The organism is Xanthomarina sp. GH4-25, from assembly GCF_045363175.1.
GTDB lineage: Bacteria > Bacteroidota > Bacteroidia > Flavobacteriales > Flavobacteriaceae > Xanthomarina.
Window position 1 is genome coordinate 1 of the sequence record NZ_JBJFLO010000008.1, and the last position, 57671, is coordinate 57671.

Genomic DNA, 57671 nt, shown 5'->3' on the forward strand with positions numbered 1-57671 from the left:
CTGCTGCTTCGGCTGCTAATCTAGCTTGTTCGTCTGCTTGTGCTTGAGCTGCTGCTTCGGCTGCTAATCTAGCTTGTTCGTCTGCTTGTGCCTGAGCTGCTGCTTCGGCTGCTAATCTAGCTTGTTCGTCTGCTTGTGCTTGAGCTGCTGCTTCGGCTGCTAATCTAGCTTGTTCGTCTGCTTGCGCCTGAGCATCTGTATCTTGAGTTTGTGCTGCTGCTGCTTGAGCTTCAGCTAATGCTTGTGCTTTTGCTTCACCTTCTAATTTAGCACGTTCTTGAGCTTCAGCCCTTTCTAATGCTCTTGCTTCTGCCGCCAATCTAGCTTCTTCTTGAGCTGTTGCTCTTTCTGCAGCTTTTTGCTCAGCTAATTGAGTTCTTTCTTCTGAAGACAATGTTGGCTTATTGGAAACGGCAGGTTTGTGCTTTTGATCTTTTATTAGTAATGCTTCTTCCCTATCATCACCACTATATTGGTACCTGTTTCTTGTATTAAATTTATAAGCTAATGTAAATTCATGTGAAGAGCCGAAAGTTGATAAATCTCCCATCGCTTTTTCATAATTATACTCTACAGAAATTTGTTTGTTAACATTAACACCAACACCACCTGTTAATCCATAAACTGTGTTATAACCTAATTGTGCCCAAATACCTTTTGGAACAGCAAGCATAGCAATACCTGAAAAAATTGTTTGATCTTTTTTGAATTCAGATTTCACCAAAGCTGAGAATTTGCTCTGATCAAAAAAACCACGACTGTACATATATCCTGTATACATAAGGTGTGCTTGAATACTTTGCTGAGGATCTTCTTTAATTAACTCGGAAGTCTTAATATTATACTGTACTAAATTGTTTACAGATAATCCGAAATCGAAAAACACCAATCCATAATTAATACCTGGACTTACACTTAAAACCGTGTTTTTAGGAATGTTATCTAAAGATGGGTCGTCTTGATTAACAACCACTTTACCATCATTCAGACTACTTTTATAAAAGCCAAGGTTTAATCCAAAGGTTAAATTACTATCTGTTTGAAGTCTGGCATTATATGCGAAGTTTAATACACCTCCAAAAGTTGTTAATACACCATGGTTTTGTTGAAACAAGCCAACTCCTACTCCAATGTTTTCACTGTATCTACCTGTATAATTTATTAAATATGTTTGTGGTGCATTCTCAAACTGAACCCATTCTCTTTTATTAGTAATGTTGATATACGTGTTTTGTTCTCTAACAAAACTAAATGTAGGATTGGTTAAATATCTATTAAATTTTAAAGAGCTTCTTACTGGAATAGCTAAAGACACCACACCATCTTCCTGAGAGAAAGTAAGTTGTGTTGTACACATGATTATAGCTATTATCAGTAAATATGCTTTCATTTTATTTTATTAAGGTTATAGAACCTTTTTTTGTTTTATTATCTGAAGTGGTAATCACGTAATAATAAACAGGATTCACACTTTTAAAATCAATCTCGTTTTCTGGCCAATTATTTTGGTAATCAGTTGTATTTAGAGACACTTTCCCATAAGCATCCATTATAATGACTTGCGTATTTGTTCCACTTACATATTCGTTTGGAATAATCCAAGTATCGTTAACTCCATCTCCATTAGGACTTATTAAATTTGGAATATCTGCCACATTTGGAAAAGGATCTATTGGTTCTTCAATAACAAACAAAAACTCTTTTGAAACCACACAACCAGTTGTCTGACTAATAATCACTTTATAATTTCCAAATTCGGTTGCATCGTATGTGTTTCCAGTTTCTCCTGGAATAATGGTTTCATTAAGATACCATTGAAATTCTGGGTTTGAAGCTGTAGTAGTCACTTCAACATATAACAAATCTCCTGGTTCCATAGTATTCACCTCGTCTACATTTATACTGCTTACAAACCCTTCGCTTACTAAATCGATTGAAGCTGATGTAGAGCATGAACCTAAATCGATACTTACTGAGTAAGTTCCTGATAAAACAGCATTAATACTTTGATTGGTTGCTCCAGAAATAGCTTGGCCATCTAAATACCATTGATAACTATTCCCTGTTGTGGTTGTTAATGTAGTTGGACCTCCGCTTGGACAAAATGGATTTCCAAGGCTTGATATAATTTCGCTTGTTGAGCTAGAACTAGATTCGGTAACTGTAACCCGATTTGAGAAAGAATCTGAAGTACAAGTCCCATAATCTGTTTCAACAAAATAAGTTCCTGGTGTATTAACAGTTAAACTTTCTCCATCTGCAACAAAAACAGAGGTAGTTGGACCTGTCTCTCTATACCATTTAAAAGTTAGATTTGGATAATTTAAAGGCGAATCGTTCATTCCTGTTCCAGGGTTATCAATTGTTAATACATAAGATCCACCTGCACAATAAGCTGCAGTAGATATTAAATTATTAATTGAAAACGGTGTGTCTTGAATTTTATAATAAGCTGCAAATGTTGGCGAACCAGAACTTGTAGCCACTGGAGTAGTACTCTTAATTCTAAGTCGGTATAATTCTCCTGAAGTTTCTGTTGGTAATGAAAAACTTAAAGTTGCTGGTGACGTTGTTACGCTTCCTGCTGCAGAAGTAAATACAACTGTAGGACTGGCAAAGCTACCATCTGCATCCGACAGTTCTATGTTAAATTGGTTTGTAGGACTTAATCCTGCTTCAGGTGAAAAGACAAACGTTACATTAAATGTATTAAATGATTCGTTTGCACAAGCTTGACTAAACCCAATATTTGGAGCACCAATTACTATCTGTGCTTTTAAGTTCTGGTTTAGAAATAGAACAAAAAAACACATTACAAAAAAAAGTTTTTTTACAATAGTAGTTTTATTCATACGCTTTATTTATTAGCTATCTGCAAAAGAAACATGGTTTTGAATTAAACGTCATTTCTTTTATAAACTAAAGGGAATTATAAGTTTTAGGATTAATTTAAAAGAATTCTCAAAAAAGTAACTTGAGAATTGTTGGCTCGATAAAATCTCTATATAAATTTATTAATCAGAGTTTGAAGCAATAATTTTATTAATACGCAATCTAAAGTCTGGTCTTTTTGAGTCTCTAATATCAATAAACGTTTCAGAATCTAGTCCTTTAGAATACACATTAAAAAAACTGCTGTTACCATACCAGTTCTCTAAATCTTCGTTATTATTATTGTATTCTGTAAATATATTTCCATTACAATTGTTGAAATACATTTCAGTAAATTTTACTCTATCTAGATTTTCGTTATTAATTTTAATTTTATTTTCTAGTAATACTGCAGGATTAAAACCTGAAATTACACTCTTACTCATATCAAGTGAAGCATATTCTGATATATAAATAGCCTCTCTTACCAATCCAAGTTTAATTTCAGATCGTAAATTATCACTTGCATTAATCAATGTTAAATTTGTAGCAATTACAGATGTCCCCTTTTTAGAAAAGTCTACTTCCTCTTTTTCATCACCATAAGAAGCAACATGCATTGTTCTAGAACCATCTGGACTAGACACATAAGAAGATCTTACAGCTAAAGAGTTGTATATATTGCATTGGGTTCCAAAATTAAAATTGTAATCAATCTTATTAGATTTATATGAAACTAGTCTACTTAAATTAACTTGACCACCAAAAACATCGAAGGAATTTCCTGAAGAAAAACTTACCATGATATTTTCTAAAATGGTTTGACTTCCAACACCTGCTAGTAATAAAGCGTTAAAGTTACTGCCATCTTTCATTTTCTTTCCAGCATATTCAATTCTTACATATCTTAATATTCCAGAATTACTTTCTATGTTTTCTCCACCGTAGCTTATGTTATCATATGACGCTGCTTTAAAGTTGTGATTTATCGAAGATCCGCTACCAAACTTATTAATGGGAGCATCTCCAAGAAGAATGATCCCTCCCCAGTCTCCTGCTTTTTTTACACTTCTATTTGAAGTAAAAATAATGGGATCGGTTACCAAACCATCTGCGATGATGGTGGCTCCTTTTGTAATTATTAAAGACCCTTTAGTTTTAAAGTCTCCAATAATAACAGTTCCAGGTTCTATAGTAAGCGTGGCATTGTTAGTAACAAAAACATCTCCTAACAACATGTAGGTGTTCTTCTTTAATAGCTTGGTGTCGGTAGAAATGTTACCTGTTAAGATTTCGGTAGCTTCGCCATATTCAATTTGACTAGGACTAAACTCGGTCCAAGAATTCAACCAGTTATTAGTTCCAATTATACCTTTCTCTTGTTGAGAATAGGCACTTGAAAAGACTAATAGAAAAATACTTAAGAGTTGGGGCAGATTTTTCATAATACAAATGTTATTTATTTATCATAAAGATTTTTTTCAATTTAGCTCAAACATATAAAAAATATTCCATTAAACACAATAAATAACGATGAAATGCACATATTATTTACTATTGAAAGTTTTTTCTTACTAAAATTATTTGTTTTTAAATAATAAACGTAGAATAAATTTATGATGGTTAAAAAAATATCAAGTAAAAACTTGATATTTTAAAATTAGAACTGAAAATAGGTTTTAATAATCTTATAATATTAAAATCTATTATTCTCGCTATATATATGTAGTGCTTTTAAAGTTTCTTCGTAAAATAAGATAGCAGCAATCAAGTTTGATCTATCTGAATAGGGAAGAATTTTATTTTGAAAATCCATGGTGCTCAAAAAGTAATTTCTTGTAGCATCTATTTGATTGTCTAAAGCACTTCTATTTTCTTTAGTATCAGGAATACCAAAGGTAGACATAGTCACACCTGGTTTAGTTGCAAAAGCAATATAAGGTAATATTTTAATGATAATTTCAATACGCTCATTGTACAAGCCTAATAAAACGCCTTTTTGCATTTGTTCCAGTTCTTTTCGATCGTGGTATTTAGAAATAGATACATCTTGACTGATAATACTTTTTGGTGCATCTTTATTTTGAGCAGTTCCAATACCTGTCATCAGTAAAAAAGTAAGACAAATTAAAGTAATTCTAGATTTCATATTAAAGATTTTGGGATTCTATATGACAAATTTATGCAATTAAACGAAAAAAACAAGCGTTTTGTCGATTATTTGATAAAAATCTATATAATATTTTAGAAAAAAATGAAATCGGTATATAACTCTCAGAAAATAATAAGGTTATAGTTCACATCATTTGATCTATTATTAAAGAACGTAATAATCAAGAAAACATCTTATAAATACTAATGATTGGTTTTATATTAGTTTAGAATAATTTAAACATAGATTATTTACTTCTCCTATTCAGAATTATTTTCCTTATTATTTATTACCTCTTCTAAGAATTATAAATACGAAAGCCTTAGCGTTTTTACTAACATTAACAAACTATGCGTAGTTTGAATTTCCATGCTTTTTCAACTTTTCTAATTCTTTAAAAAATTATAACTTTTTTAATATTGTTTTAAAATCCAAACCCAAGTCCAAAAGCAACACGCATGCCATCCACAGAATGAAAGGCTCCTAAATTGGCAGATATAACGTCTATGCCATTAATAAAGAAACCTCCTCCATAGGTGTTATGCCATTTTTTAGAACTATCATCTTCCATCCAAACTCGACCATAATCAAAACTTCCATATACACCCATTTTTATTGGAATAATGGGTGTTTTTATACGACTAAAGCTATAGCGTACATCGGTATTTTGATAAATAGAATTTTTAGCTGTGAAACGTTGATTTCTAAATCCACGAAGACCATCTTCACCACCAATAGAGGCAGCTTGATAAAATTCGAAACCATCACCAAAATTTATATGACTTTTCACTTTAGAAGCTAACACCAAACGTCCGGAAGGATTTAATTTTCTTGCAATTCCTAATTCTGAAATAAGATAGCCAAAACTACGTTTGCTTACATCTACATTATCCTTAAAACCAGCTTCAAGCGAAAAAATCAAACCATTGGTTGGATAGGCCTTATTATCGTAATTAGTATAATCATATTTAGCACTTACACCAATAAAATGTTCTTCATCGAATATGTTATCTGGGAGAATAATGTTATTAGACACATAGCGATTATCTGTATTATGAATTTCATTGATTTCATAACTCACTCCCATATGAATGATGCTTCCCCGTTTTGAATTCCAAATTAACTGTGGACTTATAGTAAACATTCTAGTTTTAACTCTATTATAATCCATACCAAGCGCATCGTCGAAATTCTTTGTTTCATTTCCATAACCAAAGAAGTTGATACTATAATTGGGACTTTGGAAATGAGACTCTAAACCAAAATTTAAATTTCCCACCACATTTGCAAATTCTCCATTGTAGTTTAATTCATAACCATTGGTTGCAAAAAAATAAGCTCCTTTTATTTTGTGTTGCGATGTGAAAGGATTTCTTTCAAAGCCATATACGGTATAGGTATTAGCAAAACCTAATTTTAATCCATCGTCTGGGTTGGCCCCTAAGAGAGGAAGAAATTGGTTGTGATTGTTCCTTACCTTTCTATAGTCGTACACATTGGTATTATAGTCGTCTGTTAATTTAATCTTTGTTTTATTTGCTTGGGTTACATTATTTTTCTTCGACTTATAATCGTAAATAACAATGTTTTTTCCATGTTCTACTTTATAATCGTCATTATTTTGTCCGCCAATTAAACGAATTTTAATTTTAGAAATTTTTCCTTGTACTTCAAAACTATCGGTATCATCTAAACCATATATCCAGATTTCTTTAGTGGATGTAGGTTCGTAGGTTTTATGATGAAAGCGATCTTTTATAGTATCATCTTTTTTACGAAATAAGGACACTTCAACAGCTCCTTTTTCTAAGGCCTTAACAAGAATATAGTCGTCTTTATTTGTAGCGGTTAAAACAGCTTTTTTACTAATTAACTTAAAATATCTATCAGAAATTTGCTGGAGATTCTTTCGTCGATCTTTTAAAATATTCTTAATTTCTACAAGCGTTTCAACATCTACTTCTTTCGGCATATACTCAAAAGCTTGATCTATAACCTCATCTGTTATTTGAGACTGAATCCATTGTACTTGTTCATCCCAAATAGTTTTACTAGAATCTGTAATAAAAGCAACATCTAAAGGGAATACAGAAACATTAAACCCTTTCACATCTTTCAAATCTGGTTCATATTTTCTAAATTTTCTAGCTGCAGGAATAAGCTTCACTCCTGCTCCAAATATAAATCCATCAGACATTCTAGAGAAGGCCAAATCCCTATCTCTTGGCAAAGGTTTATATACTGTTTTTTGATTTTCTTCAAACACCATCCAACGCCATTGGTCTTGATGTCTATCGGCATCTCCAATTAACATATCAAATAAACGCGCTTTAACAAATTCAATTTCATCAATCACTTTGGACTCATCACTTAACACTTCATCTAACATATCAACTGTGCTAACAATCTCTCCGGTGAAGTTTCCTGAAGCTAATGCTATATGTCCATCGGAAGCATGCTCTTCAAAAAGGTACAATTCATCTCCAAAATCTTCATTAAACAACCCTAGAGCATCTTGTTTAGGAATGTAATATAGTTTGGGGTTTAAATGCGATAAATTGATAGCGTCTGATAATGTAGCAAGTGTAAAAGGTGCGTAAGGATGTGCGCCTGTAAAAACATCTTCAATTAAATCTTCGGAAGCCGTATCTTTAAACTGCCCTTCTACATATTGGTCTTTAAAAATTGCTGCTTGTAAAAACTGGTCTGCTTGCTTTTTCATGGCACGCATGACATAGCGTTTTCCGTCTGAAGTTTTTAAATGTAGACTTTTCGACTGTGTTCCACCTCCTTTTCGAAAAGGAATTAACCCTCCCATTAACGTATCTAAATAAACAACTTGAGCAGAAATGGATGTGCTATAATCATCTCGATATCTTTTTCCCCAAAGAAACTTATGAAAACTTGATTTGTCGGTTTCCTCTTTTGTATAAATTGAAGCATTTATAAAAGTTGAGTCCATTTTAGCATATGTGAATTCAGACATGACTTCAGGCTTCTTTATTTGCTTAAAAAACTCTACTTGCTCTGTGTTTGAATTAACAAACTGAACATCTACAGCCTTATCTTTAGAGATGTTAAGCACTGCATAACCGGGAACTGAATGCCCGTAATTATTGGAATCACGCATTCTAATTGGTGTTGTTTTAGATCCAGCACCACTTATAATCTGTACAATATTATCAAACTCTAAATACTGTAAACTGTGCTCATGCCCTGAAAGAAAAATAACGTTTTCATTTTGCTGAGCAGCAGCTATTAAATTTTTCCTTAATTCATTATAAAATTGGTTTGAAAAATCGGCATTAACAATGCCACTTGTTGATCTAATAACATTTTTAATAGTACCAAGAACTGGCAACGGTCTCATGTGTTCTTTAACATCATATCGGCCATTATGTGGCCCTTGGCTATGCATGGGATGATGAATGGCTACTAAGGTTATTTTTCCTCTAGCTTTTTTTATTTCGCTTCTAAATTCGTCTAAAAAATCTGTTCTGGTTTTTAATTCGCAATCTTCATTGATGGTTGGATGATTGTTCCAATTAGTAATGTACCAATGAGAATCAACAATTAATAATACCGTATCATCATTCAAATTAACTCTCTTAATGGCACAGCCATTTTCTGGTTGAAACGTATTTTTACCTAAGGCAGTTTCTACCATTTTTTCTTGGAGTTTTAACCCTTTTAAACCACTATACCAATCGTGATTACCAGGTACAAAATATACCTGTCCAGGAAAGGTTTTAGCAACATCTAATTGTAAATTTAAAGCCGTTTCAGCATCTTTAATAGCTTTTTCTCCTTTTAACGGAATTCCTTTAGGATATATATTGTCTCCTAAAAATAAAAGCAAATCGTTTTTATCTGCTTTTTTAAATTGGTTTTGTAGTTTCCCTAATGTTTTAGGAGGCGTCCCATCTTCATTAGGCATACCTGCATCTCCAATTAAAAAAATATTAGTTGTTTCTTTATTTATTTGTTCTAGTTCTAGTTTATTTACATTAGAATTATGTGGCTTATAAGTAGCACAACCACATAAAATCAATATCATAGTAATAAAACCAACTAATATATTTCTTTTCATTTTATAACTCTATGTAATTAAACGGCCTGTATGTCCTCTAGTGTAAAAAGGTCAGATACTTTTTGAAGTTCTTTATTTAAATCTACGCGAATAGCTTTCAAACCACTTGCTCCTTGTAATTCTTCTACTTCAAGTAATTCTATGTTCTGCCCGATATAATTTTTTGCTTGTAGAAACTCAAAATAAGACAAATACTCTCGCTCGATAGCTTTACTAGAATAAACAACACTCAGCTTGTGGGCTTGTGTTAAACGTTCATTGGTGTTTTTGATATGTGCTTTATCTATTCGTTTTTTTATCATTTCGTATCGCACATTATAAGCTCCATCTACATCAAACTGTTTTTCATCTATTCGATATCGAATGGTAATAGGCTCATCGTACGCTAAGATTAAAGATGCAACTTCAAGTTGTAATGGAAACTCTTTTTGTTTTTCATAATACATGGCTTCCATTTCACAAGTTACTTGAAGTTGCCATAAACGCAGATTATATAACACGGTTGGATGAAAGTTAAATTGCTTTGTAATAGATTGTCCGATATATAAATTGTGCTCAACGCCATCTGTGTTAAACTTTTCGAAATAATGAGGGAAAATAGCCTGAGCTTTTATTTGTTGTTTTTCTAGAAATGTAGCCAATGCTTTATTTCCCATTTTAATGGTCTCATCATAAGCTTTTCTAGCATCATACAAGCTATTAGTGGTCTTGTCTATGGATTTTAGAAATTCTTCTAAATCATTTTTATTTTTGGAATTACTTTGAAAATGTTTAAATAAAGGAATGAGTTGTTTATCAAAAAATAAATTAATTTCTTGTTCTGAATTGGTGTTGAAATTTTCTTTCAAGTCGAATAAATAATTATCTATTTGAAAGATTAACTGCTCGTAGAATGGTAAGTTTATTTTCGTTCTATCTCTAAGTATTTGTTTGCTTATTTCTAACTGCTTTGTTAAATCTAATTGAATGGCTTCGTTTCTGGCATTCGAAGAACCAACCACATCAACTTGTCCAAAAAGTGGTACCACATCTTTAAAAACAATTTCATGAAAAACAGGGTTTTCTCCATAATTCCTTTCTTGAATATACAGTTCTGCTTCTTCTTGAAAACGCCATTGTACAGAAGGATGTATTGCTGTACATTCTTGCTGTATTACAGCGCTTATTTCATTTTGATATTCTGAAAATGTACGTCTAGAATAACTTAAAATAAACGGCATAATAGAGTCTAACTTAACCATATTAATAGCGTTTAGTTGATTTGGCTTAAAAGTTGCCAATTCTACTATAAAACCTAACTCGCCATTAATTGGAATAGGAATCAAAGCAACACTTTTTAAACCTCTTTTTAACAGGACTTTGCTTAACCGGTTGCCTTTGGTTTGTTTGTGGTAAGTTTCAACATTTGAAATAATTATTGGTTTACAGTCTTTAAATAATTCATTATTAATATGATTACAAGCATATTTACCAACTCCTACGTGTTCATCTGGTAAAATGGTTAACATATCAAAATTTCTATCAAATGGTGGTGTAATAACATTATCTGCCACACTATAACTACCAAGTTGTAAATCTGGAATATTAAATATACGCCTAATATCTTCAATTAAATATTGAAAACTTTCTGTGTTAGGTTCAATTAAATGGGTTTTAAAATCGTCGATACGCTCGTCTAAAGAGGTGTCAATTAAGCTTACTATTCCAAACCCTTCAATAGTCCAAGAATTTTTAGGAAAATACTTTTCCCAGATTTCAAAATTATCAGCTTGACTTAATAATTCATCTAAAATTTCATTGGTAATTTCTATGGCATTTTTGTTCGGATAAATATCAATAAAGTCTGCATTAAAAGCCACACGGTATCTTTTCCTTTCCCCATTCTTATCCGTAATCGATAAAGTTTTTGGTCTTTCGAAATCTACTTGATATTTATAATAAACATTTAATATAATAGCATATATAAATAAATCGAACGAGTCTTCATAATCTTTATAAAGGTCATAAAAAATATTTTCATCCGTATTTGCCCTATTTATAATGTTTTGCAATCTGGAGCTACAAAAAAATATCTCATTTGTATAAGGGGTTACGGCTGCTTTAATTTCGTTATCTGTTAAAGCTGTTGGAAATATAAAGGACATTACCCGATCTAAAGTAGCCTTTTTGCTAAAGAAGTCTTGTATTGAGTCTGTTCCTGTTGTCAAAGTGGGATGCTCTTTTAAAAGATCTAAAGCTTGCTTGGCCTGTGCTTGAACAGTTAAATTATTTGAATCCAATAATTTTTCAAGCTTTTCCTTTAACAAACGTAAAGACATAATTACTTTAAATGGTCCTTTATTTCTTATTTTCATTGGTTTGTTTTTCATTAATATTAGGCAGAAAAATATATATAATAACTATAAATAAATGCTGCTGCCGAAATAACTATCCCGAACATAAAAACGGTATAAGTAATACGTAATAATTTATATTTTCTATTAAGGACTAATCCTAAATAATATAAATCTTTAGTAAGGGAATTATATAAAGTTTCATCGTTATCCATTAAGTAGTCGATTCCCCATTCAAAATCTTTCAAACTCATTTTATGAAAGTTTCCAAAAAAGAGAATATTGGTTTTTTTCTCACTTATCATCTCTTTTGTAATGGCTACATTAGATATCTTTGGACGTGTAGATAAAACGGATAACACAACTGAAGCCACACTAAACAACATTAATATTAAGGTTGGATATACTAGAAATAAATTAGATGGACTATCTAGTTTTGGAATTAGGTTAGATAATGCAACCGAAATAATTATGGCATTGACAGAAAGTAAAATATTGGCTTTAGTATCTGCTATGGCACTTAATTCAATATGATTCTTTAATTGTACACGAAACATGGTTTCTACACCTCTACCAAATCTTGTGTTTTTTTCTTTTTTGTTCTCTTTAGCAGAAAGTTTGTCTATTTTCTTTTGAATTTCTAATTGGTTTATTTCCTTTTTAGGCTGCCAAAGCTGTTTGGCTGAGCTTGAATAAAACAAATGATTTTTAAGAAAATTAAGGTTTTGTTTCATCCATTCTATTTCGGACAGATGATTTTGATTTTTGGCATTCATTTCTTTGAGTAAATTCTCAGAAATATCTAAAAATTCCTCGGAAGCTACATGACCACAATCGGCATCCTTAATAATTCCCTCTAATTTGTCTTTTGGTATATACTCATTATTTGTAGCTAGAATTAATTGCTCAACCAGGTTTAGCATATCTTCAGACACATCTTGTTGCTTTAAAAAAGCATGAGCAATTTTTACACTTTCTTCTTCATGACCTTTATCTGTAAAGATATAACCTGTATCATGAAACCATGCTGCAACCAACAACGCAGAGGTTTCTTGCTCTGTACACGCTTCAAACTTTGCTAATTCTCTAGTGTTAGATACCACACGTCTTGTATGAATGGCGTTATGGTAATAGTTCGTAGATTCAAGCTGTTTGTTTAACAGTTCTGCTACATATATTTCTACCTGAAGTAAAAGCTCTTCTTTCATATTACAAATTTACATAGTTTAAGTGATGCATAAAACGAACCTCACCTTTAAATAACTTTAAAAGTGATAGCGTTCTCTAAAATACTATAAATAGGAATGAAATGAAATAGCATTCCAAAATTGTTTTTTACTCTTTACAAATTCATTAGACGAAATAGATTCTAAAAACTTATAAAATGAGTGAAAATAACAGATAAAAAAGAGCTCCACATGGAGCTCTTTTTATTAATATACAAATGATTTTAATTAATGAGCATCTGCTTTTACTTCTCCAGATTGGTTCATTTCCATATCGTGATCGTATTTACAACAGCCTGGTAAATTTTTATATGCATCTAGACTGCCAGTTACTTTTTCTGTATCGTATCCAGAAGCAGCAATGGCGTTATGAATGGCCATAGCATCTGTTTTGGTAACATCAAAAGATATATCTATTTTCTTTTTGTCTACATCCCAATTAACACTGCTAACCCCTTCTACGCTATTAGCGGCTTTTTCAATTGTGGTTTTACACATACCACAATTACCTCTAACACCAAATGACAAATCTGCCATGGCCATTTCTTGAGATACTTCAGTTGTTGTTTCAACTTCTTGTTTCGCTTCGTTTTTACAATTTGTTAAACCCATAGCAGCTATTAATGCTACACTTAAAATTACTCTGTTCATGTTTAAATATTTAATTGTTAATTATTAATTCTATTTACTCTATTACTTGTTTTACTTCCCCACAAGTCAACATGGCGTCTCCAAAATAAGGATTGAATACTTTTTCTTCTTTACTTAACCAATAGCCTCCTGTGTTATTATCAACCATAGGACAAAATTGATGATAGACTTTTTCATTGATACCAAAAACTTCTATGGCGTTTGTTAAGTGGGAAGACAGACTTTTAAAGTATGTTCTCTGTTCTTTAATTTTTGAGCAGTTAGAAATTGATGTGACTGATGCTGTAATTTCTTTTTCTAACGTCATCCAATGATGATGCGTCTCGTCATCTTTTAGTAGTTTCATATCCACTTTTGATAAATTCTCTACCATTGCTTGTGAAGCTGTTTTTACTTTTTTTGAATCATCTTTAACCAAAGCGTCTTTTAATTGAATATAATCGTTAAAAACAGCTCTTAATTGATTTTTAAATTCATCTGAAACCTTTACTCTTTCATTTAGATTAAAATGATTTTCTTCTGAACTTTCCACAACAACATGGCCTTCGTGACCAAGGGTAGCTTTAGCTCCTTCTTTATTCATCATAGACTTTTTTCCTTGCAATTGTGCTGCTGCATCTACCGTAAATGTGCCATTGGTAACCACTTCGTCACCATCAACTAAACCTTCTGTAATAGCATAAACATCACCATTTTTATTACCTAAAGTCACCTCACGCATTTCAAAGATTGGTTCGTTAGGATTTGTTTTTACATAAACTAACGAACGATTTCCCGTCCAAAGTATGGCGGTTGCAGGAATCATGAGTGTCGTTTTAGCAACTTCTTTCGGCACCTCTAACTTTCCGGTTACAAACATTCCTGGTTTTAATAAATCGTCTTTATTGTTTAAGGTTGCCCTAACAGCAACAGTTCTAGACTTTGTATCTAAAACAGGGTTTATAAAAGAAACTTTAGCATCAAACTCTATATCAGGATAGGCATTGGAAGTCACTTTTATAGTTTGTCCTTCTTTTAGTTGTGAAATTTGATTTTCATAACTGTCAAACATGGCCCAAACAGTTCCTAGGTCGCTTACTTTTACAATGGGTTGTCCTTGTTTTACGTAATCACCTTCCTCCACCATTTTTTGCGAAACAGTGCCTGAAACCGTTGCATAAATTGGAAAGTTTTCTCTCACTTTTCCTGAACTTTCAATTTGGCTGATTTGAGCATCAGAGAGTTTCCAAAGTATTAGTTTGTTACGTACTGCCTTATACAAAGCAGGTTGAGTTGCTTTCATACTAGAAGCTGTTAGTAATTCTTGCTTTGCAGCAACCAAGTTTGGCGCATAAATTGTAGCCAAAAGTTGACCTTTACGAATTTCTTCTCCAGTGAAATTGACGTTTAGTTTTTCTATACGTCCTTCAAAATAACTTGCTTGTACAGCATTCGCTTCCTCATTAGCCATTATTTTTCCTGATAGGGATAATTGGTTGGCATCTGTTCTAGTTCCATCTCCAACTATAGTTGTCTGAATGTTTGCTAGAGCCATAGCATTTTCTGTCATTTTTATTTCATTCAAGGCAAGACCTTCCTCTCCAGAATCGGCAGGAATTAAATCCATCCCACAAATAGGGCAATCGCCAGGTTCGGGTTGCATAATTTGGGGATGCATGGAACAGGTCCACATTTGATTGGTTTCTGCTACTTCCTCGTGATTGTGTTCTGTTGCATTATTCGATGTACCTCCAAATATAAACCAACCGAAAAGGATGCCTATGGCAAGTAAACCAATATATATGACTATTTTATTATTTTTCATTTTCTAATCGTTTTATCATGACTTTCATTTGTTCTATTTCTTTTCGTTGAGCTTCAATAATATCTTCTGCTAATTTTTTAACCTCTGGATCTTTAATATCTGCTCTCTCACTGGTTAATATGGCTATTGAGTGATGCGGAATCATACCTTTTAACCAAAGTAGGTCACCAACAACAGGTTTTTGGACTCTTACCAAACCTAATGCGCTTACAAAAAGCACTAAACTACCAATTAATATGGCTATGTTCTTTTTTTTATTTTGATACATGTTCCGCATAAAAAACCACATGATGACTGCCATTGTTGAAATCCCTAAACACACCATATAAAACCGAGTCATACTAAAATAAACATGATCAGTTTCATAGGTATTGAGGTACATGGTTATGTACATGGCTATAAAAGACAATCCCAACATTAAAAAGAATTTCGTATAATTTCCCTTGTTTTCGTGTTGTTTTGAATGTTCCATAATTGATTGATTTTAGAATTATATTTTAAGCGTTCTTAATCGTAAGGCATTCCCAATAACAGAAACTGAGCTAAAGCTCATAGCTAATGCGGCAATCATTGGTGATAGTAATAATCCAAAAAACGGAAATAAAACACCAGCAGCAATTGGAACGCCTAACGTGTTATAAACAAGTGCGAAAAACAGATTTTGTTTGATATTTTTCATAACACCATGACTTAAGTTTTTGGCTTTTACAATACCATGTAAATCGCCTTTTACCAATGTAATCATAGCGCTTTCAATAGCCACATCTGTTCCTGTTCCCATGGCAATGCCGACATCACTTTTTGCTAATGCTGGGGCATCATTTATGCCATCCCCAGCCATGGCTACTACTTTTCCTTGTGCCTGCAATTTTTCGACCACTTTTAACTTGTCTTCTGGCAGCATACTCGCCTTAAAATCGGTGAGATTTAATTCCGTAGCAACTGCTTGTGCTGTGTTATGATTATCGCCTGTAAGCATGATCACTTCAATGCCTTTATCTTGAAGTTCTTTAATGGCTTTGGCACTAGTTGCTTTGATTTTATCGCCAATCACAACAAAACCAACAACGTTGCCATCAATAGCTAAATAAGAAACCGTTTTACCTTGTTTTTGATAGCTTTTTGCTTCGTCTTCCATTTCCGAAGAAATTTCTGCTTTTGCATGTTCCATCATTTTAGGGTTTCCTAATGCTACGGTATTACTGTTTATTGTTCCTTCAACACCTTTACCTGTTACAGCACTAAAATCACTAGACTTCAATAATTCGGCATTCTTATCTTTTCCATATTTAACGGTTGCTTCAGCTAGTGGATGTTCGGAATTACTATTTAAGGACACGATATATTGAAGGACTTCATCTTCAGAAAAACGACTTCCAAAAGCACCAACTTTTTCAACGGTTGGTTTACCTTCGGTAATGGTTCCTGTTTTATCCACAATTAAAGTATCTACTTTGTCCATTTTTTCGAGGGCTTCGGCATTTTTAATCAGCACACCATTTTGAGCGCCTTTCCCAACTCCGACCATTACGGACATGGGTGTTGCCAATCCTAATGCGCATGGACAGGCAATAATTAGCACCGCAATGGCATTTACAAAAGCATACACATAAGCGGGTTCTGGTCCCCAAATGGCCCAAACTACGAAGGTTATTAATGAAATTATAACGACGACTGGCACAAAATAACCAGACACTTTATCGGCTAAATTTTGAATGGGCGCACGACTTCGACTGGCATCGTTCACCATGTGAATAATTTGAGAAAGCAAGGTGTCGCTTCCTACTTTTTCAGCTTTCATGAGGAACACTTGATTTCCATTTATGGTGCCACTACTTACTTTATCTCCTACCGTTTTGTTAACAGGAATTGGCTCTCCCGAAATCATGGATTCGTCAACCGTAGATTCACCTTCGGTTATGGAGCCATCTACTGGGATTTTATCGCCTGGTTTTACTTTTAAAATATCGTTTAATTCTATTTTATCAATACTTACCTCAACGTCTTCTCCGTCTACAATTTTAGTCGCTTTATTTGGTGCTAGTTTTAATAATTCTTTTACGGCCGAATTGGTTTTACTATGGGCACGCGCTTCTAACAATTGCCCTAGTAATACCAAGGTTAGAATAACCGTTGCAGCTTCAAAATACACGTGTACAGCTCCGGATTCTGACAAAAACTGTTCTGGAAAAAAGTCCGGAAAAAACATCCCAAACACACTAAATAACCATGCCACACCAGCACCAATACCAATTAGCGTGAACATATTAAGATTCCACGTTTTGATACTTCTATAGGCGCGTTCAAAAAACATCCATGTGGCATAAAACACAACCGGAATGGATAGCGCAAATTGTACCCAATTCCATTTCACCTGATCCATAATGTTGTATAATGGATTGTTTGTGAGCATTTCGCTCATAGCGATAATAAAAATCGGCAAGGTAAATATAGAGGCTATCCAGAATTTCTTCAACAGCTTTTTATAGGTCTTTTCTTCTGAAGACAAGTCGGGTTCCATGGGCACTAAATCCATTCCACAAATTGGACAAGCTCCAGATTCATCTTTAATCACTTCCGGATGCATGGGGCAAGTCCATTGTTCTGAATTAGAAGTTGAAAGGTTTTGTTCTTCAACCAAATCCATTCCACAAACAGGGCAATCGCCAGCTTTATCATAGGTTTTATCGCCTTCGCAATGCATGGGGCAATAAAATGTTCCAGTACCTTTTCCTTTTGGTTTTTCTACTTTTGCATCTTGAGATGGCTTTTCTCCAAGTTTATGAATACTGTAACTTCCACCATCTTTTTTTAAAGCCTTTTGAAAGCTTTCAAAAGGAATATGAGCTTCCATCTCAATAGTGGCTTCTGACTTTTTTAAATTGACCGTTGCTTTTGAAACCCCTTCTACTTTTGAAAGTATGTCTTCAACGTGACTGCGACAACCGTTGCAGGTCATTCCGTGAATGTGATAGGTATGTTTCATCTCGTCATTATTCGGGGTGTGAATCGTATAGGTGTCTCCATCTTTTTTCAATGCCTTTTGAAACGTCTCAATAGGAATATGTGATGACATTTCAATCGTAGCTTCTGCCTTATCTAAATTGACGCTTGCCTTTGAAACACCTTCTACTTTAGAAAGTATGTTTTCTACGTGACTACGACAACCATTACAAGTCATTCCGTGTATGTTATATGTGTGTTTCATTTTTCTTATTTTTGAAACCTGTTAGGTCTGTTATTCATTCTAAAATCAATCATAAAATACGAAAATTAATTCGTCAAATAATTTATAATTGTGGATTGTACATAATAGTTCTTCACTGATTCCACCTGATTTATTTGAAACTTCAATTGTAATTCTTGTATGTTTAAAACATCTTTAAAATCAATGGTTCCAGTTTCATAGCTTTTAATTAGAATCTCTTCAGCATCTTCAGCTTGCTTCAAACTTTTTTCTTGTGTTTCAAATTTAATTCGCGACTGATTACGCTGAGAAATAGCTTTTGATAATTCGGCTTTCAGCATATTTAAGCGTTCATCCTTTTGTGATTGAATTTCTTGTTTTCGTAATTCGTTTTGCTTTGTTTGAGATTTATATTTCTTATTAAAAATTGGAATGGAAACTGATAACATGGGCATAACCATATCTTTATAAGAACTAGTTATCATTGGACTGTCATCTTGATTGATATATTCCACCCCAAAACCAATCATAGGTCCTCCTTCTTTTTGGTTTAACAATTCAGACTGCTCCACAGATTGATATAATTTATCATATTTGAGCAGTTCTGGGTTTACCGATAAACTATCGTAGCTAAAGAAGCTATCTTCTTTAGGAATTTTCATAGACGAAATAATAGACACTTCTACATCATAATCCCGATTCATTAAACTGTTTAAAGCAGCTTGAATACCTTTGTATTGTTGAATTAGAACCTCTCTCTCTTGTTGTAATTCATTTTGTCTAATCTGTAATCTTAATACATCTACTGCTGAAGCTTTGCCTACTTCTACAGACGTCAATGCCAATTGCTCATAGGTTTTTAAAAGCGTTATGTTTTTATCTAGCACCTTTTGTTTGCCGCTTATTTCAAACAGTTGGTAATAGAATTGAGACACAGAAAGTGCTAATTTTCGTTTAGCAATAGATACTTCCACATATTGAGCATCTGCCATGGATGTTGCATAATTTTTTCTTGCGGTTATCGTACCAAACCACGGCAACATTTGCATGACTGACACTCTAAAACGTTCCATAGGCATATCCATTTCTGGTGCAATGGCCATAACTCCAAAATTAAATTCGGTATTTGGTATGTTGTTAACTTCGTTTACTTTTTCTGAAGCAATTTGATATTGAAAATCAATCTTTTGAATTTCGGGATTGTTGGCTAAAGCTTCGTTAATAAGCGTTTCTAATTCTTGACTTTGAACGGAAAGAGCAAAGAATAAAGAAACAAGAAACAAGATTCGTTTTATATGTGTTTTAAATTTTTTCATTTTACTGTTCTATTAAGTTGAAACTCCGCTCTCCAGCTATATAATACTGGGACCACAAATAAGGTTATTAAGGCAATTAACATACCTCCAAAACTTGGGATTGCCATCGGAATCATAATATCACTTCCACGTCCTGTAGATGTTAAAATTGGTAATAATGCTAAAATGGTGGTTGCTGTAGTCATTAAACATGGTCTGATTCGTTTTTCTCCAGCTTCGACTATAGATGCTCTAATTTCTTTTCTATTTTCTGGTGTATTTCTATTGAAAGTTTGCGTTAAATAAGTCGCCATGACCACGCCATCATCTGTGGCTATTCCGAATAAGGCAATGAACCCTACCCAAACAGCGACACTTAAATTAATAGGATGCATTTGAAACAAATCGCGCATATTTTCACCGAAGAAATTGAAGTTTAAAAACCAATCTTGTCCGTAGAGCCAAATCATGATGAATCCACCTGCGAATGCCACTGCTATTCCTGTAAACACCATAAGTGTTGTGCCTACAGATCGAAACTGAAAATATAATATTAAAAATATGATGGCTAAGGCCAAAGGCACCACAACCGATAAGGTTTTTTCGGCTCGCAACTGATTTTCATAAGTACCAGTAAATTGATAATTAATGCCTTTTGGTACAATTAAATCGCCTGAAGCTATTCTTTCTTTAATTAAAGCTTGGGCACTTTCAACCACATTTACTTCTGCAAAACCGTCTAATTTATCAAATAACACATAACCGACTAAAAAAGTGTCCTCACTTTTAATCACTTGTGGACCTTGCTCGTAACGAATGCTTGCCAATTCACTTAAAGGAACTGGACTGCCTTTTTCAACAGGAATATAAATTTGTTCTAAATCGCTTGGGTTTCCTCGTAATTCTCTTGGATAGCGCACACGTACACCGTAACGCTCTCTGCCTTCAACCGTTTGCGTTAAAACCATACCTCCAACAGCAACCTGTAAGACGTTTTGAACATCTTGAATAGAAATGCCATAGCGTGCTATTTTCTCTCTATCAATATCAATCAGTAAATAAGGTTTACCAACAATTCTGTCTGCAAATACGGCTTCATGCTTAACACCTTCGGCTTGTTTTAATATCTCTTCTAATTCGATTCCAAAGGCTTCAATTTGTTTTAAGTCTTGTCCTTTCACCTTAATTCCCATTGGTGCACGCATACCTGTTTGAAGCATGACTAATCGAGTTTCGATAGGCTGTAATTTTGGTGCAGAAGTAACTCCTGGAAGTTTAGTTACTCTTACAATCTCATTCCAAATATCGTCTGGTGATTTAATTTCTGGTCGCCAGTTTCGGTAGAATTCGCCATCGTTGTCTTCTATTAATTGGTCTTTGGCATTAACAGATTGCCACGCTTCACTTTGTTCCACTCGCAATGACATGCCATTTTTTAAAATATATTCACCATTATTATTGACTTTATAACGTTGGCGTTCACCATTGTCATTCAGCATATATTCTGGTTTATACTGAATCATGTTCTCATACATCGATAAAGGTGCAGGATCTAAAGCCGATTCTGTTCTACCTGCTTTACCAACAACGGTTTCAATTTCTGGAATACTGGCAACTGCCATATCTAACTGCTGTAAAACACGTTTATTTTCCTCAACTCCAGAATGCGGCATTGAAGTGGGCATCAATAAGAAAGACCCTTCGTTTAATGATGGCATAAATTCTTTCCCTGTGTTTTTCATGATGAAAAAACCAACAATCACGATAGCTGTTGGAACAGATAGAAACAAAAGTTTATTATCTAAACACCATCTTAATATGCGTGTATAAAACTTGATGAATAATGTAAATACACCTAACAATCCAAAACAAATGACTCCAACGAAAACGAGATTCCAGAAAACACTTTTATCAACACCTAAGGGTCTCCAATATTCTGCTAACAGAAATACAATGGCGATGGCAGAAATAATGATATTTATAAGGTTTGCACGCTTTGCTTTTACTATTTCTTGTAGTTTTAAAATACCTGTAACACCAAAAGCTATTAAAATAATTCCTAACCAATAACCGTAGAACACACCCATTATTCCTGCTAAAGCCATGGCGGCATTTAAAATATAACTAAAACTCTTTTTGATGCTTTTTCTTCGGAATAAATAGGCTGCAAAGGGTGGAATTAAAAATAATGCCACAATAAGAGAGGCTGTTAGAGCAAAGGTTTTTGTAAAGGCTAAGGGTCTAAATAGTTTTCCTTCAGCACCAATCATAGTAAACACTGGGATAAAACTAATAATAGTTGTCATTACAGCAGTTACAATGGCCCCAGACACTTCTGTTGTGGCTTTATAAACCACTGTATTTATGGAAAGTTTCCCTTCATCTTCGTCCAAATGACGTATAATATTTTCTGAAAGTATAACACCAACATCTACCATGGTACCAATAGCAATCGCTATTCCGGATAATGCCACAATATTTGCATCTACATTAAAGAGTTTCATGGCGATAAATACCATTAAGACTGCAACAGGTAATAAGCCTGAAATCAAAATGGACGCACGAAGGTTAAATACCATAACAATAATAACCAAAATGGTGATTAAAATCTCTAAGGTTAAGGCTTCATTTAATGTGCCTAATGTTTCTTGAATGAGTTCTGATCTATCATAAAAAGGAACGATGGTTACTTGAGACGTTATTCCATCAGAAAGTACTTTTGAAGGCAACCCAGCGCTTAATTCATGGATTTTTTCTTTGACGTTTGTGATAACCTCCATTGGATTCGCACCATAACGCGCCACAACAACGCCACCTACAACCTCTGATCCTTCTTTGTCTAGAATCCCTCTTCGTGCTGCAGGACCTAATGATACTTTACCAATATCTTTAATTCTTATGGATGTGAAATCTTCTGATGTGACTACGGCATTTTCAATGTCTGAAATAGATTTCACATAACCCAAACCACGCACTAAATATTCGGCTTGGTTTATTTCTAAAGTTTGTGCGCCAATATCCTTATTACTTTCTTTTACAGCTTTTACGACTTGGTTTAATCCAATATTATACTGTCGCATCAGTTCTGGGTTGACATCAATTTGATATTCCTGAACATAACCACCAATAGAAGCCACTTCAGAAACACCACTTGCAGACGACAAGGCATATTTTACATAGTAATCTTGAATGCTACGTAACTCGTGTAAATCCCAACCTCCTGTTACGTTACCGTTTTCATCACGACCTTCTAAGGTGTACCAAAATATCTGTCCTAGACCCGTGGCATCTGGACCTAATGATGGATTAACATCTTCAGGCAACAAGCCACTTGGAAGTGAGTTTAATTTTTCTAATATGCGACTTCTACTCCAATAGAACTCTATATCTTCTTCAAAAATGATATAGATACTTGAAAAGCCAAACATAGACGAACTACGAATCGTTTTTACTCCAGGAATTCCCAATAAAGAGGTCGTTAAAGGATAGGTAATTTGATCTTCAATATCTTGTGGAGACCTTCCATCCCATTTAGTAAATACAATTTGTTGATTTTCTCCAATATCTGGAATAGCATCTACTGCTACAGGATTACTCGGTAAAAAGCCAGTATCCCAATTAAAAGGCGCATTTACAGTTCCCCATCCCACTAAAAGGACAAGTAAGAGAACAGCAACTAATTTATTCTCTATTAAGAATTTGATGCTTTTATTTAGCATGAGTATTGATTATTAAACAGTTAGACATTGATGTTTAAAAAACACCGAATACAACGAATCACCCTAATGAATTGAATCATTGGATAACACAGTCTATTGTTTAAAAATCAAATTAAATAAGTCTCGTCAAGTTTGAAGATTTGCTTTGTGACGAGTGGTGGTTTGTATTCTTCATAAGAAGACACTTTGTTATCTAAACCTTCAAAAAGATTTACATAAGTATAAATAAACGACGTGATAAAAATTTGTTGCTCAAAAGAAATTTTGTCAACTTGTAGTTGTAATTCGTTTTGACTATCCAAAACTACTTGTTCATCTTTACAACAATCCTTTTTGGTAACGGAGCAGCCTTCTGTTAAAGGATTATCCATGTCCATACCACAAGTTTCTACTTTTTGAAAGATAGCAGAATCCATTAAAGCACCTCCACAATAATGCATATTGACTGTGAACGACATGGTAGAGAATAACACTACCAAAGCCATTAACATTGACATTATTTTATAGAATACTTTTTTCATACTACATGCAAAAATACGAAATTTTAACAACTCGATATTTTGTTTAACAGAACTTTAAAAAATAACGTTATTTCCCGATACAAAAGTTCGCAAAAATATTTCCTAAAAGTTCGTCGTTAGTAACATTTCCAGTTATTAACCCAAAATGATATAGTGCTTCACGAATATCGATAGCCATTAAATCTCCCGATATTCCAGAATCGAGTCCATGTTTAACTTTCTGGATTTCTTCTAACGCTTTTAAAAGCGCATCATAATGCCTGGTATTGGTAATTATAGTTTCGTTATTTCTAAGGGCTCCCGTGTTAATTAAATTAAGAAGCTTATTGGTTAACTCCTCGACTCCAAAACCTGTTTTGGCAGATAATAGTTGAATTTCTGGGATTTCAATTTGCATTTCAGCAATTTGAATATCGTCTATCTTATCAATTTTATTAGCAATAACAATCAAAGGTTTTAAAGGATACTTGTTTTTTATTTTCTCTAATTCCACTTTAAATTTGGAACATTGCACTTTAAACTGTTTTGAATCGAATAGGTAAATTACCACTTGAGCCTGCTCTATTTTCTCATAGGTTTTTTTAATCCCAATACTTTCAACGACATCTTTTGTGTCTCTAATTCCAGCTGTGTCAATAAAACGGAAACCAATACCTCCAATGGATATTTCGTCTTCTATAGTATCTCTTGTCGTACCTGCAATTTCCGAAACAATAGCACGTTCTTCATTTAATAAGGCATTTAGCAATGTCGATTTACCAACGTTTGGTTCTCCAACAATAGCCACTGGAATACCGTTCTTAATAACATTTCCAACAGCAAAAGAATCTATTAAACGTTTTAAAACGAAAGTGATACGTTCAACCAATTCTTTAAATTGAGATCTATCAGCAAACTCTACATCTTCTTCAGCAAAGTCTAACTCTAACTCAATTAACGAAGCAAAATTTAAAAGTTCTTCACGCAGTTTTGCTATTTCACTAGAGAAGCCACCACGCATTTGTTGCATGGCAATTTGATGCGATGCTTCATTATCACTAGAAATTAAATCGGCTACAGCCTCTGCTTGACTTAAATCTAATTTTCCATTTAAAAAAGCTCTAAGAGTGAATTCGCCAGCAACTGCCATACGACATCCATTTCTTAAAAAGAGTTGCAAGATTTCCTGCTGAATATACACAGAGCCATGACAACTAATTTCAACGACATCTTCTCCGGTATACGATTTTGGATTTTTAAAAACAGATACTAAAACCTCATCAATTGTTCGGTTACCATCCATAACATGCCCAAGATGTATGGTGTGTGTTGCCTGATTATTTAAATCTTTATTGTGAATGGATTTAAATAGCTTCGAACTAATAGTAATTGCATCTTTCCCAGATAAGCGAATAACAGCAATAGCTCCTGCTCCAGAAGGTGTTGCTAATGCAATAATAGTGTCTGTTTGATTCATCTTACAAAAATAGTAAAATGAAAGCACAAAACGAGGTTAATATAATTAAGCAATTCTTAACAGATTTAATTTTGCTTTACTATTATATTTGTAAAAAAATTAAAATATATTTTAATCATGTTAAGACTTTTTACTGTATTATTTATTTCTTTATCTATTATTTCTTGTAAAAAAGAACAACCTACCGATGGATATCTAATTAATGGAACTATTGATGCTTCGGTGAATAATAGAAAAATTAAAATTATCAAGTTTGAAAATAATAATGAAATAATTATTGATTCTGCAACTTTTCAAAACGGGAAAGCAACTTTAAAAGGTAAAATTGATACACCAAATTTATATCAAATAACTATTGATGGTGTTTACGGTAGCCTTCCAATTGTATTAGAAAATAAGAAGATGTCTATTAGTTTTAATAAAAATAATTTGTTAAAATCTACAGTAGAAGGAAGTGAAGAAAACAATCTTCTAAAAATATATTATGACGATTCTGAGATGCTGAAGACGAAAAACGCTTATTACGGTAAACAGATTATGACTGCTAGAGAAAATAAAGATACTTTGAAAATGAATGAGTTAAAATCTGAATTCATTAAAATAAGAGATGATATCAACGCTAAACACATTGAACTCGTTAAAAACAATCCCAATTTAGTAACAAGCGCTGCCATACTTGGAAACATTTATATTGTTAAAGGAATTAGCAAAGAAGAAGCAAGAAACATATTCGACACCTTTTCTCAAGAAGTTACTTCTAGTGACATTGGTGTAATAATCAATGAAAAGCTTACGGAAGTCACGACTGATGTTGGCAATATAGCTCCTGGTTTTTCAGCTCCCAACCCTGAAGGAAAGTTATTGAGTTTAGAAGATATTAAAGGCAAAGTAACTATCATCGATTTTTGGGCTGCTTGGTGTGGACCTTGTAGAAAAGAAAATCCGAATGTGGTAAAAGTTTATGAAAAATATCACGATAAAGGTCTAGAAATCATTGGCGTTTCTTTAGATGGAACCCCTAGCCAAAAAGATGCTAAAGCTGCATGGGTAGAAGCTATTGAAAAAGATAAATTAACGTGGCACCAAGTTTCTAACCTTGCCTTTTTTAACGATCCTATTGCAAAACTATATAATATTCAAGCCATTCCTGCCACATTCATTTTAGATAGTGAAGGCAAAATAGTGGCTAAAAACTTAAGAGGTGAAGCTCTTGAAGCAAAAATTGCAGAATTATTGAACTAAATATAAAAGCTTAAAAAAAGCCTTTCAAAATTGAAAGGCTTTTTTTTTATAATTTTCCAAGTTTCTTTAAGACAAAGAGTAATACAATGGGGATTGCTAATAAAACAATCATAAGAAGGTGTTCTTTAAACAGCCATGAAGCCAGAATTAAAGTAATTACATAACCTCCAATAGCTCCTCCAAAATGGGCATCATGACCTATGTTTCCTAACTGATTTTTCATGCCGTAGATTGAATATAATAAATAACCAATTCCAAAAATATACGCAGGAATAGGAATGGGAATAAAAAACAAATACAAGCTCATATCTGGTTGTAATAAGATAGCTGAATAGATAATTCCCATAACAGCACCACTAGCGCCTACGGCACTATAATGATATTCGTTTTTATGAAAATAAAAGGACAACAAACTACCTAACAACAGGCTACCTATATATATTATTAAAAAGTATAAGGTGCCCAAATAATTTAAAACGATGTCTGCAAAAATGTAAAGGGTAAACATGTTAAAAAATAAGTGAGGCATATCTACATGAAGAAAACCAGAGCTAAACATCCTAAATTGTTCGCCTCTTATTATACTGCCCACATTAAATTTATACTTTTCAAAAAAACTAAAATCATTAAATCCTTTAAAAGAAATAATTGCATTTGCAGCGATAATAATGATTAATACCAAACTTAAATTGCCCATAAATTGTAAACGTTATATTTTAAATATACCATATATTTGTTCTTGCAAATCTAAAATTAATTCATGCAATTTATTGCTTACATTTTAATTTATCCGTTTTTATGGCTTATTTCAATCTTACCTTTTAGGTTGTTATATGCTTTTTCCGATGGCATTTACATATTAATCTACTATATAATAGGCTATAGAAAAAAAACAGTTCAAGAAAATTTAAATCTGGTATTTCCTGAAAAATCTGAAAAAGAAATTAAAATCATTACTAAAAAATTCTACCACCACTTATGTGATATGGTTGTAGAATCTATTAAATCGATGACTATTTCGGAAGCTGAAATGAAAAAACGCTTTACATTTTCTAATGTAGAAATTATACAACAACTTGAAAAAGAAAACAGAAGTATAGCGTTAATGTGTGCACATTATGGTAGCTGGGAGTGGATTTTTATTCTTCAAACCTATATGAATGTTAAAGGTTACGCCATATATAAACGTCTTGCCAATAAATATTTCGACAGATTGGTAAAGCGTATTCGTGCAAAATACAACAGTCATCTTATTACAACTAAAGAGAGCATTCAAGTGTTATTTCAAGCTAAACGAGAAGGAAATATTACAATCTGTGGTTTTGTGTCTGATCAATCACCAAAACACGATAAAGCTTTTCATTGGAATACTTTTATGGGAATTACAGTTCCAGTACATACAGGTGCTGAAATGTTAGCTAAAAAATTAGATATGTCGGTTGTGTTTTTTGGTGTAAAAAAACTAAAGCGAGGTTATTATGAAACATCTTTTAAAACCATAGCTTATAATCCAAAAGAATTCCCAGATTATAGCATTACAGATCAGTTTTTAGAATTGGTGGAAGCACAAATCTACGAAGCACCAGAGTATTATTTATGGACACATAAGCGTTGGAAACACAGAGATAAAGTGCCCGAAAATTACAGGGTTAAGGTATAGTTGTTATCGGCTCGTTTACAACAGAATCAAACCTTTTTGGTTCAATAAAAACAATAAAAACTTCTTTTGGTTTATTTACTTTGTAACAGAGTGAATTTCAGCAATTATTTTATCTGCTAAATCATCTGCTTCTTTCTGTGTTGGAGCTTCAGTATATACACGTATAATAGGCTCGGTGTTACTTTTTCGTAAATGTACCCAACTATTAGCAAAATCAATTTTCACACCATCAATGGTTGTTAGATTTTCTTTACAATACTTTAATTCCATTTGTTTTAAAATAGCATCAACGTTTATTTCTGGCGTTAATTCAATCTTCTTTTTGCTCATAAAGTAACTAGGATAACTAGCACGTAACTCACTAACTGTCAATCTCTTTTCAGCCAGTAAGCTTAAAAATAAAGCCACACCTACTAAAGCATCGCGACCATAATGAGATGCTGGATAAATAATACCTCCATTTCCTTCTCCTCCTATAACAGCTTTGTTTTGCTTCATGAGTTCAACTACATTGACTTCTCCAACGGCACTGGCTTGATAGATGCCTCCATGTTTTTCAGTAACATCGCGTAAGGCACGTGTGGAACTCATATTACTAACAGTATTACCAGGTGTTTTGCTTAGTACATAGTCTGCACAAGCAACAAGGGTATATTCTTCACCAAACATCTCTCCTTTTTCATCCATAAATGCTAATCTATCAACATCTGGATCCACAACAATTCCTAAGTCAGCTTGTTCTTTAACAACAGCTTCAGATAAATCTGTAAGATGTTCTTTTAAGGGTTCTGGATTATGCGGAAAATGACCAGTTGGATCGCAATATAATTTAATAGCATGTACACCTAAACGCTCTAACAACAAAGGAATAGCAATGCCTCCTGTAGAATTTACACCATCAACAACAACCTTAAAATTGGCGTCTTCAATGGCTTTTTTATTGACTAAAGGGAGTTTTAAAACCTCATCAATATGCATATCAATATAAGCTTGATTCTTGGTTATTTTCCCTAAGTTATCTACGTCTGAAAATATCATTGTATCACTTTCAGCAATTTCTAAAATCTTAGCACCTTCAGCTCCATTTAAAAATTCGCCTTTTTCATTTAACAACTTTAAAGCATTCCATTGTTTTGGGTTGTGACTTGCTGTTAAAATAATCCCTCCATCTGCATGTTCCATTGGAACTGCTATTTCAACAGTTGGAGTTGTTGATAAACCTAAATCAATAACATGAATACCTAAACCAACAAGAGTATTCATTACTAAATTCTGAATCATTTCTCCCGAAATTCTAGCATCACGACCAACCACAACCCTGTAATGTTCTTTGTTTGGTTGTTGTTTTAACCAAACCCCATAAGCCGACGCGAATTTAACGGCGTCTATTGGTGTTAAATTATCTCCAACCTGTCCTCCAATGGTTCCTCGAATTCCTGATATTGATTTTATTAATGTCATATATTTCTAAAAATTTAAACAAATATAAGTTTTCTATATGTTTTCTATATTACGAATTTGTAAATTCACAAAATGAACTTTTTAGCGCATATATTTTTATCTGGAGATAATGATTTTATTACGATTGGTAATTTTATAGCCGACGGCATTCGAGGGAAAAAGTATAAAACATATCCCAAAGATATTCAAATAGGCATCTTATTACATCGTGAAATTGATACGTTTACAGATGCACATCCAATCGTGAGACAGAGCACAAAAAAATTTCATAAAAATTACAGTCACTATAGTGGTGTGATTGTAGATATTCTTTACGACCATTTTTTAGCGAAAAATTGGAGTAATTATTCTAATATTCCCTTAGACATTTATGTAGATGATTTTTACAATACATTAAACGATCATTTTGAAGTGTTACCTACAAGAATACAAAAAATGATGCCTTATATGATTGCAGACAACTGGCTACTAAATTATGCTAGTATAGATGGAATTCAAAGAGTTTTAAATGGTATGAATAACCGAATAAAAAACATTTCCAATATGAATGAAGCCACCAACGAATTAAGAGCACATTATAATGAGTTTGAAGAAGAATTCTCTTTGTTCTTTAAAGAATTGATGGATTTTACCGAATTAAAAAAAATCGAAATCACCCAAAAACTTTAAGTTTTTCAACATAATAAAAATGACATTTGTAGAAACTCTTACTAAAAACTTAATAAATCAAGGCAATCCAGATTATGCGCTTCAAATGAAAGCGTATTTACGTGGCCAATTCGAATTTTTTGGAATTAAAACACCAATTAGAAGATCCATACTAAACGAAACAAGCAAGCTATTCGACAAGGATCTAAAAGAAAATTTTAGAACCATAACCTTAAACCTTCTAAACCAACCACAAAGAGAACTACACCATTGTGCAATTGAGATATTTGAAAAATATGCACGAAAATCCTATACAATAAAAGATATCAATATTATTGAAACATTCATTATAACAAATTCATGGTGGGATACGGTAGATTTTATAGCCAAACAAATATTAGGAGCCTATTTGCTTCAATATCCAGAAGCTACTAAAACGATTATTGAAAAATATTCGTTAACTAAAAACATGTGGCTAAACAGAAGTAGTATTTTATTTCAATTAGGATATAAAAACAAAACAGATCATGCTTTACTCTTTAAACAATGTTTAAGATTTAGTGAATCTGAATTATTTTTCATTCAAAAAGCCATTGGCTGGTCTTTAAGAGAATATGGAAAAACAAACCCCAAATCTGTACTAAATTTTGTAAATTCGACTTCACTTAAACCCTTAAGTAAAAAAGAAGCAATAAGAAACATCGTTTAATTTTGAAGACAAAAAAAATCATAAAAATAATTTTAGGGGTTGTTATCTTTTTAACCTTACCTACTTTATTACTCTTTGGTTTTGTCTATTTTAAATACAACGAAGAACTACCAATTGGCATTGAAAGTGCAGAAGCTGATGAGATGGCAAATAAAATGCTAGATGCGTTAGATTATGTTGCCTATAAAAAAACAAATTATATTGAGTGGACTTTTAAAAGAAAGCATCATTATCAATGGTTAAAGACAGAAGGTATTTGTTATGTGTTTTGGGAAACTTATAAAGTAGAATTAAACTTAAATAATCCTTCTGAAAGTAAAGCTTTTATCCACAGCTTCAGAGTTCACAACGAGCAAGCAGACGAATTAATTGAAAAAGCCACTAATTATTTTAACAACGATTCTTTTTGGTTGGTGGCTCCATATAAAATTTTCGATAAAGGCACAAAACGCAGCATAGTAAAAACAAAAAAAGGTAAACAAGGTTTGCTAGTCACTTATACTTCTGGTGGTACTACTCCTGGAGATTCTTATTTATGGTTTTTAGACAAAAACGGCTTGCCAGAGCGATTTAAAATGTGGGTAGATATTTTACCAATTGGTGGGCTGGAAGCGACATGGAAAGATTGGATAACAACAGAAAGTGGTGCTCAACTCCCAACCTTCCATAAACTGCTTTTTTTAGGATTAGAGATGGGAGATGTTATTGGCACTAAATAAATGGTTTGTTTTCAGTAAAACAGTTAAAATTTAGATTTAACTTTTAAAACTCTAAATCTTGAGTTCTATTTTTTTTGACCCTTAAACTGCTGCTCTTTTAGCTTAAATAGTACATTAAACGTGGTTAAACTACCATAACTTCTGGTTAGGTACTGTTGCAAATCAATTTTCTCTTGCTCTTTTAAATTACTAGAATTTATTTTTTGCTCCATCACTCGCAATCGATCTCTAACCATAGTGATTTTATGAAAGAAAGTATCAATAGGTACTTCGCTGGATTTTAAATTAGTATCGCCAGGTTCTAAAATAAGCTTGCCACCTTTCCATTTGTCTGCAATGTGCACCACTTCGGTTACATCGCTCCAACGTTTTAAAATTTGCACCAAGCTGCTTTCTACTTCAGCAAAACTAACCGTATCCACATCGTCTTCAGCTGCTTCAATTACTTCAAATTCAGCATCGATATCTATAGTTTCTAAACCATTTTCAATAAATGTCACCCAATAGTGTTTTGAGGTTACATTGGTTACTACGCCTTTTCCAAATTCTGGATGATTAATTCTTGAGCTTATTCCTAGTATTTTCATAAATATAATATTTAATAATATGGCAATAATAATAAATCTACTATATAACTTCATAAAGATTTAACAACTAAAATCGTACCTTTGCAACTTTGCTATTTTTATGAGTTCATTCGAAGAAAATATTGAGGTTCAAGGCGCTCGTGTTCACAACCTGAAAAACATAGATGTTACCATTCCAAGAGAAAAACTGGTCGTAATTACTGGTCTTTCTGGTAGTGGTAAATCTTCATTAGCATTTGATACCATTTATGCCGAAGGGCAACGTAGATATATAGAAACTTTTTCGGCTTATGCCAGACAGTTTCTAGGCAGTTTGGAACGACCGGATGTGGATAAAATAGACGGCCTTTCCCCTGTTATTGCTATCGAGCAAAAAACAACTAGTAAATCGCCTCGTTCAACTGTTGGAACCATTACAGAAATTTACGATTTTTTAAGACTACTTTTCGCTCGTGCTAGTGATGCCTATAGCTACAATTCTGGCGAAAAAATGGTTAGTTATAACGACAAACAGATCAAAGAGCTTATTATCGAAAGCTTTAAGGGCAAACGTATTAATATTCTAGCACCTGTAGTACGATCACGAAAAGGACATTATAGGGAACTGTTTGAGCAAATAGCCAAACAAGGTTTTGTAAAAGTAAGAGCTGATGGCGAAATTCTAGACCTTGTAAAAGGCATGAAACTCGACCGATATAAAAATCACGACATCGAAATTGTGATTGATCGTTTAAAAATAGACAAGACTGTTGATAACGATAAACGCCTCTCCGAAACCATCAACACTGCCATGTATCATGGCGAAGATGTGCTGATGGTTTTAGACCAAGACACACAAGAAACCAGATATTTTAGTAGAAATTTAATGTGTCCTAGTTCTGGTATTTCCTATCCCAATCCAGAGCCAAATAACTTTTCATTTAACTCGCCTAAAGGGGCTTGCCCTAAATGTAATGGCATTGGTACATTGTATCAGGTTAATGAAAATAAAATTATTCCAGACCCCAAACTATCTATAGCAGCTGGAGCATTAGCTCCTCATGGTCCCCAAAAAAACTCTTGGATTTTCAAGCAGTTTGAAACGATAGCACAGCGTTTTAATTTTTCTTTAAACGATGCTTATAAAAGTATTCCTGAAGAAGCTAAACAAATTATTTTATTTGGTGGTAATGAAAAGTTTTCGGTTGAAAGCAAAACACTTGGAGTAACTAGAGACTACAAGATTGAATTTGAAGGTGTTGCAAATTTTATAGAAAGTCAGTATACCAATGCAGAAACCACATCTTTAAAACGTTGGGCAAAAGACTATATGGACAAAGTGACTTGTAGTGAATGCCATGGTTCTCGATTAAGACAGGAGTCTTTATACTTTAAAATAAACAAACAAAATATAGCCGATCTTGCTAATAAAGACGTTGTTGACTTGGCAGAATGGTTTGACAATTTAGAAAAACATCTATCAGACAAACAAATAAAAATTGCTGAAGAAGTCATCAAAGAAATTAAGACCAGATTGCAGTTTTTACTGGATGTTGGTTTAGAATATTTGTCTTTAAACAGAAGCTCTAAATCGCTCTCTGGTGGTGAAGCTCAACGAATTCGTCTAGCAACACAGATAGGTTCTCAATTGGTTGGTGTGCTTTATATTTTAGATGAACCTAGTATTGGACTCCACCAAAGAGATAATGAAAAACTAATAAAATCCTTAGTAGCCTTAAGGGATATAGGTAACTCTGTCATTGTGGTAGAACACGATAAAGACATGATAGAACACGCCGATTATGTGATAGACATTGGTCCAAAAGCTGGAAAATATGGAGGTGAAATTATTAGTATTGGTACACCTGCCGAACTAAAAACCCATCACACTCTAACAGCAGATTATTTAAATGGCACCAAACAAATAGAAGTACCAAAAAAGCGTAGAAAAGGGAATGGAAAATTTATAGAATTAAAAGGCTGTACAGGAAACAATTTAAAAAATGTTTCGGTAAAATTCCCGTTAGGAAAAATGATAGGTGTGACAGGAGTTTCAGGAAGTGGAAAATCTACTTTAATTAACGAAACTCTCTACCCTATAATGAATGCCCATTATTTTAATGGCGTAAAAGTACCTATGCCTTATAAAAGTATTAAAGGGTTAGAGCATATAGACAAGGTTATCGACATCAATCAGTCTCCAATTGGAAGAACACCAAGAAGCAATCCAGCCACGTATACAGGAACTTTTAGCGAAATACGCAGTCTCTTTGCTAAAATTCCAGAAGCCATGATTCGTGGTTACAAACCTGGGCGTTTTAGCTTTAATGTTAAAGGTGGACGTTGTGAAACTTGCCAAGGTGGTGGTTTACGGGTTATTGAAATGAATTTCCTTCCAGATGTCTATGTAGAATGCGAAACTTGTCAAGGCAAACGTTTCAACCGAGAAACCTTAGAGATTCGTTACAAAGGAAAAAACATTAGTGATGTTTTAAACATGACAATTAATGATGCTGTTCCGTTTTTCGAACACATTCCAAAAATTCATAAAAAGCTTAAAACCATAAAAGATGTTGGATTAGGTTATATTACCTTAGGACAACAAAGCACCACACTTTCTGGTGGTGAAGCGCAACGTATTAAACTGGCTACAGAGTTAAGCAAACGCGACACTGGAAATACGTTTTATATTCTAGACGAACCTACAACTGGATTGCATTTTGAAGATATTCGAGTACTCATGATTGTGTTAAATAAACTAGCAGATAAGGGCAATACGGTTTTGATTATTGAGCACAATTTAGATGTTATTAAAATGGTAGACCACATCATCGATATAGGCTACGAGGGTGGTAAAAATGGTGGCGAAGTAATTGTTGAAGGTAGTCCTGAAGATGTAATAAAACACAAAAAGAGCTATACAGCCCAATTTCTTAAAAAAGAATTAAAATAGAATTTTTCTCGTTTAAATTCATTAAATTAGATACTTAACCATAAAAATTTATATCATGAGAAGTTTACTTTGGCTAGTAGCAGTAGTATGTATAATTATTTGGCTATTAGGTTTTTTAGGAGTTGTTCCAGGCATAGCAACTGGTAATTTAATTCATATTTTATTAGTTATTGCTATTATCGTTATTTTATATAATATCATTTCTGGTCGAGGCCCTTTAAAATAAATCGAGTCTGTTTATATTCAATATAATACACTTGAGACAAATCATTCAGATAGATTTGTCTCATTTTTTTATGCTGTTTTCAATTGGCATCTCTTCATTTCAAATTGGTTTTTATAAATCATTTAAAGAAAGCACTTAAAATGTCCTTATTTCTCTTAAATTTGCCTTTGGATTTCTATATAGTAAAAAGAAATTTAATAAATTAAAATATCTGAAAAAAAAATATAAATGAGAGACGAACAACATCATAAACGTTGGAATGCCATAAAAACAAACGATTCATGGGCTATTTTTAAAATCATGGGTGAGTTTGTAAATGGTTACGAAAAATTAAGTAAAATTGGACCTTGCGTATCCATTTTTGGATCTGCAAGAACCAAACCAGATCATAAATACTATAAATTAGCAGAAGAAGTAGCTGCCAAAATTGTAAATCATGGCTATGGTGTGATTACAGGTGGTGGTCCAGGAATTATGGAAGCTGGAAATAAAGGCGCTCATATTGCAGGTGGAACTTCTGTAGGTTTAAATATTGATTTACCGTTTGAACAACACGATAATCCATATATTGATTCTGATAAAAGCTTAGATTTCGACTATTTCTTCGTTCGAAAAGTCATGTTTGTTAAGTACTCACAAGGCTTTGTTGTTATGCCTGGAGGTTTTGGAACCTTAGACGAATTATTTGAAGCAATTACTCTTATTCAAACTAACAAAATAGAAAAATTCCCTATCATACTGGTAGGAAAAGAATTTTGGGGTGGATTATTTGAATGGGTAAAAGAAGTTTTGCTAGACAAATTTAATAACGTAAGTGCTAAAGATCTAGATTTAATTCATTTAGTAGATTCTTCAGATGAAGTTATAGATATATTAGACGATTTTTATAAAGATTACGGTTTGAGTCCAAACTTCTAATTCGTTTTTCTCCCAGGAATACATATGAAAAAGAAAATACAAATTGTATCCATGCTTTGCATGTTGATAACGCATAGCCTGTTTTCGCAAGAAAGCTTTAAGGTGATGTTTTACAATTTATTGAATTTCCCTTTAGAATCGAATGTTCCAAATAGAATACAACATTTAGATGTTATCTTAAACAATTACCAACCGGATATTTTTGCCGTTTGCGAATTAAATAATGAATCTGGAGCGAATGCCATTTTACAAGTGCTACAAGATAAAGTAAGCGAGCAATTTAGAATGCCAACATTCTCTTTAAACACTTCTGATGATGAGATAGGTAACCAAAATGACCTTCAAAATTTGATTTTCTACAACAGCTCAAAATTTATTTTAGAAAGTCAAGATATCGTTCAAACTATTTATCGCGATTTCAATCATTATAAATTAAAGTTAAATTCTATCAATCAAGACAGTAATCCTTTATATTTAGACGTGATTGTTTGTCATTTAAAAGCATCAAATGGTGTAAACAATCAAGCTTTAAGATTAGAAATGGTTCAAGATTTAACAACATATTTAAATACTTTTCCAGCTAATAGTCAAATTCTATTAGCTGGAGATTTTAACGTTTACACTCATACTGAAGCTGCTTTTCAGGAATTATTAGACGTTACAAATCATATTGTTTTAGCCGATCCTGCCAACCGAACTGGTAGTTGGCACAACAACACCAACTATATCGATATGTTTACTCAGTCTACCAGAACACAAACAGGTTTAGGTGGATCCACAGGAGGTTTTGACGATAGATTCGATTTTATATTAACATCATCAAACATGTTGTCAAATTCAAACATCTCTTATGTAACCAATTCATATCAGGCATATGGAAATAATGGCAATATAAACTGTTACAATAATGAAATAAAAGATGAAGCATGTGCAGGAGCAGATTTTTCGTATAATATTAGAGAAGCTTTATATTATTTTAGCGACCATCTTCCAGTAACATTACAATTAAAAACTAACGAAACCTTATTAAATATTCAACCTAATACCCAAGAGAGTCTTCAAATTATTGGCACAAATATGATTGAAAGCATCTTAGAAATAAAAATTAACAATCCATCTTATCACACTAAAAAACTTAACATTTTTAATACGTTAGGACAAGAAGTAAAATCTGTTCCTGTGGGTTCGTCTAACAAAATAAGTATGGACGTATCCACTCTTAGCAAGGGTATATATTATCTAACACTGCCAAACACAAATGTTCAACCTTTAAAATTCGTTAAAACAAATTGAAATTAAGTTTTTTAAGCAGTCTATTATTTTTAGTGCCAATGTTACTTTTAAGTCAGAATAAAATTGATTTAAAAGCAGATTTTAATGCTGAAAAAAAACAGATAAAAATTGCTCAAACCATCACGTATTTTAATCATACGAATGATGTTTTAGAAGAAATTTATTTAAACGATTGGAACCACAGTTTTGCAACTAAAACAACACCATTAGCCAAACGTTTTGCCGAAGAATACAATGCCGATTTTCATTTTGCAAAAAACGATGATAGAGGATACTCTGTAATTACATCCATCAAACAGAACCAACAAGAACTAAATTTTGAAAGGTTAAAAGACCAATTAGATGTAGTTAAAGTTGTCCTTAATACCCCTTTAAAACCTAACGAAAGTTATACCATCAACTTAAATTATATCGTGCAGGTTCCAAGTGATAAGTTTACCCGCTATGGTATGACCTCTAATGGCGATTTTAATTTGCGTTATTGGTACATGACACCTGCTGTTTACAATGGTGAATGGCAATATGCAAGCAACAAAAACTTAGACGATTTATTTGTTCCTGTAGCAGATGTGAGCATGGAACTTCATGTTCCAAATAGTTACAATATTACTTCAGAGTTAGACCAAAAAGATATCTCTCAAAAAGACAGTATTCTTACAGTTGTTCTTGAAGGAAAAAATAGAGTGAACACCAAATTGTTTTTAAATAAAACAAAATCATTCAGTCAAATAAAAACCGATTATTTTACCATGGTCTCAAATTTAGATGAAGCAAAGCTAAATATGATTGACAATCTGGTAATAACCGATCAGATATCTAAATTCCTAACAGAGCATATTGGTCCTTATCCCCATGAAAGATTACTGGTTACAGATATTGATTACCGAAAAAATCCTATTTATGGTTTAAACCTTTTGCCTGATTTTATTCGTCCGTTTCCAGATAAATTCCAATACGAATTAAAGGTCTTAAAAACAGCTTTAAATAATTATTTAGATAACATTATCATTACAAACCCAAGAAAAGACCAATGGATTATTGATGGGTTACAAACCTACTTTTTAATGAAATATGTTGAAGAGTTCTATCCAGACATGAAACTTGCAGGTAGCTTATCTAGAATATGGGGCATCCGCTCATTTCATGCCACACAATTAGATTTCAACGACCAGTATCCTTTTTTATACATGCACATGGCGAGAGAGAATCTAGACCAGCCGTTAAGCATGGAAAAAGATTCCTTATTAAAATTCAATAAAAATATAGCAAACAAATACAAAGCTGGTGTTGGTTTACGCTATATTGATAATTATATAAATGACGATATTTTAGAAAACTCTATAAAAGAATATGTTTCTAAATTTGAATTGAAGGAATCTTCAACTATAGATTTTCAAAACATACTACAAGCAAATAGTACTAAAAATTTAAATTGGTTCTTTACAGATTATTTAACTACTAAAAAGCGCATAGATTACACTATTTCAGAAGTTGAAGAATCTAGAGATTCGGTGAAAGTTACTATCAAAAACAAAACGCAAACCAATGTCCCAATTTCTGTATTTGTATTACAAAAAGACTCGATTATTTCTAAAATTTGGGTCGAAGATATTGCCGATACAAAAACAGTAACAATTGCAAAAAACCATGGCACCAAAGTCGTTTTAAACAAAGACATGATTGTCCCAGAATTTAATTTAAGAGACAATACTAAATCTTTAACCAATTCACTATTTAACAGACCTATTCAATTACGATTAATAAAAGACATTGAAGACCCAGCATATAATCAAGTGTTTTTTATGCCTATTGTAGAATTTGATAATATTTACGATGGTATTGTACTTGGTGTAAAAGCCTATAATAAAACCGTATTAAAGAAAGCATTTTATTATAAAATTTCACCTCAATATGGAACAAAATCCAATTCATTAACTGGAGGAATCACACTTAATTACAATCAGTATATAGAGAATAATGACACTAATTTGTTTAGCATCAATTATGGTGTTTCTGCAAGTTATTCAAGTTATGCTGAAGATTTATTTGTTAGAAAATTAACCCCAGGAGTACAATTTTTATTTAGGGACAAATTAAATCTCATGTCAAATAAAAAGCAGTACGTTACCATGCGTTATGTAGACATTAATCGAGATCAAGATTTAAGCCTAGATGCCGATGAAACAGAACCAAATTATAGCGTTTTAAATTTAAGATATAATAATATAAATAAAGGTTTAGAAGATTATGTTTCTTGGTTTTCTGATGTACAATTTGCTAAAGATTTTGGTAAAATCGCTTTTAATTTTGAATACCGAAAATTAACCGAAAAAAGTAGACAATACAACCTGAGGTTATTTGTTGGAACTTTTTTATATAATGACAGTTATAAAGCATCCGATTATTTCAGTTTTGCGCTAGATAGACCTACTGATTATTTATTCGATTATAATTATTATGGTCGTTCCGAAGACTCTGGTTTATTTAGTCAGCAAATTATAATTGCCGAAGGTGGTTTCAAATCAAAACTTGAAACACCTTATGCCAACGAATGGATAAGTACGATAAATGGTAGTACAACGCTTTGGAAATACATTCTAGCTTATGGAGATGCTGGTTTGGTAAAAAACCATGGAGAAGACATCAAATTTGTTTACGACTCAGGTATTCGTGTGAGTTTAATTCCAGATTATTTTGAACTCTATTTTCCAGTGTATTCTAATTTAGGCTGGGAAGTTGCGCAAGCTCATTATGCTGAAAAAATTCGCTTTGTAGTAACTTTAGACTTTAAAACCCTCTTTGGTTTGTTTAGCAGACGTTGGTATTAATTTACACTTCAAACAAAACTGTATAATATCGGCTTTTTAGTATCATATTTTTAACGATTTCTAAAATAACTAACAATCTTTCAGTTTTTTGTTGCATTTTACTCTAAACACTGATAATTTGTTAATTCTTTAACTAACAATCAGATTGCAAAACACACAAATTTTGACTAAATTTGCACCATTAAAATAAGAACCATGCAAACAAATCCAGACGTACAAAAAGACCTTTCTTTCGAAGACTTTAAAGCAGAAGTTTTAAACGATTATAAAATGGCTGTCACCTCTCGTGAATGTAGTCTTCTTGGTCGTCGTGAAGTTCTAACAGGAAAAGCGAAGTTTGGAATTTTTGGAGATGGAAAAGAAGTACCTCAATTAGCATTGGCAAAAGCGTTTAAAAATGGGGATTTTCGTTCGGGTTATTACAGGGATCAAACTTTTATGATGGCTATTGGCGAATTAAATATTCAACAATTTTTTGCAGGTTTATATGGTCATCCTGATATTGCACACGATCCAATGTCTGCAGGAAGACAAATGGGTGGACATTTTGCAACACATAGTTTAGATGAAAAAGGAAACTGGAAGGATTTAACAAAACAGAAAAATTCCAGTGCAGATATCTCTCCAACAGCTGGACAAATGCCTAGATTATTAGGTTTAGCTCAAGCTTCAAAAATTTATAGACAAGTAAAAGGCATTGATACCACAAATTTTTCTGAAAAAGGAAATGAAGTGGCTTGGGGAACTATTGGAAACGCCAGTACCAGTGAAGGCTTGTTTTTTGAAACAATAAATGCAGCTGGTGTTTTACAAGTACCAATGGTGATGAGTGTTTGGGACGATGAATATGGTATTTCTGTACACGCAAGACATCAAACAACAAAAGAAAATATTTCTGAAATCTTAAAAGGATTTCAAAGAGATGAAGATAATAAAGGATTTGAAATTCTTCGTGTTAATGGTTGGGATTATCCAGCCTTGATTGAAACTTATCAAAGAGCTTCAAAAATAGCCAGAGAAGAACACGTCCCTGTATTAATTCATGTTAACGAATTAACACAACCTCAAGGGCATTCAACTTCAGGTTCTCACGAACGTTATAAAGATGAAAACCGATTGGCTTGGGAGGCAGCATTTGATTGCAACGTGAAACTTCGCGAATGGATGGTTGCCAATGGTATGGCCACAGACGACGAGTTAAAAGAGATTGAAAATGGTATTAAAAAAGAAGTTCGAGAAGGCAAAAAAGCTGCTTGGACTGCTTTTATTCAACCTTTAAAACAAGAACAACAAGAACTTGTTAGTATTTTGGAAAATGTAGCTAATTCCAGCGATAACAAAGTGTTTATTTCTAAGCTTAAAAACGATTTAGCTGACATTAATGAACCCATAAGAAAAGACATTCTTTCTACTGCTAGAAAGGCTTTACGTTTTGTAGTAAGCGAATCTTCATCTGAAAAAAATCTATTGGTAACTTGGATTAATACATATTCTAATAAAATTCAATCAAAATACAGTTCGCATTTATATAGCGAATCTCCTAAATCGGCATTAAACATTAAAGAAGTGAAGCCAACATACGACGCAAATAGCGAAGATGTAGATGCTAGATTAATCATTAGAGATAACTTCGATGCCATTTTTAATAAATATCCTGAAACTTTAGTTTTTGGTGAAGATGCCGGAACCATTGGAGATGTGAATCAAGGACTTGAAGGTATGCAAGAAAAATATGGAGAACTTCGGGTATCTGATGTTGGTATTCGTGAAGCAACCATTCTTGGACAAGGTATAGGAATGGCTTTAAGAGGTCTACGTCCTATTGCCGAAATCCAGTATTTAGATTATATTTTATATGCCCTTCAAATAATGAGTGACGATTTGGCGACCCTTCAATACAGAACCAATGGACGTCAAAAAGCACCATTAATTATTAGAACTCGTGGTCATAGATTAGAAGGTATTTGGCATTCTGGTTCGCAAATGGGTGGCGTTATAAACTTAATTAGAGGTATTCACGTTTTGGTTCCAAGAAACATGACCAAAGCAGCTGGATTTTATAACACCCTTTTAGAAAGTGACGAACCTGCTTTAATTGTAGAATGTTTAAATGGCTACAGATTAAAAGAAAAGATGCCAAATAATATTGGTGAATTTAAAACACCACTTGGTGTGGTTGAAACAATTAGAGAAGGAAACGATATTACCTTAGTGTCTTATGGATCTACTTTAAGAATTATTGAACAAGCAGCTAAAGAGTTACAAGGGGTTGGTATTGATGCAGAAATAATAGATATTCAATCACTACTGCCTTTCGATTTAAATCATGACATTGTAAAAAGTGTCGCTAAAACAAATCGTTTAATGGTGATTGACGAAGATGTTCCTGGAGGAGCTTCAGCATTCATATTAAACGAAGTATTAAACACTCAAAACGCATACAAGCATTTAGATAGTAAGCCACAAACACTTACAGCACAACAACATAGGCCAGCTTACGGTACAGATGGCGACTATTTCTCTAAACCTTCAGTAGAAGATGTGTTTGAAGCAGTTTACAACGTGATGCATGAAACAAATCCTTCAGATTTTCCGAAGTTGAGATAAAAAACATCACGATATATATCATTTAAGACCTCATTCGTTAAAAACAGTGAGGTCTTTTTATTATATTTATGAGCAAACAAATTCATGCATGCTTACCAAGCAAGACAAAAAACAACTTCGTGGTTTCATTTTTAGACATTTAGATGGCTTAGCAACTGCTACTACAGCTTATTCACTTCACCAAAAAGGTGTTTTACATTATTTATTAAAGAACAAAAAAGCTTCTGTTAAAGATATTGCTTCAGCATTTCAAGCAAACGAAGGATATTTAAATGTTGCATTAAGAGTTTTGTGTTCGCAAGGCTGGTTGGCACAAAACATAGACCCTCAATTAAACGAGGTTACATTCGAAATAAATACGAAAAGTCAGGAAGCTTTCAAACTTGTTCCTCTATATAAAAACGCTGTAAATCTTTTATCCTATGCTGTTAAATTTCCTGAAGAGAAAATTGGAAGTGATGCCTTTCTAGCGTTAGAAAGCATTTTTAAAGAATATGAAAAGAATTACGGATTAACTGGTAATAACGACATTGAACAACAGGTTTTAAAACACATTGAAGGGTGTATTGTGGCTCCAATAATTGTGTTATTGGGTGTTAATGGCTTATTTCATAAATATTTTATGGAAGCTTCATTTACAGCTGAAGAATACCATAAAAACCCTGAAAGTTTCAAAAAAATATTAGATTTCTTTACGTACTTAGGTTGGTTTAAAAAGAAGAAAAACACCTATCAATTTACAGATGAAGGTTTGTTTTTTGCAAAACGAGCATCAGCATATGGTGTAACAGTGTCGTATCTGCCAACTTTTTTAGCATTGGATGACTTGCTTTTTGGAAACCCTTTAATTCTTAAGACAGAAACACCTAACGATGCAGAAAAACATGTACAGCGTGAAATGAATGTTTGGGGTTCTGGAGGAGCACACACAACTTATTTTAAAATAGTCGATCAGGTAGTAAAAGAACTCTTTAACAAACCTATAGACGAACAGCCAAAAGGTATTTTAGACATGGGTTGTGGCAATGGTGCCTTTATTCAACATATTTTTGAAGTCATTGAACATCAAACTTCTAGAGGAAAAGTGCTTGAAGAGCATCCACTATTATTAGTTGGTGCAGATTTTAATCAAGCTGCTTTAAAAGTTACAAGAGCCAATTTAATTAAATCGGATATTTGGGCGAAGGTGATTTGGGGAGATATTGGTAGACCAGAATTATTAGCCAAAGACCTTAAAGAAGATTATAATATAGATTTAATAGATTTATTAAATGTTAGAACTTTTTTAGACCATAATCGTATTTGGGACATGCCGAAAATTACAACTAATAGAACGAGTCTATCTACAGGAGCTTATGCCTTTCAGGGAGATCGTTTAAATAATAATTTGGTAGAAGACTCCCTTTTGGAACATTTCAAAAAGTGGAAATCATATGTCGAAAAATTTGGATTACTTATTATCGAGTTACATACTATTAATCCGGAGTTAACAGCGAACAATCTTGGTGAAACAGCTGCTACTGCTTACGATGCAACTCATGGTTATAGCGACCAATATATTCTAGAAGTAGATGTATTTAAAAACATTGCTAAAGAAGCTGGGCTAATGCCAGATGAGCGCTATTTTTCAAAATTTCCAGATTCCAATTTAGCAACTGTGAGTATTAATTTATTAAAAGGAACAATTAATTAAATATTAAAAATATGACAAAAAATTTTACAGATTTAGCCTTAGCCATTTTAAGAATTTCCATTTCAGGCTTAATGCTTGTTCATGGTATTCCAAAAATTGAACGTCTTTTCTCAAGTCCCATAGAATTTGGAGATCCTATTGGAGTTGGTCCAACACTATCATTAATTTTAGCATTAATAGGAGAAGTTGTCGCTCCAATTCTAATCATTATTGGTTTTAAAACAAAATTAGCTGCAATTCCTTCTGCTATAACTATGTTTGTGGCTGCTTTTATAGTTCATATTGATGATGATTTTGGCACAAAAGAAAAAGCTCTTTTATACTTGGTTTGTTTTGTTGTCATTTTTCTAGCAGGACCTGGAAAATATGCTATTGATAATAAAAAATAACTATGAAAGCTGTTTCAGTTGTTACTATAAAAAAAGAATTGCATCATCGTTCTTCAGAGGAACTTATGGAACTTTGTTTGCGTTTATCGAAATTCAAAAAAGAAAACAAAGAACTACTAACTTATTTGTTATTTGAATCTCATGATGAATCTGGCTATATAGAAACTGTCAAACAGGAAATAGACGAACAGTTTGAAACCATTAATACAGATAGTTACTTCTACATTAAAAAAAGTGTTCGTAAAATTTTAAGAAATATTAAAAAATATGCGCGTTATTCACTTAAGAAGGAAACTGAAGTGGAACTGCTACTCTATTTTTGTAAAAAACTAAAAGATTTCAAACCATCCTTTAAAAGAAATGTAACGCTAACAAACATTTATGAAAGACAGATTTTAAGCATTCAGAAAATAGTTGTCAAGCTTCATGAAGATTTACAATATGACTATAATTTAGAGTTGGAAAGATTAGAAAATTAACAGATTATGACAACAACACCAGAACACGACGAACGAGTTGCAAAATTGACCTTTGCATCTGTATACCCACATTATGTTGACAAAATTGAGAAAAAAGGTAGAACTAAAGCCGAACTACATCAGGTTATACAATGGTTAACCGGTTTTAATGAATCTAAACTACAAGAACTTATAGATGAGAAAGTGACTTTTAAAACGTTTTTTGAGAAGGCAAAATTAAACCCAAATGCGCATCTTATAAAAGGTGTTATTTGCGGCTATCGGATTGAAGACATTGAAACACCCTTAACACGACAAGCCAGATATTTAGATAAATTGATAGATGAATTAGCCAAAGGACGTAAGATGGAAAAGATTTTAAGAGTTGCTTAAAATAACTTGTATTATTGAACGCTAATTCATAATCCTAACCATCAATTCTTTGAGTAAATCTCCTTGCTTAACCGCATTGGATCCTACTCCTTTACTTTTTACATCAAATTCTCTTAAAACAGCAATTATACCACTCACCTGTTTCATGGGATAATTTCTTGCTGCAGCAATATATTCGTTTGTGAAATACGGGTTTATTTTTAATGCTGAGGCAACACTTCTTGGGGATTTGTCGTGTAAACCATGTAAGTGCAATAATTTAGAAAAGAAACTAAACAGCAAAGACACTGTAACCACCATGGGATTATCTTTTGGGTTTTCGCCAAAATATTTAATAATCTGCTGTGTTTTTAAAACATCCTTGGCTCCAACAGCTTTTTGCAACTCAAAATTATTATAGTCTTTACTAATTCCAATATTTTGTTCAATATGTTCTGGTGTAATTTGCGTGCCTTCAGGAAGGATAATTTTAAGCTTATCCAATTCGTTAGAAATTTTACTTAGATCTGTTCCTAAAAACTCTGCTAGCATTTGTGCAGCCTTAGGAGAAATGGTGTAATTCTGACCAGATAATACACGTCTAATCCAATCGGCTACTTGATTGTCGTAAAGTTTTTTACTTTCAAAAATAACACCCGTTTTTTTAAGCGTTTTATATAGTTTTTTACGCTTATCAATGGATTTGTACTTATAATTAAAAACTAAAATGGTTGTAGGTTGTGGTTGCTCAGCATAATCCACAAGCTTTTCTATGGTTCGCGATAAATCTTGAGCTTCCTTTACAATTACCACCTGATGTTCTGCCATCATAGGATAACGTTTGGCCTGGCCTACCACATCTTCAATAGTCACATCGCGACCATATAACACCATTTGATTAAAGCCTTTTTCTTCTTCAGAAAGGATACTGCTTTCAATATATTTTGAAATCTTATCTATATAGTAAGGTTCTTCTCCCATTAAAAAATAAATAGGATGCAACTTACCATTTTTAATATCTGTTACTAATTGTCTGACTTCGTCCAAATTTCTAAAAATTCCAAATTAAAAAAATTACAAACCCCAAAATACGTTAAGGATGTTTGGTTTTTGATGAATGTAACTTAACTTTGAAAAAAATCCAATTGCCTTGATGCAAGAACTCCAATTTTCAAAGTTTCCGTTTCGTTTCAAAAATAGCGAAAATAAAATATCTATTTTCGATTGTATTCGTAAAAAATTTGTGATTTTACAACCGGAAGAATGGGTTCGTCAGCACTGTGTGCAATACTTAATTTTAGAAAAAAAATATCCTATTTCTTTAATTAATGTTGAAAAGGAATTAAAAGTGAACGGTTTAAAAAAACGTTATGATATTGTAGTTTTTAATCCAAATGGCTCAATTCATTTAATCGTAGAATGTAAAGCGCCACAAATACCTATTGACCAAAGTTCTTTCGATCAAATTGCACGATATAATTTGGCATTAAAGGCCACCTATTTAATGGTAACTAACGGATTAAATCATTATTATTGTCAGATGGATTTTATAAATGAATGTTATCAATTTCTAGAATCCATTCCAGATTATAAAACTAATGAATAAGATAGTTACATTTTGGTTTGGAATATTAGGTGTAATCTTCTTTGTTGTTCCCAGTATTTTAGGTGGGTTCCAATTTGAAAATTACAGCCACATTCAACAATTCATCAGCGAAACTTATGCTATTGACACACCATATGGAATATATTTAAGATTTTTTGGGTTTATACCTAGTGGTATTTTCATTATACTTTTCTCAATGTCGGCTTTAAGTATCCTTCCCAATAGCAGATTATTAAAACTCGGACTAATTGGGTTTGCTTTTCTCTATGGTTTTGGCAACATTCTTGTTAGCATTTTTCCTTGTGATACTGGGTGTAATAAAGAGTTAATAGACCCAAGTATATCACAATTAATACATACCTTTTCTGGAGCAATCACTTATACTTTAGTTCCATTTTGTTTATTCTTAATTGGATTAAGTGCCATAAAATGGAAACACGGAAAATATATGGTTGTTTTATCACTTATTTGTGGAATGTCAGCTTTTTTGCTTAGTATGTTGCTTTCTAGTAATCCAACAGGTTATTATATTGGTTTGATTCAAAGAGGTATAGAAATCTCTATATTGCTTTGGCTAACTGCCTTAGCCTTTTATATTAAAAAACTAAATTAGTCTTTTGAAAATAGCAATTGTTATATTAAACTGGAACGGAAAAGAATTACTTGAACAATTCTTACCTTCTATTATAAAATTCTCAAATGAAGCTTCTATTTACGTTGCAGACAATGCTTCAACAGATCATTCAGTAGCCTTTATTAAAGAAGCTTTTCCTTTGGTTAAAATTATTCAAAACCAAAAAAACGGAGGTTATGCTAAGGGTTATAACGATGCCTTAAAACACATAGATGAAGATATTTATTGTTTATTAAATAGCGATGTCGAAGTAAGCAAAAACTGGTTAAATCCTGTTATTGAGGTTTTTAAAAACAATTCTAATACAGCAATTGTTCAACCAAAGATATTAGATTTTAAAGATAAAACAGCTTTTGAATATGCTGGTGCAGCTGGTGGGTTTATCGATAAATATGGCTATCCCTTTTGTAGAGGAAGAATTTTCAATACAATTGAAAAAGATAAAGGTCAATACAACGATGTAACAAATATATTTTGGGCTTCAGGGGCATGTTTCTTTATTAGAAAAAACCTGTTTAAAACCTTAAACGGTTTTGATGAATCCTTTTTTGCACATATGGAAGAAATAGATTTGTGCTGGAGAGCATTTAACCTTGGTTATGAAACAAAATACGCTGGCAATTCGACAGTTTATCATATTGGAGGAGCTACTTTAAACAGTTCCAATCCGAAAAAAACATATTTAAATTTTAGAAATAATCTATTTATGATAACTAAAAATGCTGAAGGATGGATTTTCTTTTTAGTATTTGCTAGGCTAATTTTAGATGGACTTGCAGGAATTAAATTTCTTTTAGAATTTAAAGTATTGCATACCTTTGCGATAATAAAATCTCACTTTAGTTTTTATAAAAATCTACCAAGGTTGCTTAAGCAACGTAGGTCTATTAATAAAAAGAAGAACTACTACCACAGAACTTCAATTATTTGGCTTTATTACATACGTAAACATAAGTATTTCAATTGTTTATAAATATGTTAAAATTTATGTTAATCCCTATCTTTCCTATACTTCTTTTATATAATTTTGGTATGTTAATAAATAACATCTAAAACTTATAACAATTATGAAAAAAACAATGATACTAGGCGTATTTGCTTTATTCCTTTTAGGTTCGTGTGTATCAAAAAAACAATATACAGACTTAGAAGCTAAACAAAAACAAACACAAGATTTATTAAACACAGCAACAGTTAAACTAAATTCATGCTTAGCTGATAAAGCATCTGCAGAAGCACGTGCAAAAGGTTTAGAAGATCGAATTGCCGATTTAAAAAAATCAAATGACAACCTTATTACAAGTAACGAATCTTTAACCATGCTTACATCTAAAGGTGCTAGCAATGTTGAAAAAACTTTAGAAAGCTTAAAAGAAAAAGATTTAAGAATTTCTCGTTTACAAGATGCGGTTAGTAAAAAGGACAGTGTTATGTTAGCACTTGTTACAAGCTTGAAAAAAGAGGTTGGTATTGATGATCCAGACATTCAAGTGAATGTTGAAAAAGGGGTTGTATTTATCTCTATTGCGGATAAAGTATTATTCCAAAGTGGTAGCTACAATGTATCAGCCAGAGCTAAAGAAATTTTAGGAAAAGTGGCTACAGTTGTAAAAGCTAAACCAACTTTTGAATGTATGGTTGAAGCACATACAGATCCTGTTCCTTATAACAAACCACCACTAATTGACAACTGGGATTTAAGTGTTAAACGTGCAACATCTGTTGTTCGTGTATTAGAAGATTTAGGTGTAGCACCTAAACAACTTATTGCTGCTGGTCGTGGAGAATTCCAACCTTTAGTAGATAATAATACTGCAGAAAACAGAGCAAAAAACAGACGTACTAGAATTATAGTACTACCTAAAATTGATGAATTTTACGACATGATTGACAAGGAAATGAAGAACCTTGCTGAAGACGGAAAATAGACATTAATTACAATATATTTAAAAGCTCAATCTTGTTAGATTGAGCTTTTTATTTGCAATAATATTATCTTATTAGAATTTAAAAAATCTCCAAACTCCCTTTCCCTTCTCTAACAATAATGGGTTCTTCTTCAGAAAGATCGATAACTGTTGATGCTTGATTATCTCCATAACCTGCATCAATAACCAACTCTACTAAGTTTTGCCATTTTTCATAAATAAGTTCTGGATCGGTTGTGTACTCTAATACTTCATCTTCATCATGAATAGATGTTGAAATAATTGGGTTGCCTAACTGTTTGACTATTTCTATAGCAATTTTATTGTTTGGCACTCGAATACCAACTGTTTTTTTCTTTTTAAATGGATGTGGTAACGACTTAGCACCAGGAAGAATAAACGTATAAGGGCCTGGAAGCGCTCTCTTTAAAATTTTGAATGTAGTGGTGTCTATTTGTTTAACATAGTCGCTTAAATTGCTTAAATCTTCACAAATAAATGAGAAATTAGATTTTTCTAATTTTACGTTTTTAATTCTTGCTACTCTTTCTAATGCTTTAACATTATTAATGTCGCAACCCAAACCATAAACCGTATCTGTAGGATAGATAATTAACCCTCCAGCTTTCAGCACTTTAACTACTTTTGTAATTTCTTTAGCGTTTGGGTTTTCTTCATAAATTTTTATAAATTCAGACATACTATAAGTATTAAAAAATCGTTATCTTACACAAAGTAATCAAATAAATCTTTTATGAAGGTTATTAAATACTACTTATTTCTTATTACACTTATATTTTCTCTTGTCTCTTGTTCTACAGATGACAATAATAATCCTGTTACTGGATTAGATTCTTTAGAGTACTATCAAGAATTAAATGTATCTTATGGTCCAACCAACGACCAAGTGTTTGATATTTATTTGCCTGCTAATAGAAATTTAGATACTGAAGTAATGATTTTAGTTCATGGTGGTGGATGGTCTGCAGGTGATAAAAATGACATGAACGAGCTTAAGAATTTTGTTCAAAGTGAATTTCCAAACATGGGAATTGTAAATATCAATTACAGGCTTGCAGATGAAAATAATCAACCGTATCCTATGCAAATAGATGACATATCGTCTGTGATTAACCATTTAAAATCGAAACAGAATCATTATGTAATTGATGACGATTTTGCTTTTATTGGTGTGAGTGCTGGAGCACATTTATCCTTATTATGGAGCTATGCTTTTGATACAGATAATAATATAGACATGGTTTGCAGTATTGTAGGTCCAACTAATTTAACAGATCCTGCATATTTAAACAATACAAACCCTGAGTTACAAGCATTACTGGATTTATATGGCACTGAAGCTACTACAGAGTATTTAGAAGAAGTAAGTCCGTATCACAGGGTCACCGCAAATGCTCCTCCAACCATATTGTTTTATGGAGGTCAAGACCCATTGATTCCTACTACTCAAGGCACAGACATGAGGGACAAACTAGAGGAATTAAATATTACCCATGAATTTACATTATATCCAAATGCTGGTCATGGTTGGATAGGATTGGATTTACTTGATACAAGTTTCAAGCTTAAAGCTTTTATCCAAACTCATTTTGATTAATTTTTAACCAATAACTTCCAGTTTCGCAAAGCGTAACAATAATTTTTTAACGCCTCCTTTATCAAACTTTATTTCTGCTTTAGTATCTCCACCTACACCTTCAATTTTTATTACTTCTCCTTTTCCAAATCGTAAATGTTCCACCATATTTCCAACAGCTAATTTACCATCAAATAAATTGACACCACCACTGGTTTTACTTACAGGTTTTAAGTTTTTTGGAGTGCTTATGGTTATTTTTTCTGATGCTTTTTCTGAGGTTATTTGTTTCTTCTTAAACGTTGGCTGAACCGCTTTCTTAAATCGAATTTTATTAGCATTCGCTCTTCTTGTAGTTTCTGGGATATCATCTCCAAAAATATCTGGATCTAGCATCGGATTAAAACGACGCTCTTCAATAGGTGTGATAATATCTAAAAACTCTTCATCTATTTCTTCAATAAATCTGCTAGGCTCTGCATCAATTAATTTTCCCCAACGATATCTAGACAATGCATATGTTAAATAAGCTTGCTTTTCGGCTCTTGTTAGTGCCACATAAAACAAACGTCTCTCCTCCTCCAACTCACTTCTAGTATTCATGCTCATAGCACTTGGAAATAAATCTTCTTCCAAACCAACAATGTACACATACGGAAATTCTAACCCTTTTGCCAAGTGAATGGTCATTAAAGCTACGTGGTTAGCATCGCCTTTATCTGCATCTAAATCGGTTGCAAGTGCCACATCTTCTAAAAATTCTGCTAAAGATGCTGTGGCATCTGCTAACTCTTTTTGTCCTTCAACAAAATCCTTCATCCCATTTAACAGCTCTTCAATATTTTCCATTCTGGCCACACCTTCAGGTGTCCCATCTTTATTAAACTCTCTTATTAAACCACTGGCTTTAGTAACATGCTCAGCTAATTCAAAGGCGTTAGCCGTTTGGTTTAAAACTTGGAAACTTTCAATTAATGTTACAAAATCTCTCAACTTATTTTTAGTGCCCGAATTGATATTAATTTCGATTTTATCAATATTCTGAAGCACTTCAAAAATAGACCGATTATATCCATTGGCAGCAACAATCAACCTATCTACAGTGGTTTGACCAATACCTCGTGCAGGATAATTTATTACACGTTTTAAGGCTTCTTCGTCTGCAGGATTGATTATTAATCGCAAATACGATAAAACATCTTTAATTTCTTTTCTTTGATAGAAAGACAAGCCACCATAAATTCGGTAAGGAATATCTCGTTTGCGTAACGCATCTTCTATAGCACGAGATTGTGCATTGGTTCTATACAACACAGCAAAATCACTATTTGGTAATTGATTTTCCATTTTATTTTCAAAAATGGAACTAGCCACAAAACGTCCTTCATCACCATCTGTTAAAGAACGGTTTACTTTTATTTTTTGCCCTTCATCGTTGGCTGTCCATACGACCTTATCAAGTTTGGTCTGGTTTTTATCAATGATGGAATTTGCTGCATTCACAATATTTTTTGTTGAACGATAATTCTGCTCTAATCTAAAAAGCTTTACATCGTCATAATCCTTCTGAAAATTTAAAATATTATTGATGTTAGCGCCACGGAAAGCATAGATACTTTGCGCATCATCTCCAACTACACAAATGTTTTGAAAACGATCTGAAAGTGCTCTAACAATTAAATACTGACTGTGGTTGGTATCTTGATACTCGTCTACTAAAATATATCGAAACTTATCCTGATATTTGGCTAACACATCTGGAAATCGCGTTAGGAGCTCGTTAGTTTTTAATAACAAATCATCGAAATCCATAGCTCCTGCCTTAAAACATCTCTCTACATAGTTTTTATAGATTTCCCCCATTTTTGGTCGTCTAGCCATAACATCAGCTTCAATAAGTTCTGGATTTTGATGATAAGCTTTTACGGTTATTAAACTGTTTTTATAGGAAGATATTCTAGAGCGAATCTGTTTATATTTATAGAGATCTTTATCTAGATTCATCTCTTTAATTATCGAAGCAATTAATCGGTCTGAATCTTGAGTGTCATAAATGGTAAAATTACTTGGGTAACCTAATCTATCTGCTTCAAAACGCAATATTTTAGCAAAAACCGAGTGAAAGGTTCCCATCCACAAGTTTTTAGCTTCGCTAGTACCAACAATGGTGGCAATACGCTCTTTCATTTCTCGAGCTGCTTTATTAGTAAATGTTAAAGCCAAAATATTAAACGCATCCACACCTTGACTCATTAAATAGGCAATTCTGTAGGTTAATACTCTGGTTTTACCAGAACCTGCTCCAGCAATCACAATCATTGGACCATCCTTTTGGATTGTTGGTGCTAATTGCGCATCGTTTAACTGACTTAAATATTTCTCCAAATCTCTTTCATTTTAAAGGCTAAAAATAACTATTGTTAGCCTCTTTCGAAGATAGATTTGTGAATAATTATAAACAATTTATAATATGAAAAGTAACCCCTTAATCAATGGTCATTGTTTTTAATAATCCTGCTCTGGTACTAATCCAAATAAAATTGAAAGCAGACTTTGTTTTGTGACGTTTAATATCTTTTTTTGTAGCTTCTTTAAAGAAATGAGTCGCCGAACTACTGTTTTTAGAAACAAAGAGATTTATTACATCTGTTAAGAATTCGTTTTTCTCTTTACCACTCTCCTTCAAGGCAATTATATCAAAATCGCTATATTTCATTTTAAAATCTATCGTGGATCTTACATCTGTCCCAGAGATAGTAAAATACGTTTTATCTAACTCACCTTCTAGTCGAACATTTAAATTGGGTTCTGTAAATTTATTCAGATAACTTGCTTGAAGCTCATCAATTTCTGCTTTAAATTCAAACAAATCGTTGTGGTTATTTATATCAAAAAACCAATCTACTTTTAATGGTGCATGTTCCATAAATTTTGTATGAATTTTCAAAACCGTTTTTGTTGGAGATTGATACGTATTACTTACGTGTTTTATATCTGCATGAAACTTTGAAAAAGTAACAGTTCCAGCTTTTTTATCTGCTTTGACTTTCTCAGAATAAGCAATATCTGCATCGAAAACAATAACTTCCTCAATGTTTAAATTGAATTTTAAATTACGAAGCATTTTGCTATATAAAGGCTTGATGCGCTCATCATCTGCAACCAACTTATCGCGATACACTTTAAAGTTTGGTTGATAAAATGATAGTTTATTGCTTGAAAACTGCCAAGTAGTATCTTTTACAACTTCCAAATTGGGTTGTTCAATTGTTAAAGAATCTATAATCAAATTAAAATGGTCACGTTCATGAGGAATAATTGCAGACAAGGCATTTTTAGAGTATTTAGTATATAACTTTAAGCCTTCAAATTCAGCTGTTTCATTGGTTATTTCAACATGATTGATGGTGACATTTTCATAATCACTTATTTGTCCAAAAAATGAATCAAAAACAATTTGATAGCTGCTGTAATTAAAAGGAACTTTTCGATTTTTTGTTTTCTGATTGTAAACAATATCATGTAACATTAAATCTATTTGATGCATTTCAAGTTTTAAAGAATCTGTTTTGGAGTCCCATATTTCAACATGGCCTTTATCTATATGAATCTCATTAATTTCAACCTTTTTATCAAACGAATTGCCCTGAGATACTTGAAATTCTTCCTTTGGAATTGTGTTATTATGATAATATATGACATTGGGATTCTTTAAGGAAATATAATCTAACTGTATAACATCATTGAATAAATAGTTCCAAAAACTAAAACCATTTATTAAAAAATACTCCAATTGAACCTCTGCATTGGGTTCCTTAATAGTTCTTCCTAAATTAGTAAGCTTTACACTATCTAAGACTAATTGACCTTTTAATAAACTTAAATTTAAATCTGTATAACTAACCTCAACGGTTTCGGGAAGTTTGGTAGATAATGCTTTTTCTATTTTAGATTTTATAACATATTGTACTACAAAAAAACCTAAAATCATTATTAAAATAATAATTCCAAATATTTTTAACCATTTTCTTTTTTGTTGACTCATTTTATAAAGATATCTTTTTTTTCATATTTAGTTTAAATTTATTTCCGCAAATAACTTTCTAAGAGTTTCAATTTATTAATTCAGACATCTTAGGTTGCTGAAATAAATGTATAAATTCAAATTTCATTTACATTATTCAAGATTTAAAAGATTGTTTATATTTGGGAAGAAATTAAAATACAAACACCTAAATACTATTTATGGATTCTGAAAGAATTATCGACTTATTCATGTTTGCTATTCCTACTTTAATTACAGGTTTAATAGCGTATTACTTTTTTAAAGAGCATACCAAAAATGAAGATGGGAGAAGACGTTTTTTACTACATAAAGATATGCAAGTAAACACCATGCCTATACGCTTACAAGCATACGAACGCATGGCATTATTTCTTGAAAGAATCACACCTTCAAAACTACTTATTAGAACAAGTCCAACGTCTTCAAATAAAGAAGATTACGAATCTCTACTTATAGCAACTATCGAACAGGAATTTGAACACAATTTATCACAACAAATCTATATTAGTGATGATTGCTGGAGCATCATTACAGCAGCAAAAAATGCCACCATACAATTAATTAGAAAAGCTAGTTTACTTGAAAAAACCGATACAGCTAATAAACTTCGTGAAGTTATTTTAACCGAAATGATGGAAAAAAGAGCACCGAGCGACGCTGCTTTGTCATTTATCAAACAGGAAGTAAGCGACCTCTGGTAAGCAACTTTTAATTGAATGCTTCTATTTATTTAAGTGTTTATTTTTTGCATAATCGAAACCTTGCTGCCACCATTTAGTCATTAGCTTTTTACTAAAAATCAATGAGTTCTCGGTTAAACTAGAAGGTGTATAGTATAAGTTAAGCTTAACACCATTGTTCACTGCTGCTAATTTTCCAATTACAATGTCATTTTGCTCTACTTGATTTAGTAAATGCCCAAAAAGGTTTATCATCAACGAAAATGGATTTTTACCTAATACTTTTTGATTCTCTATATTTTCAGCCTCTAAAATAATAGCATCTACCTCAGTCGCTCCTCGTTTAATAGCCTCGCGTATTGGCACCACACAACCCAAGCCTCCATCGGCGTACTCAAAACCATTCACTTTTGCTATTGACATAAACGGAATATAATTACAGGAGATCCAAATCCAATGACAAAACTCTTCATAAGTACACTCATTTATAGACTTATATTCAACGGTATTCATGGATAAGTTAGACACTGTAACAACCACGTCTGCTTTCTCTTTTCTAATTTTCAAAAACTCTTCCTCAGTAAAATTACGTTTAATACTTCGTCTCAGAGCGTTACTCTCTCCAAACGTACGTCTTCGCCTAATAAACTGCCACATAGAGTTAATAAAATCTATGGACACATATTCTCTATCGCCTTTTTTACGTTGCACAAAGGGACTTACGCTAAAAATATCATGTTGTTGAACATTCGTAAAAATATCGTACAATTTGGGGATATTATCTACAGCCAAATGAGGAATTAACAAGCTTCCTGTAGATGTTCCTAAAAACATATCGTAAGATTTTCCTTGATGCTCCATAAGGTATTGAGCCACACCACCAGCATAAGCTCCTTTACTTCCTCCACCAGATATAACTAATGCTTTCATTCTGTTTCTAATGGGCTTACAGATTCATTTTTAAATTTTGCAAAATTAAAACCACTTTGCCACCACAAGGTCATCTTTTCTTTATTAAACACAAGTGCATTTGTCGTTAAAACTGTTGGTGTGTAATAAAAATCGATAATAGCATTTTGATTGGTTGCAACAAATTTACCAATTCTAATGTTT

45 protein-coding genes (1 of these 45 running past the window's edge) are annotated in these 57671 nt (G+C 32.7%); 21 read left to right on the forward strand and 24 right to left on the reverse strand.

The features are described 5' to 3' along the window. From ACI5KZ_RS12230 to mnmE, 15 genes are all read right to left on the reverse strand, one after another. On the reverse strand, positions 1-1390 hold a 1390-nt coding region (locus ACI5KZ_RS12230; RefSeq protein WP_406847773.1), incomplete at its 3' end, for a type IX secretion system membrane protein PorP/SprF. A gap of 1 nt (position 1391) precedes the next feature. Further along, positions 1392-2852, reverse strand: a complete 1461-nt coding sequence (locus ACI5KZ_RS12235) for a gliding motility-associated C-terminal domain-containing protein (protein ID WP_406847774.1) — start codon at positions 2850-2852, stop codon at positions 1392-1394. Between the two features lie 162 nt (positions 2853-3014). Further along, positions 3015-4316 carry a hypothetical protein gene (locus ACI5KZ_RS12240; protein WP_109310180.1) on the reverse strand — a complete coding sequence of 434 codons (1302 nt, stop codon included), beginning with the start codon at positions 4314-4316 and terminating at the stop codon, positions 3015-3017. A 251-nt stretch (positions 4317-4567) separates the two neighbouring features. Continuing rightward, positions 4568-5020: a hypothetical protein gene (locus tag ACI5KZ_RS12245; protein ID WP_109310181.1), complete on the reverse strand. Its 453-nt coding sequence runs from the start codon at positions 5018-5020 to the stop codon at positions 4568-4570. 427 nt (positions 5021-5447) lie between these two features. Further along, positions 5448-9113: a metallophosphoesterase gene (locus ACI5KZ_RS12250; RefSeq protein ID WP_406847775.1), complete on the reverse strand. Its 3666-nt coding sequence runs from the start codon at positions 9111-9113 to the stop codon at positions 5448-5450. Between the two features lie 17 nt (positions 9114-9130). Then, the gene (locus ACI5KZ_RS12255; RefSeq protein WP_406847776.1) at positions 9131-11467 is read right to left on the reverse strand and encodes a hypothetical protein; all 2337 of its coding nucleotides are present in this window, start codon (positions 11465-11467) and stop codon (positions 9131-9133) included. 20 nt (positions 11468-11487) lie between these two features. Beyond that, positions 11488-12654 (reverse strand): Pycsar system effector family protein, encoded by a 1167-nt coding sequence (locus tag ACI5KZ_RS12260; protein ID WP_406847777.1) that lies wholly within the window; start codon positions 12652-12654, stop codon positions 11488-11490. 246 nt (positions 12655-12900) lie between these two features. Then, positions 12901-13323, reverse strand: coding sequence for a heavy-metal-associated domain-containing protein (locus ACI5KZ_RS12265; protein ID WP_406847778.1), 423 nt, complete (start codon positions 13321-13323; stop codon positions 12901-12903). Positions 13324-13357: 34 nt separating this feature from the next. Beyond that, the gene (locus tag ACI5KZ_RS12270; protein WP_406847779.1) at positions 13358-15127 is read right to left on the reverse strand and encodes an efflux RND transporter periplasmic adaptor subunit; all 1770 of its coding nucleotides are present in this window, start codon (positions 15125-15127) and stop codon (positions 13358-13360) included. Continuing rightward, entirely contained in the window at positions 15117-15599 is a 483-nt protein-coding gene (locus ACI5KZ_RS12275) for a DUF305 domain-containing protein (RefSeq protein ID WP_406847780.1), read from the reverse strand. The genes ACI5KZ_RS12270 and ACI5KZ_RS12275 overlap by 11 nt, the downstream gene beginning before the upstream one ends. A gap of 18 nt (positions 15600-15617) precedes the next feature. Further along, positions 15618-18335 carry a heavy metal translocating P-type ATPase gene (locus ACI5KZ_RS12280; protein ID WP_406847781.1) on the reverse strand — a complete coding sequence of 906 codons (2718 nt, stop codon included), beginning with the start codon at positions 18333-18335 and terminating at the stop codon, positions 15618-15620. 65 nt (positions 18336-18400) lie between these two features. Continuing rightward, on the reverse strand, positions 18401-19630 hold the full coding sequence (locus tag ACI5KZ_RS12285; protein ID WP_406847782.1) for a TolC family protein: 1230 nt from the start codon (positions 19628-19630) through the stop codon (positions 18401-18403). Continuing rightward, positions 19627-23328, reverse strand: a complete 3702-nt coding sequence (locus ACI5KZ_RS12290) for an efflux RND transporter permease subunit (RefSeq protein ID WP_109310189.1) — start codon at positions 23326-23328, stop codon at positions 19627-19629. Before ACI5KZ_RS12290 ends, ACI5KZ_RS12285 begins: the two co-directional genes overlap by 4 nt. A 107-nt stretch (positions 23329-23435) precedes the next feature. Then, entirely contained in the window at positions 23436-23849 is a 414-nt protein-coding gene (locus tag ACI5KZ_RS12295) for an HYC_CC_PP family protein (RefSeq protein WP_406847783.1), read from the reverse strand. 67 nt (positions 23850-23916) lie between these two features. Then, a complete protein-coding gene (gene mnmE, locus ACI5KZ_RS12300) occupies positions 23917-25305 on the reverse strand; it encodes a tRNA uridine-5-carboxymethylaminomethyl(34) synthesis GTPase MnmE (protein WP_406847784.1) in 1389 nt (462 codons plus the stop codon). A 117-nt stretch (positions 25306-25422) separates the two neighbouring features. Between mnmE and ACI5KZ_RS12305 the strand changes: the two genes are divergently transcribed. Beyond that, positions 25423-26547, forward strand: a complete 1125-nt coding sequence (locus ACI5KZ_RS12305; protein ID WP_406847785.1) for a redoxin domain-containing protein — start codon at positions 25423-25425, stop codon at positions 26545-26547. A gap of 46 nt (positions 26548-26593) precedes the next feature. Here the strand turns inward: ACI5KZ_RS12305 and ACI5KZ_RS12310 are convergent, their stop codons facing one another. Then, the gene (locus tag ACI5KZ_RS12310) at positions 26594-27244 is read right to left on the reverse strand and encodes a rhomboid family intramembrane serine protease (protein ID WP_109310201.1); all 651 of its coding nucleotides are present in this window, start codon (positions 27242-27244) and stop codon (positions 26594-26596) included. Positions 27245-27307: 63 nt separating this feature from the next. Here ACI5KZ_RS12310 and ACI5KZ_RS12315 point away from each other — a divergent pair, with 63 nt between their 5' ends. Continuing rightward, the gene (locus ACI5KZ_RS12315) at positions 27308-28207 is read left to right on the forward strand and encodes a lysophospholipid acyltransferase family protein (RefSeq protein ID WP_406847786.1); all 900 of its coding nucleotides are present in this window, start codon (positions 27308-27310) and stop codon (positions 28205-28207) included. A 75-nt stretch (positions 28208-28282) separates the two neighbouring features. Here the strand turns inward: ACI5KZ_RS12315 and glmM are convergent, their stop codons facing one another. Beyond that, entirely contained in the window at positions 28283-29668 is a 1386-nt protein-coding gene (gene glmM / locus ACI5KZ_RS12320; RefSeq protein ID WP_406847787.1) for a phosphoglucosamine mutase, read from the reverse strand. 72 nt (positions 29669-29740) lie between these two features. On the opposite strand from glmM, the gene ACI5KZ_RS12325 reads away from it, so the two are divergent. The 3 genes from ACI5KZ_RS12325 to ACI5KZ_RS12335 are packed head-to-tail and all read left to right on the forward strand — an operon-like array spanning position 29741 to position 31744. After that, positions 29741-30337: an ACP phosphodiesterase gene (locus ACI5KZ_RS12325; protein ID WP_406847788.1), complete on the forward strand. Its 597-nt coding sequence runs from the start codon at positions 29741-29743 to the stop codon at positions 30335-30337. Between the two features lie 19 nt (positions 30338-30356). After that, entirely contained in the window at positions 30357-31025 is a 669-nt protein-coding gene (locus tag ACI5KZ_RS12330) for a DNA alkylation repair protein (protein ID WP_109310205.1), read from the forward strand. 2 nt (positions 31026-31027) lie between these two features. Next, positions 31028-31744 (forward strand): hypothetical protein, encoded by a 717-nt coding sequence (locus tag ACI5KZ_RS12335; protein ID WP_406847789.1) that lies wholly within the window; start codon positions 31028-31030, stop codon positions 31742-31744. A gap of 65 nt (positions 31745-31809) precedes the next feature. Here ACI5KZ_RS12335 and ACI5KZ_RS12340 read toward each other — a convergent pair whose 3' ends face one another. Then, complete coding sequence (locus ACI5KZ_RS12340) at positions 31810-32331, reverse strand: hypothetical protein (protein WP_406847790.1); 522 nt, start codon at positions 32329-32331, stop codon at positions 31810-31812. A gap of 100 nt (positions 32332-32431) precedes the next feature. On the opposite strand from ACI5KZ_RS12340, the gene uvrA reads away from it, so the two are divergent. From uvrA to ACI5KZ_RS12390, 10 genes are all read left to right on the forward strand, one after another. Then, positions 32432-35263: an excinuclease ABC subunit UvrA gene (gene uvrA, locus ACI5KZ_RS12345; protein ID WP_406847791.1), complete on the forward strand. Its 2832-nt coding sequence runs from the start codon at positions 32432-32434 to the stop codon at positions 35261-35263. 55 nt (positions 35264-35318) lie between these two features. Continuing rightward, positions 35319-35489 (forward strand): lmo0937 family membrane protein, encoded by a 171-nt coding sequence (locus ACI5KZ_RS12350; RefSeq protein ID WP_109310045.1) that lies wholly within the window; start codon positions 35319-35321, stop codon positions 35487-35489. Positions 35490-35717: 228 nt separating this feature from the next. Next, entirely contained in the window at positions 35718-36407 is a 690-nt protein-coding gene (locus ACI5KZ_RS12355; protein WP_109310046.1) for a TIGR00730 family Rossman fold protein, read from the forward strand. A gap of 24 nt (positions 36408-36431) precedes the next feature. Further along, positions 36432-37700: a T9SS type A sorting domain-containing protein gene (locus ACI5KZ_RS12360; protein WP_406847792.1), complete on the forward strand. Its 1269-nt coding sequence runs from the start codon at positions 36432-36434 to the stop codon at positions 37698-37700. After that, on the forward strand, positions 37697-40528 hold the full coding sequence (locus ACI5KZ_RS12365; RefSeq protein ID WP_406847793.1) for a metalloprotease: 2832 nt from the start codon (positions 37697-37699) through the stop codon (positions 40526-40528). The genes ACI5KZ_RS12360 and ACI5KZ_RS12365 overlap by 4 nt, the downstream gene beginning before the upstream one ends. A 195-nt stretch (positions 40529-40723) precedes the next feature. After that, a complete protein-coding gene (locus ACI5KZ_RS12370; RefSeq protein WP_406847794.1) occupies positions 40724-43135 on the forward strand; it encodes a thiamine pyrophosphate-dependent enzyme in 2412 nt (803 codons plus the stop codon). Between the two features lie 88 nt (positions 43136-43223). Continuing rightward, positions 43224-44828 (forward strand): class I SAM-dependent methyltransferase, encoded by a 1605-nt coding sequence (locus ACI5KZ_RS12375; RefSeq protein WP_406847795.1) that lies wholly within the window; start codon positions 43224-43226, stop codon positions 44826-44828. Between the two features lie 11 nt (positions 44829-44839). After that, on the forward strand, positions 44840-45217 hold the full coding sequence (locus ACI5KZ_RS12380) for a DoxX family protein (protein ID WP_109310051.1): 378 nt from the start codon (positions 44840-44842) through the stop codon (positions 45215-45217). 2 nt (positions 45218-45219) lie between these two features. Continuing rightward, positions 45220-45696 carry a hypothetical protein gene (locus tag ACI5KZ_RS12385; RefSeq protein WP_109310052.1) on the forward strand — a complete coding sequence of 159 codons (477 nt, stop codon included), beginning with the start codon at positions 45220-45222 and terminating at the stop codon, positions 45694-45696. A 6-nt stretch (positions 45697-45702) separates the two neighbouring features. After that, positions 45703-46068, forward strand: a complete 366-nt coding sequence (locus ACI5KZ_RS12390) for a DUF2200 domain-containing protein (protein WP_109310053.1) — start codon at positions 45703-45705, stop codon at positions 46066-46068. 21 nt (positions 46069-46089) lie between these two features. Here the strand turns inward: ACI5KZ_RS12390 and holA are convergent, their stop codons facing one another. Continuing rightward, positions 46090-47094 (reverse strand): DNA polymerase III subunit delta, encoded by a 1005-nt coding sequence (holA, locus tag ACI5KZ_RS12395; protein WP_109310054.1) that lies wholly within the window; start codon positions 47092-47094, stop codon positions 46090-46092. A gap of 106 nt (positions 47095-47200) precedes the next feature. On the opposite strand from holA, the gene ACI5KZ_RS12400 reads away from it, so the two are divergent. From ACI5KZ_RS12400 to ACI5KZ_RS12415, 4 genes are all read left to right on the forward strand, one after another. Continuing rightward, positions 47201-47653 (forward strand): type I restriction enzyme HsdR N-terminal domain-containing protein, encoded by a 453-nt coding sequence (locus tag ACI5KZ_RS12400; protein WP_109310055.1) that lies wholly within the window; start codon positions 47201-47203, stop codon positions 47651-47653. After that, positions 47646-48266: a DUF998 domain-containing protein gene (locus tag ACI5KZ_RS12405; RefSeq protein WP_109310056.1), complete on the forward strand. Its 621-nt coding sequence runs from the start codon at positions 47646-47648 to the stop codon at positions 48264-48266. The genes ACI5KZ_RS12400 and ACI5KZ_RS12405 overlap by 8 nt, the downstream gene beginning before the upstream one ends. Positions 48267-48270: 4 nt before the next feature. After that, complete coding sequence (locus tag ACI5KZ_RS12410; RefSeq protein WP_109310057.1) at positions 48271-49260, forward strand: glycosyltransferase family 2 protein; 990 nt, start codon at positions 48271-48273, stop codon at positions 49258-49260. A 94-nt stretch (positions 49261-49354) separates the two neighbouring features. Further along, a complete protein-coding gene (locus tag ACI5KZ_RS12415; RefSeq protein ID WP_109310058.1) occupies positions 49355-50215 on the forward strand; it encodes an OmpA family protein in 861 nt (286 codons plus the stop codon). Positions 50216-50294: 79 nt separating this feature from the next. Here ACI5KZ_RS12415 and ACI5KZ_RS12420 read toward each other — a convergent pair whose 3' ends face one another. After that, complete coding sequence (locus ACI5KZ_RS12420) at positions 50295-50915, reverse strand: L-threonylcarbamoyladenylate synthase (protein WP_109310059.1); 621 nt, start codon at positions 50913-50915, stop codon at positions 50295-50297. 54 nt (positions 50916-50969) lie between these two features. Here ACI5KZ_RS12420 and ACI5KZ_RS12425 point away from each other — a divergent pair, with 54 nt between their 5' ends. Beyond that, on the forward strand, positions 50970-51833 hold the full coding sequence (locus ACI5KZ_RS12425) for an alpha/beta hydrolase (RefSeq protein WP_109310060.1): 864 nt from the start codon (positions 50970-50972) through the stop codon (positions 51831-51833). A gap of 3 nt (positions 51834-51836) precedes the next feature. On the opposite strand, the gene ACI5KZ_RS12430 is transcribed toward ACI5KZ_RS12425, so the two are convergent. Next, positions 51837-54197, reverse strand: coding sequence for an ATP-dependent helicase (locus ACI5KZ_RS12430; RefSeq protein ID WP_109310061.1), 2361 nt, complete (start codon positions 54195-54197; stop codon positions 51837-51839). Positions 54198-54297: 100 nt separating this feature from the next. Continuing rightward, a complete protein-coding gene (locus ACI5KZ_RS12435) occupies positions 54298-55857 on the reverse strand; it encodes a hypothetical protein (RefSeq protein WP_406847796.1) in 1560 nt (519 codons plus the stop codon). A 200-nt stretch (positions 55858-56057) separates the two neighbouring features. Between ACI5KZ_RS12435 and ACI5KZ_RS12440 the strand changes: the two genes are divergently transcribed. Continuing rightward, a complete protein-coding gene (locus tag ACI5KZ_RS12440) occupies positions 56058-56579 on the forward strand; it encodes a hypothetical protein (protein ID WP_109310062.1) in 522 nt (173 codons plus the stop codon). A 21-nt stretch (positions 56580-56600) separates the two neighbouring features. Here the strand turns inward: ACI5KZ_RS12440 and ACI5KZ_RS12445 are convergent, their stop codons facing one another. Both ACI5KZ_RS12445 and ACI5KZ_RS12450 read right to left on the reverse strand, forming a co-directional pair. Further along, positions 56601-57488: a patatin family protein gene (locus ACI5KZ_RS12445; RefSeq protein ID WP_109310063.1), complete on the reverse strand. Its 888-nt coding sequence runs from the start codon at positions 57486-57488 to the stop codon at positions 56601-56603. After that, on the reverse strand, positions 57485-57671 hold the 3' portion of the coding sequence (locus tag ACI5KZ_RS12450; RefSeq protein ID WP_109310064.1) for a patatin family protein. The gene runs 719 nt beyond the window's last position; 187 of the gene's 906 nt are visible here — the last part of the coding sequence; its start codon lies beyond the right edge, outside the window — the gene reads right to left on this strand; it ends in the stop codon at positions 57485-57487. The genes ACI5KZ_RS12445 and ACI5KZ_RS12450 overlap by 4 nt, the downstream gene beginning before the upstream one ends.

Excerpts from the sequence above, each read along its gene's own strand:
- ACI5KZ_RS12265 (WP_406847778.1), bottom strand. The coding sequence starts at position 13,323 with ATGAACAGAGTAATTTTAAGTGTAGCATTAATAGCTGCTATGGGTTTA.
- ACI5KZ_RS12315 (WP_406847786.1), top strand. The coding sequence starts at position 27,308 with ATGCAATTTATTGCTTACATTTTAATTTATCCGTTTTTATGGCTTATT.
- ACI5KZ_RS12280 (WP_406847781.1), bottom strand. The coding sequence starts at position 18,335 with ATGAAACACACATATAACATACACGGAATGACTTGTAATGGTTGTCGT.
- ACI5KZ_RS12425 (WP_109310060.1), top strand. The coding sequence starts at position 50,970 with ATGAAGGTTATTAAATACTACTTATTTCTTATTACACTTATATTTTCT.
- ACI5KZ_RS12370 (WP_406847794.1), top strand. The coding sequence starts at position 40,724 with ATGCAAACAAATCCAGACGTACAAAAAGACCTTTCTTTCGAAGACTTT.
- ACI5KZ_RS12415 (WP_109310058.1), top strand. The coding sequence starts at position 49,355 with ATGAAAAAAACAATGATACTAGGCGTATTTGCTTTATTCCTTTTAGGT.
- uvrA (WP_406847791.1), top strand. The coding sequence starts at position 32,432 with ATGAGTTCATTCGAAGAAAATATTGAGGTTCAAGGCGCTCGTGTTCAC.
- ACI5KZ_RS12380 (WP_109310051.1), top strand. The coding sequence starts at position 44,840 with ATGACAAAAAATTTTACAGATTTAGCCTTAGCCATTTTAAGAATTTCC.
- ACI5KZ_RS12250 (WP_406847775.1), bottom strand. The coding sequence starts at position 9,113 with ATGAAAAGAAATATATTAGTTGGTTTTATTACTATGATATTGATTTTA.
- ACI5KZ_RS12405 (WP_109310056.1), top strand. The coding sequence starts at position 47,646 with ATGAATAAGATAGTTACATTTTGGTTTGGAATATTAGGTGTAATCTTC.
- ACI5KZ_RS12360 (WP_406847792.1), top strand. The coding sequence starts at position 36,432 with ATGAAAAAGAAAATACAAATTGTATCCATGCTTTGCATGTTGATAACG.
- ACI5KZ_RS12305 (WP_406847785.1), top strand. The coding sequence starts at position 25,423 with ATGTTAAGACTTTTTACTGTATTATTTATTTCTTTATCTATTATTTCT.
- ACI5KZ_RS12235 (WP_406847774.1), bottom strand. The coding sequence starts at position 2,852 with ATGAATAAAACTACTATTGTAAAAAAACTTTTTTTTGTAATGTGTTTT.
- ACI5KZ_RS12245 (WP_109310181.1), bottom strand. The coding sequence starts at position 5,020 with ATGAAATCTAGAATTACTTTAATTTGTCTTACTTTTTTACTGATGACA.
- ACI5KZ_RS12285 (WP_406847782.1), bottom strand. The coding sequence starts at position 19,630 with ATGAAAAAATTTAAAACACATATAAAACGAATCTTGTTTCTTGTTTCT.
- ACI5KZ_RS12255 (WP_406847776.1), bottom strand. The coding sequence starts at position 11,467 with ATGAAAATAAGAAATAAAGGACCATTTAAAGTAATTATGTCTTTACGT.
- ACI5KZ_RS12310 (WP_109310201.1), bottom strand. The coding sequence starts at position 27,244 with ATGGGCAATTTAAGTTTGGTATTAATCATTATTATCGCTGCAAATGCA.
- ACI5KZ_RS12350 (WP_109310045.1), top strand. The coding sequence starts at position 35,319 with ATGAGAAGTTTACTTTGGCTAGTAGCAGTAGTATGTATAATTATTTGG.
- ACI5KZ_RS12375 (WP_406847795.1), top strand. The coding sequence starts at position 43,224 with ATGCTTACCAAGCAAGACAAAAAACAACTTCGTGGTTTCATTTTTAGA.
- ACI5KZ_RS12420 (WP_109310059.1), bottom strand. The coding sequence starts at position 50,915 with ATGTCTGAATTTATAAAAATTTATGAAGAAAACCCAAACGCTAAAGAA.
- mnmE (WP_406847784.1), bottom strand. The coding sequence starts at position 25,305 with ATGAATCAAACAGACACTATTATTGCATTAGCAACACCTTCTGGAGCA.
- ACI5KZ_RS12290 (WP_109310189.1), bottom strand. The coding sequence starts at position 23,328 with ATGCTAAATAAAAGCATCAAATTCTTAATAGAGAATAAATTAGTTGCT.
- ACI5KZ_RS12390 (WP_109310053.1), top strand. The coding sequence starts at position 45,703 with ATGACAACAACACCAGAACACGACGAACGAGTTGCAAAATTGACCTTT.
- ACI5KZ_RS12275 (WP_406847780.1), bottom strand. The coding sequence starts at position 15,599 with ATGGAACATTCAAAACAACACGAAAACAAGGGAAATTATACGAAATTC.
- ACI5KZ_RS12270 (WP_406847779.1), bottom strand. The coding sequence starts at position 15,127 with ATGAAAAATAATAAAATAGTCATATATATTGGTTTACTTGCCATAGGC.
- glmM (WP_406847787.1), bottom strand. The coding sequence starts at position 29,668 with ATGACATTAATAAAATCAATATCAGGAATTCGAGGAACCATTGGAGGA.
- ACI5KZ_RS12340 (WP_406847790.1), bottom strand. The coding sequence starts at position 32,331 with ATGAAAATACTAGGAATAAGCTCAAGAATTAATCATCCAGAATTTGGA.
- ACI5KZ_RS12445 (WP_109310063.1), bottom strand. The coding sequence starts at position 57,488 with ATGAAAGCATTAGTTATATCTGGTGGAGGAAGTAAAGGAGCTTATGCT.
- ACI5KZ_RS12400 (WP_109310055.1), top strand. The coding sequence starts at position 47,201 with ATGCAAGAACTCCAATTTTCAAAGTTTCCGTTTCGTTTCAAAAATAGC.
- ACI5KZ_RS12385 (WP_109310052.1), top strand. The coding sequence starts at position 45,220 with ATGAAAGCTGTTTCAGTTGTTACTATAAAAAAAGAATTGCATCATCGT.
- ACI5KZ_RS12435 (WP_406847796.1), bottom strand. The coding sequence starts at position 55,857 with ATGAGTCAACAAAAAAGAAAATGGTTAAAAATATTTGGAATTATTATT.
- ACI5KZ_RS12355 (WP_109310046.1), top strand. The coding sequence starts at position 35,718 with ATGAGAGACGAACAACATCATAAACGTTGGAATGCCATAAAAACAAAC.
- ACI5KZ_RS12330 (WP_109310205.1), top strand. The coding sequence starts at position 30,357 with ATGACATTTGTAGAAACTCTTACTAAAAACTTAATAAATCAAGGCAAT.
- ACI5KZ_RS12440 (WP_109310062.1), top strand. The coding sequence starts at position 56,058 with ATGGATTCTGAAAGAATTATCGACTTATTCATGTTTGCTATTCCTACT.
- ACI5KZ_RS12260 (WP_406847777.1), bottom strand. The coding sequence starts at position 12,654 with ATGAAAGAAGAGCTTTTACTTCAGGTAGAAATATATGTAGCAGAACTG.
- ACI5KZ_RS12295 (WP_406847783.1), bottom strand. The coding sequence starts at position 23,849 with ATGAAAAAAGTATTCTATAAAATAATGTCAATGTTAATGGCTTTGGTA.
- ACI5KZ_RS12325 (WP_406847788.1), top strand. The coding sequence starts at position 29,741 with ATGAACTTTTTAGCGCATATATTTTTATCTGGAGATAATGATTTTATT.
- ACI5KZ_RS12240 (WP_109310180.1), bottom strand. The coding sequence starts at position 4,316 with ATGAAAAATCTGCCCCAACTCTTAAGTATTTTTCTATTAGTCTTTTCA.